We start from the raw sequence: 45773 nt of genomic DNA, 5'->3' as shown, positions 1-45773 counted from the left end.
CAACGCTAAATCCTGTAAAAGAGCAACAACAGCAAAGATTACAAGCCGCTTAATTTAGCTTGATGGTGACAACTACCTTGAAAAACTCCGAAATAGCACATTTAAGAAAACGAAAAATGAAATATCTAAGAATATGGATACTGACTTCAATAAATTCGGTGTTAGAGTACTCAGGATTTCTAGTTTTGCTCAAAATGGAGATAGTGAAAATTTTGGATATTACATTATTTTGAAAGGTAAACCTTCATTCAATAAGAGTGTTTTACAGAAGCATAATATAGAATTAACCTATTCAACTATAGAAGAAACTAATGGTGGTAACACACGGATTCGATGTATTTTAGTTGGTTGATAGTTATATATAGTCAGCTCAAAATAAAATTGTTATGGTTGGGACAAACATCATAAAACAATTTGGATAAGTCGTTTTCCATCCAGCCTTGGCGTAGAAACTTCACCTGAGCCCATTTTTTCTCCCACTCGAGCACAGCTCTCGTCTTGCGCTCGGGCAAAGCAGTGCTTTGCTTTATCCTCGCTCAGGATTCAGATCAGGGCTGTACGGCGGCAACCATAGAATACGATGACCATGTCTGTTCAGTAGCTTTTGAATACGCTTGCTCTTATGAAATCTGGCGTTATCCATGACAATCACGCATTTGGTTTTAAGACTTGGGATTAGCGTGAATTTGCACCAGTTGTAGAATATGCTGCTGTTGATGTTTGTCTCAAAGTAATCAAGCGCAAACAGTATCTTTTCATACAGAGCACCAATAACGTTGGTTCGCTTTTTACCTTGCCAGTTGTAGCTATCGATACAAGGCTTACCAATCGGTGCATAACCATGAGAGCGAATGGTTTCAGACTCAAAGCCGCTTTCGTCCATATATACAATGGGGTAGCCTTGCTGCTTAAAGTGCTCAAGCTTATTCTGATACGCCGCTCTTTTGATCGGACAGGCTTTTGGATGTTCTAAGGTCTTTTTTTTGACTGATGCCTAACCGCTTTAGGGCATGATAAATGCCTGTTTTACTACAGTTTAAACGACGGGCTCGCTCATACTGGTAATCATCAGGGTGTTCTTTGACATCATTAAGTAGCACGTCATCTGGTATTTTATAGGGTTTGGTTTGCCTGGTTGTTTTGCTATGAATACGTCTCTTCCAGTTCTGTATCGTGGTTGGACTGAGATTATAAAACTCAGCCGCCTCGGCAAAGGTCATACCGTCATCTATACTTTTAAGAACTTGCATACGAAAATCTAGTGAGTAAGTCATAATCTTTATGATAACAATTGGATTTAATAATTAGTTTATAACACTTTTAAGTGGAATTGACTATATGCTGAAGAAACCGTACAAGTAAACTTGGTAAACTAACGACTCAACGAGGAGTTTACCATGTCCAAGAAAGTTAGAACTTACAGCACAGAATTTAAAGCAGAAGCTGTCAAGAAGATAGCGGATAATAATGGCAATATTTCAGCTACTGCAAAGCAGCTCGGGATCGCCATGCAAACCTTATCTAACTGGCAGAATAAAGCCAATCAGGGCAAGCTTGTGGGCACTGAACAATACGATCCTGATCTTATGAGTGCTCTTCAAGAAATAAAGCAGCTCAAGCGTCAGCTCAAAGTGGCTGAAGAGGAGCGCGAGATCTTAAATGAGGAGGGATAAAGCGAAGCACTGCTTCGCCCCGACGCAAGATGAGAGCTATGCTCGAATGAGGCGACGGCGTACTTCGCGAAAAACAGCCCGTAAAGTACGCCTTTATTAAAGACAATCAGCAGATATTTAGCGTCACTACTATGTGCCGTGTATTGAGCGTTAAGCCCTCAAGCTACTACGATTGGCTAAGTCGTGACTTAAGCGAGCAGCAGATACATCGTAATCAGTGCGAGTTACTGGTTAAAGCTGCGCACAGTGAAACCAAGGAACGCTACGGCTTTGAGCGTCTACAGGCGCACCTAAACGGGCAAGGACATGATATCAGCCCTTACATGGTTAGAAGCATTAAAGAGGAGCATGGCATCAAATGCCGTCGCCACAAGCGCTTTAAAGTCACCACTGACTCTAATCACAATAAGCTGGTCTATGACAACGTATTAAATCAGCAGTTTGATATGCAAAGACCGAATCAAGCTTGGGTCAGTGACATCACCTACATCTGGACAAACGAGGGCTGGCTGTATTTAGCAGGCATTAAAGACTTATACACTAAAGAGCTTGTCGGTTACGCCATTAATAAACGCATGACTGCTGATTTAGTTTGCCGTGCACTCACTATGGCAATCAAGAACAAACGACCTCCCAAAGGGCTAATAGTCCACTCTGACAGAGGCAGCCAGTATTGCAGCCATGCCTACCACAAGATCATTAAGCAGCATCAATTTACAGGCTCAATGAGCGCTAAAGGCAACTGTTATGACAATGCGCCGATAGAAAGCTTCTGGGGTACATTGAAGAATGAGCTGATATATCATAAAGATTATAAAACCAGATTTACAGCCATCAACGATATCATTAGATATATCGAGCTGTACTACAACCAGACGAGGATTCAAAAGGGCTTGGGCTATAAATCGCCAAGACAGGTGTGGTTTGATTATTATCGTCAGGCTGCGTAATTAAAATCTCCCAAGTTTAACTGTACGGATTTGACGGCAGGGGTCACTTTAGGTAATGCGAGGTTATGTCTAAATACAATGATTGGTGCGCCCACAGGGACTCGAACCCCGATCGATCGCTTAGGAGGCAACTGCTCTATCCTGTTGAGCTATAGGCGCGTGGTGGAGTGCTATTGTAAAAAAAAGGTCTGACAAAAGCAATGCGTAATCATCAGGCAGCGGGCCTTAGACTTATTTACCATTGCTAAGCGCGTCGGATACATCTACCGAGAGCTCGCCGGTTGCTTGTTTGGCGCGTGAACTTGGTTGAAATAAATTGTCCATATCATTCTTATAACCGTCGATATTGGTATAATTATGCTGGCTTAAGATATCTTGTCCGGTACTTGAGAGCAAAAAATTTCTAAAATTAATCGCCGCAGGGTTTTGCGTTAATACCACGCCATCTACCGCTTGCTCGCCTTGTAGGGCATAGCCAAAAGAACTCAGGCTACGGGTATTGGTATTATCGCTTTTGGCGTGAGCCGCCACTTCTGCATCAGCTTCATCTACGCCATCTTCTGCTTTTTTAACTTGGGCGCTACTATCATTTAATTTGTTTTGGTTGTGCTTGTCTTGAGCGGTTTTTAATTGTTCTTGCAAAGGCGCTAGGCGCTCTTTTGACAGCTTGCCATTCGCAATGATTAAATCGGTATCTATGAGAAAAGACGCGCGCTCATCGTCGGTGCGATGACTGTCGGCAAAATCATTAACGAATAACGTTAAAAGGGCAGCCGAAGGCACATAGTTTGTTAATATTTGCATATTTGGATAGCGTGCTTGAAAGCTTGCAATCACCGCATCTAAAGGTGCTTGCAGCCCATCTTCTGCTTGGATGTGCAAGGTGCTTTTTGCAATGGTATTTTCGTCATTATCCGCAGACGATGTATCATTGTTATTTGCCATAATCGGCAAAGGGTCCATATTTTTGCGGTTACTGGTCCATAACCAAGTAAAGATGGCGATAAAAATAATCAGCAGCAGTAAAATAAGCCCCGCTAATAGCAGCTTGTAATCTCTCATAAGTTACCGCTCTTTTTTTGGTTAATGTGGTTAATTGATAGAGTAGATGATAAATGGTAACAGATTTATTCTTGATGGTTTAATACTTCGTCTACTAAATCTGCCAGCATATGAGCAAAGATGTCCGCGTCTTTTGCTACAGGTGCTGCCGTACTTGGCTCATTAGTTTTTTGTTGGGTAGGATTATTTTCGTTATTACTGTTAGCATCATTAGATACTACTTGGAAGCTTGAAACAGGCACGTTTTGTTTATCCGTCGCTTGAGCAGCTGCCATATTAGTAGACAATGCTTGCAAAGCCTGATGCGCGGCCAATGGCGATTCACCGGTGGTAAGTTTGTCTTTAAGCCATTTAAAACCGTGGGCTTCCCACCATGCTTCAAAGCGTGGTAACGTGCTGCCACGCACCGCTGCTGGCAAGTTTAAAGTACGAAGTTTTTGGGTCAATATCGGGTCGCTAATGGCTTGATGAATGCTAAGATAAAGACCACTGCTATCGTCAGTATAAGGCTGCCTGTTTTGCCATGACCTATCATCAATTTTCATGCGGGGCAATTCCCACAACTCACCGCGGTAGTATACAACATATAACCGGCGTTTAGGATGAACGAAAATGGCATCAATGGGGCGCATGGGCATAGTATTCTGTTATCTCTTTAACAAAAAAGTTTAGGTAAAGGGTAGAGCGACATCCGTTGTCGCAAGCGCTCTTGATTTATAGGTGACGTGCTGGTAAACCACCGCGAACAGTGGCACACTGATCAGCAGATTGCGCACGTTATTAGCTTTTCTCACTACCAACCGTGTTATTAATACTCATCGTTTATTATTAGCGACAGTTTTACTGCCAAACACAGGGTGTTATGCATGAATTGGTACTATAATATCTACTGTTTTTAATCGATATTATGCTAGCAGAAATGCAACAGACTAACGAGCAGCAAACATAGATTGATGAGTGTTGCCTACCACGTTTCTTCTTCATAAAAAGTATGAAACCATACGCTATCATCAGCTTTGCCGTAAAATTTACACGCTCGTCGTGTTGTTTTTAATACTCAATTTTTACTATTCCAGCTTTATTCATTCAAATAGATTACCTCATTTATGTTTACCATTATTCAGTCGCACCGCACCGAGCTTTTAGTTGAGCAGTTGTTGGAGGCCTATAAGTCCAAAAATCAACCCATTTTTGAAGAGTTTGTTGTCATTGTGCCATCAATGGTACTTGGTGATTGGCTAGACAAGTCTATTGCAAGCCAAGCGGGTATCAGTACCTTAGTGACGACGACGTTTTGGGGTCAGTATCAGTGGATATTGATGCAGGATGTGTTGAGCCGCCACAATGCCTATTTATTAGAACAAAACCCTGTAGCGTCAACGTTGAATGTGCCTGAGGTGGCAGTACTGTCACCAACGGTAATGCAGTGGCGATTGTTTGGTTATTTGACTTACTATCAAGAGGCGATTGTCGCTGATGAAAAACATCCCGTTCATCCACTGCTGGCGTCTTTGATTGATGAGCCGCAAGAAGAAGTTCAGCAGGATAAGGCACAGCAAGATGCGCGTATTTGGCAGCTGGCAAGTGATTTGGCGAGGGTGTTTAACCGCTATTTAACCCATCGTGAGGACTGGTTGGATCTGTGGTCACATAATAAGCCGCTTAATGTGGATGCGCTGATAGCGGATAAGGATGCACTATCCTTGCGCTTCGATAAGTATGCACGTGGCACCCCTGAATGGTTGGTGGCGCACTATGTAGAGTTAGAGGTCGCGCAGCGTTTCTTATGGTCGCATTTGTTTGCCGATGTGCATCAGCACCGGGTGGCACTTGAGGATACTTTTTGGTCAGCGCTAAAAAGCAACAAGGCGAATGAGCGTGCTCAACTGCCCAAAGTTCTGCGCATTTTTACCATTCAGCAATTGCCACAAACCGAGCTCGACTTTTTACAGCGCTTGTCACAATACATGGATATCACACTGCTGCACTACAACCCATCCAAGCTGTTTTGGGCGGATATTGTTGATAAATCATGGCTACAGCGTCAACAGATCATTAACCCTGAAAGCGTGTTTCTGCGTGATTATGGGCACAGTTTGCTATCACGTTTGGGTAAACAGTCGCGTGATACTTTTGCGATGCTCGCAAATTTATCGGGTAATGAGCAATACCAAGACGCACTCGTCGAGTGGCAAGATATCTTTAATGAGGGCGATGATAGCAATGATGGCTTGAGCGACGAGTTCAGTATTGATTTTGATGATAGTGCGCAACAGCTGCAAAAGAGCGTAAGCTTATTGAGACGTTTACAAAATGATGTGTTGATGCTCGATGAGCAGTCTACCCAGCAAGCGACCGCGGCCAAAGTATCGCAAGCAGTCAGTAAACAAATAGAGACCGGCTCTGATCAAAATGAGCAAGAGACGCCGTGGTATGTCGATGAAGCATTAGAGAATAAACGCTTTGAGAAGGAGCGTTTTTGGGAAATGTCTGCGCAAGATAATAGCCTAAGTATTCATTCATGCCATAGTTTGCAGCGTCAACTTGAAGTACTGCGTATTATGATTGGGCGCTGGTTGAATGAGCCATTAAAACCTAATGAGAAAAAACGCCATATATCCGATATTGTCGTGTTGCTGCCCGATGTTGAGCGTCACCATGCGCTGATCAGCTCTATTTTCGTCAGTGGTAAAGGTCAAGACGGTTTGACCTTGCCTGCAAAGGTAACTGGTGTGGTCGATGCAGATATTCGTCAGCTATGGGAAGCCATCATTGGTTTTTATAAGCTGTTAGGCAGTCATAGTGCCCGCTTTGAAGCCGCCGAGGTGCTTGATTGGCTAATGCTGCCACCGCTGTATGAAAGTTTTGGCTTAACCCATGATCAGATGAGCCGTGGCTGTGATTTACTGGTAGAGGCAGGCTTTATTCGCGGCTTTGATGAATGGCATCTTAAACAAACCCTAGATAGCAACGACTATGACTACCGGTTTACCTTTGCTCAAGCGTTAGATAGATTAACCTTGGGTCTCGTGATGCCAGAGGCCAGTTTAAGCGATTGCTTATATCCTTTGGCACAGGAAGATTGGCCAAGCACTGCCTTGCCGGAAATGAGTTTGCCGCTGCCGCAAGTGAGCCTAAATGATGCGATAATTATTGAAGCGCTTTGTCGTATTTATGCCGGTTTGACCGCGCGCCGTGATGATCATACACAAAAACTAAAAGCGGAAGATTGGCTTGATCAGATTGAGAAACAAGTCATTCATCGCTACTTTAGTGATGTCGATCAAACGCGTACGATGCGCGCCATCTATAACGCTATGAATGGCTTTAAATCAAGCCTGAGGGCCAATCGTCACTATAGACAGTACGCCAGTAGCGATAGTGTCAGTAATGCTAACAAAAAAGAAGTAGAGCAAAGGCTGGCAGGCGTTGAGCAGTTGCCATTAAAGCTGAATTTTATGCTGGACAGTATTGAAGCAGAGCTTGAGAGTCAGCAGGTCAGTGCCGAGCCGACTGGGGTGATTACCTTTGGTCGATTTGGTGCGTTAAGAAACGTGCCTTTTGATTTGGTGGTGATGCTCAATATGGATCTCTCTGAATTCCCTGGGCGTGATCTTGATAATCGCTATGATTTGATGAAAGCCACTAATGCCCGTCGCGGCGACAGAGTCAGTGAAGATGACGATAATGGTGCGTTTTTAGACGCATTGCTGTGCGCGCGCAGTGCTTGCTGGATATTTTATAACGGTCAAAGTCTGACAGACACCCACGAGCACCTGCCAGCCAACCCAGTCAGTGAGCTATTACAATTTTTGCAAGGTGAGGTGCAGTGGCAGGTCAACTCGCTTGAAGCGTTAGACACATTACCTGAGAATGTTGATTCTACCACCGAGAGCCTTAAGCGTTATTTACCTAAATTGATTAAACAGTGGCTGCTGACTGAGCATCCGGCACTGCCGTTTCATGAGAGTTTGTTTGAAACAGACATTGAAGACGCAGATGTTTGTGAGCAAGCGTCTGACACTCCTAAGCTCAATTTGAATGAAAGCACAGCTATCCACACTGAAAATAATATTCAAGACAACAGCCTTATTGATAATGCAGATGAGTTAGATGTTCTTTTGAATACAGCCATGCGCAAAACCAAGCTTGCGCAAAAACGTCAGTTTCCTCCGGCGCCGCTTTGGCAAGCAGTGTTTAATACCTTAAAGGGCAGAGCATTTAGTGAGCATGCCGAACTGGTTAGCTTGCCTATCAAAGCACAGTACGAATCAATTGCTCAGCTGCTTGGTCAATCTCTAGGTCAGTTAGGACAAGTAGACAATCAAACCTTAGATGTAATAGCTGAGATGTTGTCACTAGACGCAACAGCTGTATTCAATGATTCTGGTGAGGTTAATGACCTTACTAAAAAGGCACTTTCCGAAACTGTATTTAATATTGGAGAGATAGACGTTGAAGGGGTATTGACCTATCAAGTGCGCCATCCTGCCAAGGCATTTTTGCGTACTCAAAAGGTGCATGTGGTGCAGGGTGAGGAAGCGATGGCACATCAAGAGCCACTATTCCTAGACAATCTAACGACTTATCAGATAAAAGAGTATCTGATTAACGAGCTGGCGAGCGATGCAGCAAATAATAGTACCGACAGCACCGCCACGCAAGACAGTCCAATCTTGATGTATCAAAAAATCATGCCAGCAGGTGTGGCGCGCCAAACGACCTTGCCCAATCAAAAACAAAAACTGCAGCAGCAATGTCAGGAATTTAAAGAACAGCTAGTTGCTAATGGCTTGGATGATGCCCAGATATTAGAGGCAAGCGAGATAGGTGGTTTGCAGCTACTGACCCCAACCACCGAGCATCCCGTTCAGCTAGAGTTAGCGACTGTGTTGAACCATGCTGATAATGCGCCACTACCGAAGCTATTGCCTAAAATAGTTAAAATAAAAGGTTCAGTACCAATATCAGTTCCTACATCAGTATCGATAGATGCCAATCACCATCCCTCTAATCTACAGGCTGGCGTGTCCTATGCGGAAAACTCACCCAAGCAGTGGTTAAACATACTGCCCAATTCTGCTAGCCCCAAGCATTTAATCAAGTTTTGGTTGTCGCATCTGTATTGGCAAGTTGCCAGATGTACCACTGCTGAGCAAGTGGCTCTAAATGATGGCGTGAGTATTTGGCGTTTTAATAAGCCCAACTCACAAGTTGGTAAATATAAAGATGTAATCACATTTAAGTTAAGCCCTATTGTGTATGAAGATGCCGTGACCGAGCTGATAAAGTGGGCGATATTTGGCAAGCTAGTAGGTCAAGTGCCGATTACCTTATTGCCAGAATATGCGCTCAGTTATCTTGATAAGTGTGCAAAAGCGGCAGAGAGTGAAGATGAGAGCGGCAGCTATTGGCCAAAACGCGCAGACTTCTCAGATTGGCTAAGACCTAGCTATCACGTAGATACAGTATACGATACCTGCTCGCAGCATGCCATTTGGCAATACGTACTGCGTGATCAAGACGCGTTTAAAACCTTATCAGCAGCATTAACGACGTTAGCACAGCCGCTTTATGAGCCAATGTTTACAGCGCTACAAGGTTTAGATAGTTAGCAGGCTAGCTGGTTACTTAAAACTGTTTAAAACGGTTCGTTTTTTGCCCTTTGGTTTAATTGATAATAAAAAGTGTACGCCCCTATGACAGAATTTACCGCCACCACTCACATGATGGACATTTCTACCCAGCCACACGCATCTGATACATATCAGGGTATGACTGACAGTGAGATTGCGAATCACGACATGATTAAGCCTAAGAATAATGCGGATGTGATACCAGCGGTTGATGTTGCATTGACGGGTCGGCATCTTATCGAAGCGTCAGCTGGTACTGGTAAAACGTGGACACTAACTGGCATTGTACTGCGTCTGTTGATTGAGGCACGGCGTGCACCAGAGCAAATCATTGCGACGACCTTTACTCGCGCTGCGGCTGCTGAGATGCGTCAGCGCATTCATGATCGTTTGGTGGATTTCTATCAGCTGCTGCAATGGGTGAATAGCCTGAGTGCTGACCGCGCTAATAAAGAGAGTTTGTATCCACATATATTACAGGTGACACCTGATAGTGATAAGCAAGCAGTCAATAGCTCAAATACGGATTCAAACGCTGAAATAGATGCAGATGAACTAAATCAAGACTTTGTTTATAACAACGTTCATGACAAAAAAGCTGCTGCTGAAAAGCGTGCACAAGCAAAAAAAGATCGTGAGGACTGGTTAGTCGCTCAGGCTAAATATGTGCGCTTAGATGACATCATGCAAGACCCTATCAATCTGCATCTGGTCGGCTACTTGCTTGATCATGTATACAGTTATCCTATGACAGAAGCCATTCGACGCACGGCGCTTGTATTAACCACCTTGGACAAGCTGTTTGTCGGAACCCTTGATAGCTTGGCGCAAAAATGGTTGAAGGAATACAGTAGCGAGACCGGTCATCAGCAAGGGATGGCTATTATTGAAGACAGCAGCATTGAGCAAGTGACGGACAGTATTGTTCATGATGAGCTGCGTCAGTTTCAAAGTAGGCTGTATCACGAGCAACCTAAATTGTATGCATTGATGGATCAGCAAGGTAAGCTGACGGCGGTGGGCGATCATAAAAGCTATGTAACTCGGTCGCTGAATTTTATTTCTGCGCCAATTGACGAGGTTGTGAGCAGTGATTTTTCTTTGGAGGGTTACGAGCGGCTTATCCGCAGTATCATTGAGCGCAGCGATGAGCTTGATGCTTTCTTTAAGCCTGATGGCGAATACTATGAAGTTCCCAAAGGACAGTTGCAGAATAACAGAGAGTCTTGGCCGAAAATCGTTCAAGTGTTAGAAGAGTCTGGTCCCGCCGCTTATAAGTTCATATCAGACAAAAAAACTTATACTGGAAAGTTAATTGAAGCGTTTCAGAAAACTGATGATATAGGCAAACAGTTCTACAAGCCAAAAGATGGTGAAAGAGTTAATTTGATATTTAATGAGTTGCAGGTGGTTCGTGACTTTAAACGGTATATTGAAGAAAGCAAAAAGCTCGATGAATACGTTATTACTATTTTAGCCAATCTCAATCGCCATATCGTGTTGGCGGTACGTGACAGGCTACCGGTTATATTAGAAGAGCGCGGTGAAACTACCTTTAGCTTGCAGATGGTACGTTTAAACCAAGCATTAACGGGTCGGCAAGGAGAGAAGCTGTCACGTTATATTCGTCATCACTATCCAGTGGCATTGATTGATGAGTCGCAGGATATCAATGGCGAGCAAGCCACTATGATTGAAAGCATCTATTTGCCAACAAATAAACGTAAACCGTTGGCCAATGACAAACAGGCTACTAATAAAACCAACCATGATTTTTTGTTGTTGGTAGGCGATCCTAAGCAGGCCATTTATGGGTTTCGCGGCGGTGATGTCGCCAACTACAATTATATGAAAGCCCAGTTTGAAAAAAGCAGCCTATGGACGCTCGATGTTAATCGTCGTTCAAACGCCAGTGTGATTAATGCCCTAAACTGTTGGTTCGGTATGCCTGCGCCAGTGACTCAAGAGAATAGGCTGGCACAGTTAGGTAGTGGTATTTATTACCAGCACATTAAAGCTGAAAAGCAAGAAAATCAGCTGTCTTGGTTTAATGATTCAAACATACTAAGTAGCGACTTGGTAAATGACGTGCTCTCTGCTCAGCCAGTGAGTGTGTTGCACTTGCCTTATGATAAGGACAAGGAGCTTGAGTATGATGAGTTCGAGATCGCAGCGCGTCATATTGCGACCTTACTCAGCAGTGGTCAGACATTAAAAGGCAAGCCGATTCAGCCGAGCGATATTGGCGTGCTGGCACGTGCCAAAAAAGATTTAAAACGGGTGGAAGATGAGCTGGTAAAGCTCAATGTGCCAACCTTGACCACCAGTGATGTGAGTATATTTGAAACCATTATGGCAGAGGATGTGGCAGCGCTGCTAAGTGCCATGCTATACCCGTATCGTCATGACATGATTAATCGGGTGCTGACCAGTCATTTGTATGGCCTGAGTATCAAAGATATTAAAGCCATGATGATTGACCATGAGGCAGGAGCTGTAGATTTAAATAGCGCTAATATAAAAGCCATCGACAATAAGAAAAGCTATCAAGACTTTATTAGCTATTTAAAAGAAGGTGCCCAGCGTTGGCAGCACTTTGGCGTATTATCGGCCATGCATTACTTGTTAGATCAAAGCCCTGTGCAGCCGCAAGGCGTTTGGCAAGCATTAGCCGCGCATCCAGAAGGCGATCGTCATATTATGGATTTGCGTCATGTAATGGATATATTAGCGCAGTATGGTATCGGCATGGGTGAGTACGAGCTGCTGGCCTGGTTTAGACAAAACATAGATAGCGCGCCTAGCAGCGATTGGGCCAAGCAGTATCCGTTACCGACAGAATCTGGCGTGCAGCTAATGACCATTCATAAATCAAAAGGGTTGGAGTTTCCTATTGTCTATGTGCTGGGTATGGGCGATGCCAGTAGGAAGTCAGGTAATAAAGAAGACTATGGGTTGTATCTCTACAACGCGCAACAAAACCCTACCCAACAAGATGCTACTCAACAAGATGCTACTCAACAAAGTCAGTCAGCGTTGGCGCAGCAATCGACAGGCAATCAGCGCCGATTCTCTCCTGTACAAGGCTCTGCGACCACAAAGGGTTACTATACCGATATTGAAACGCAGGAGGGCTTCGAGGAGCTGCGCCGGCTTGGTTATGTGGCCTTTACGCGCGCCAGTGAACAGCTTTATGTGGTACTGCGAGATCCCCACAACAAAACAGGGTTTGAATTAAAGCCGGTGTTCTATTGGTTTGAGTCACCAGAGCCAAAATTTGAATTGCCAGATAGATTCAAAGGCACCATAGGTATGATTAGAGGGCATAAGGTCAATGAGTTCTATAATGATAACTGTGCTGCTGCTAAAGCAGGCAAATTAACAGAAAGTGGATCGCCCGATTTTATTACGCCCAAAACCGAACCTATTGAGTATGATGATTTTTCAGAAGTTATGAAAATCAATTACTTTTACGGTTGGGCTAAGACCAGTTTTACCGCCTTAGCCCGTCAGCTAGATGAGTCAACGCAGACAATGGCTGTGATGGATGAGCGTATTGATGATGCGATAGATATTGATGTTGATATTGATATCAATATCACCGAAACGTCAGTTTCACCGTCACTGGGTGGTCATGCATCAGATAGTCATGACGCTGCCGCGCAAGTCGATCAGGCAAGTCCCAAGTTAGAGGATGATATTCGTTTTACCTTTGTGAAAGGTGCCAATGCGGGTACATTTTTGCATGAGATATTTGAAAAAATTGATTTTAATAATAAATCCCAGTGGTCTCAGGTTATCGATAGAGCTATTAGTAGCTATCAGCTGCCGTTGGTGTATAGCAGTGCTGAAACCCAAAGCCGTCGATTACAAGCGAAGAAGCAAGAGCAAGGCGATAGTTCTTCATTAAATACTGATTCATTGGATTCGGACTCGATAGATGCTAGCAAGCATGCAGCTCTCATTGGCTGGATTGAAGAGGTGCTACATACGCCGCTATTAGCGTCTGATCAGCCGTTACGCTCTATCGATGCAAGTCAGAGGTTCGCTGAATTAGAGTTCAATATGGGACTGTCAGAGCGTTTTAAAGCACAAGATATTAATAGACTCTTTCAGCAGTACCTGCCTAATGAAACCGACAAACATGTTAATCTTGTCCCGCAAAACAAAGCGCATTTATATCGTTATTTACGTGGTGAAATCGATTTGGTGTATGAGCATGCTGGCAAGTATTATGTCGTCGATTATAAAAGTAACTTTTTAGGAAATAGCCTAAGCGATTATAACGAAGCTACGCTCAAGCAAGCGATGTCCAAAGCAGGGTATTGGTTGCAAGCAGCCATTTATCAAGTGGCATTGCATCGGTTTTTGTCGATGCGAATTGCTGATTATGTAGGCAATGAAGCTAAGTATTTGGGCGCGGTGGAGTATGTCTTTTTACGAGGCGTATATGATCCAACCTCTCAGTTGGTGACTAAAGCAAAAGAGGCGAATGTACTGAGTGGCGGCGACTCAATAGCCAGTGAGACAATGCATGACAAACCAACAAACAGGGCCCGCTATGGACTGGTGACGTGGGATATTCCTATTGATTTTATTAAGGCCTTAGATGCATTGTTTGGCATGCCCAGTTAGCAGGGTACACAAAATGAATGCAATTACGAATTTGATGCAACAAATTACTGTAGCGATTAATCCTATAAGTATAGAGAAAAACAGACCATGAGTAATAATTTATGAATAATAATAAGAGCAGCGCTGCTATTAGCTTACAAGAAAGCTGGGCCAGCAACATCAGTGATTATATTTTGCTGCGCCGTCAGCAAACGCATTTAGCGTATAACGTGACCGATGCCAAGCTTAATACTGGTAGTGAAAAAATAGACAGAACACCAGACAGCGGTTTATTTGCAGCCTTATTTACTATGTTAGCCGCGCATTTAGAAGAGGGGCATACTGTACTCACCATTCAGGAAACTGAGCACGAAGTACCGCTCAGCGGTCATATCAATGACGAAGTGGTGACACTATATGCTTGGCAACAGCAGCTGTTAGAGATGCTAGCAATGCCGCTTATTGCCTTGAATGATACTCAAATAGAGGTTCAATCAGAGGTGGGTATTGAGGTATCAATATTCGTACTGCTAGAGAACTTGTTTGCTAAGCAAGACCAGCTATGGGCGCAGCTGGCACTCAATAATCATGAAAAAGAGATCTTGGTTAAAAGGCTTGATACAGTAGCGGCACTCTACCAATTATTGAAAAATAGTAACTTAACGTTTTTTTCTAAGTTAATCGATGAGCACACTTTGTTCGCTGACGTTAATGCTAATACAAACCAGAATGAAAATATAAATAGCCTAAGCAAAAATAATCAACCTATCGTTTATCAGCTTGTAAATAACAAAAAGGCTGATAAACAAAACGCAGCAATCACTTTTTGGTTACACAGAGCTTGGCAAGCAGAATTTAACTTAGCCGCGCGCATCAACACTATTTTAGACCATCAGGTAACACCGCTAGAGATAGCAATACCCGAAAACCTACACGAAAATCAGATAAAGGCAATTAATGTCGCCAATAACAACGCCTTTAGCATTATTACTGGTGGACCAGGTACGGGGAAGACCTACACCGTTGCTCAGCTAGTGATTGCACTGCAACAGGCAACAGAGAGTGGGGCAGATGCGTCTAAAAGCATTAGATTTAGCACTGACAGTGCCAGCTTGGCATTAGCAGCACCAACTGGTAAAGCGGCACAGCGTATGCAAGAGTCTTTGCAAGCCGCGTTAGACACCGCGAATGTCGAACTACAATTACAAGAAGCCAAAACCATTCATCGCTTGCTAGGTATCGGACGTACTGGCAGACCGCGTTATGATGCTAATAATCCACTGGGCGAGGATATTATTATCGTCGATGAGGCGTCGATGCTAGGGGTGGAGCTGGCGAACTATCTTGTGAGTGCGGTAAAGCCTGGCGCAAGGCTGATACTACTAGGAGATGCAAACCAATTGGCAGCTGTAGATGCAGGGGCGGTACTGGCTGACTTGTGCCGCATTCCGCGGTTAGAGCCTATCCATGCAGAGCTAACAGAGAGTCGTCGATTTACATCAGATTCGGGTATTGGTAAGCTTGCTTATCAAATTAATAAGGCAAAGACAGATACTCATACTATTTGGCAGCTGTTAAAGCATGATAAGGTACTGAGTTTTCAATATGTGAATAACATTAACCCCTTACAAACAGAAGCTTCTCTACATAATGAAATAGAAAATAGCCTAAGCAAAAATAAAAATATCTCAAACCTCACATCAAACTACCATACTTACATAAACAAAATAAAAACGCTGCTGATAAATCCGATAGAAAAATCCGTGCCAGAATCAGTTAAAGATACCATTGCTTCATTAATGGAAACCTTTAATCAGTTCAGGGTGTTAACTGCTGGCCATAATGGCGAGTGGGGCGACCATTATATTAATAAATACTTTACTCAATGGCACCTTACTGAGCTTAAGCTACCACTGGGTCAAAACACATGGTTTCATGGTCGTCCCGTTATGGTCCTTCAAAACAATTATGAGCTAGGATTATTTAATGGCGATATTGGGTTTTGTTTGCAAACTGGTAATGAGCGTAGTCGACTCGAAGTGTTTTTTGAAAACAAGAAGCAGGGGATAGCCGTCAATCTTCTCAATGAAGAGGTGATCGCCACAGCCTATGCGATGACTATTCACAAATCGCAAGGGTCTGAGTTTGATCATGTGGCCATTACTTTTGATAATAGTCATGCAAGATTGCTGAGTAAAGAACTTATTTATACCGCTGTGACTCGTGCCAAAAAACAGGTAACCATATATAGTACGAAATCCGCTTTGGAAAAGGCCGTCCAAACACCCACTGAGCGCCATACGGGTTTGGCATTGCAATTTTAATTGCCACTGACTACAATCAAAGCAATAAGCAATAAAAAAGCATCCAGTCGGATGCTTTTTTATTATGCGATACATTCAAAACATTCAACCAAAGAATGACTAGATTTTGTCTTCTTTAATAGCGTAGATACCAGGCAGATGACGCAAGTAACCATGGAAATCCATGCCACAGCCATAGACATAACGATCTGCAACGTTGATACCAACAAAATCGACATCAAAGTCTGCAACTTTGCGATCATGCTCTTTATTGAGTAATACGCAACATTCAATCGATAAGGGTTTTTCTTTACCTAATTCTTCAACAATGGCTTTTAAAGTAATACCTTCGTCAAAAATATCATCGATTAATAAAACGTGTTCGCCTTCGATACTTACGTCAGGCTTAAATTTCCAATCAAGCTCATTGGTACCCGCATTATCACGATAGCGTGATGCATGGATATAATGCATGCGATGGTAAAAGGTTAGATGAGTCAATAGCTGACCGGCTGGGATAAGTCCGCCGTTCATAACGACCATCACGATTGGGTTTAAACCGGCATAATGTAGATTGAGCTGGGCGGCCAAGCGCTCATAAGCAGCGGCTACTTCGATACTGCTGATCAGGCACTCTGAGTTGCGCAGGGTTTTTTCAATTTCTTGGTTGTTAATTTGGGTCATGAGTTGCGCCTTTGATAAAAGTGCCGCCTATTTTAGCAAATTTTAGCAAATTTGCCCAACACTACCGTTTTAATAAAAACATAATAGTTGCTAATACAACCGCTATTCAGGTTTTTTTACGATAAATGGGCGATAATAATTGGCCAAACGGTTTAAGGAAGTATCTGGCAAATCGGGCAATAGCTTGTTTAATGCCATAGACATGCCTTTGTCGATGGCCGCTTTGGCAACGGGCACAGATTTGCGTTTGATCATGCCAAGCTTTAAGGTTTCAGCATAGCGGCTGACAAAGTGTGTCAACGTTTCCTCGTTCATGGTTTCAAGCGCGGTTTTAAAGGTTTTCATATCTGTATGCTCAGGCGTAATCGCTGCAAAGCCTTTGTCGATGGTCATAGCGTCTTTGTCAGACAGCTGAAAACCAATGCGCTTGATACCATCATTATCGATAAATGTCGCTCGATCTCTTAAAAAATGAAAGCTGGGTAGCACTTCTTCGTTGTTTTCTTTACCCAGTAGGATGTTTAATAGCGTGTCCGTCGCTTTTTCAACGGTGCCGACCACTTTGCGCATGGCTGCTTGACGCTCAGGGTTTGGAATAATATCCACTAAGCCGACGAGTAGGTTGTCAATCAGGTCACGCGCGGTTTGGTGAGTCAACGCGTCGCGATAAGGGTAGTAATCTACTGACTCATTTGATTCAACCACTTGCTCTGCTTCAGTAATAAGCGCTTTTAATTTGTCTGAAGGAACGAATCCAAAATAATGTGCCATTATGCTTCCTTTATTTGTTATTTTTCATGCCTTATGAACGTTACATTTATCGTGAAATCGGTTACCATTTAACCAGAATTTTTGGCAAAGGCTCACCACAATATATGCTAATTAGCGATGTGCCTGAATAGTAAAGTTCCAGATTTTACTGATGAATACTAGTCTCGCAAGATTCCGACGATTTATCCGATGACAGGTGAGAGGAGTCACTCACTGCACACTAATTTAGCATATTTTTCATATTTTGATTTAAAAAGCTTGAACTTATAAGACTACCTACTACCTGTCTAGGGAGAGATGAGATGAATAGTGCTATTGTACTTTTATTCGGTGTAGCTGCCATGCTTTGCGGCTACCTATTTTACTCAAAATTTATTGCCACTAAAATTTTGGCATTGGATAACAGCCGTCCCACGCCAGCACACACAATGAAAGATGGGATTGATTACGTCCCCACAAATAAATATGTACTATGGGGACATCATTTCACCTCAGTCGCTGGAGCGGCGCCGATCATTGGTCCTGCCATTGCCGTGATTTGGGGTTGGGTACCAGCCATCATTTGGGTGGTGCTCGGTACTATTTTTATGGCGGGTGTGCATGATATGTCGGCCATTTGGGCAAGTATGCGCAATCGAGGTCAGTCGATTGGCTCTATTGCTGGTACGGTCATGGGAACCCGTGTCCGTAGCTTGATGATGGTGGTTATTTTCTTATTACTATTGATGGTCAATGCGGTGTTTGGTGTGGCTATCGCCAATATGATGATCAAAACGCCATCTGCTGTATTGCCTGTTTGGGGCGCATTGGTTGTGGCCTTTATCATCGGTCAGTGTATCTATCGCTACAAGATGAATCTGATTTGGGTCTCTATCATTGGCGTCACTGCTTTATACGGTCTGATCTATCTTGGCCCTATGTTCCCAATTGTGTTGCCTGAAACGGTCTTTGGCTTGCCTGATAATGCGGTTTGGATTCTCATTTTGTTTACTTATGCGGCAATTGCATCATTGTTGCCTGTCTGGATGCTGCTGCAACCGCGCGATTATATCAATGGCTTGCAGTTGTTCGTTGGCTTGATTCTATTGTACGCCGCGATTTTCATTGGTACGCCAAATATTGTCGCGCCAGCAGTAAACACAGCGCTGCCAGCTGGCACACCATCACTCATGCCATTGTTGTTTGTGACCATTGCTTGCGGTGCAATCTCAGGATTTCACGGATTGGTGGCGACAGGGACGACCTCTAAGCAGATTGACAAAGAAGAAGACGCACGTTTTGTTGGTTACTTTGGGGCGCTGGGCGAAGGTATGCTAGCACTTGGCGCGATTTTGGCAGCCACGGCAGGTTTTGCGACCCTTGGAGACTGGCAAGCGGTTTATCAAAAATTTGGCGACGGCTCTATTGGCGCGTTTATTGATGGCGGTGCAACCATTCTAAACGCTGGTGTCGGTATCGATATCGTGCTATCACAGACGATGCTTACGGTAATGGCAGCATTGTTTGCTGGTACCACGATGGACACGGGTGTTCGTTTGCAACGTTATATTTTCCAAGAGTTTGGTGAGTTTTATAACTTGCCTGTATTGAACAAAGGCTTCGTTGCAACCCTGCTTGCCGTCGGTAGCTGTTTGCTATTGGCCTTTGGCGCTGGCGGTATCGATGGTGCTGGTGGTATGATTATTTGGCCATTATTTGGTACGACCAATCAGCTGATGGCAGCCCTAACCTTGATGATTGTTACGGTTATTTTATTGCGTAAGGGCAAGCCAGTTTGGTACACCTTGGGGCCACTGACTTTCTTATTAGTTATGACTGTCTTTGCTCTATTAATTCAGCTAAAAACCTTCTTCACTGATGGCAATTGGCTACTGATCATTATGGACATCATTATCTTGATCGCAACGATTTTGGTGACGTTTGAGAGTCTGTCAGTACTGCGTAAAGAGTGGTCAATACACAAAGGTAAAAGCGGTGACATTTAAACGCTAAACCATATTAAATATTTATCAACTCAAAAACGCTAGCAGCAATTGCTGGCGTTTTTTGTATCGACTAGGCATGATAGAGCATAACAAAACATCAGGAGTTAGATGATGAATAATAAAGAAGCACCAAACGAGATAGAAGCAGCTGAAAACGTCCAACCATGGTGGCAACGGTTTGTGGCAGGACTCAATGAGTTTTATCATGCGCCTTATCGCCAAACGATGGCACGTGCTGCCCGTGATGAAGAAGATTTTTTTATGCTGCTGATGTTTGCTGAAAGCTTAGGCATTGATAATCCTGCCAGCTTTTATACCTTAGAGTTACAGCCGTTATTTTTAGAAAACTTTCACGAATGGCACACGCGCATGGGTATGGATAGATGCCCATTTGACCATGTTGGCTGCTGCTAATCGTTTATTTATGATTGAAAAATAAAAATAATATAAGAAATGAGATAAAAATATGGCATTACATCCTCTACATACATTAGTAGAACAACTAAAAGCACAACCGATTATATTTATCGGCGGTAAGGGCGGTGTGGGAAAAACCACTACTGCCGCCGCACTTGCCAGCTATTACGCAAGCCAGCAGCAAAAGACACTGATTATCTCAACCGATCCGGCCCATAGCTTGGGTGATGTGCTTAATATGCGGTTAAGTAACGAGAAAACAGCGGTAACGCCTTATCTTGATGCTATCGAGCTAAATCCTGACGTCATCGTCGATGCGCATTTTGCCCAAGTTGAGCATACCATCAGTGCTTATGCCAATCCCGATATGATGCCCAAAATTCGTGAGCATCTGAGGCTATCAAAATCAGCACCCGGTGCACAAGAAGCAGCGATGCTCGAGTCCATGTGTCAGCATCTCGTCTGCGCCGCAGATGCCAACTCTGATAAGAAGTATGAACATATCATATTTGATACCGCGCCCACTGGGCATACGTTGCGCTTACTCGTATTGCCAGAGATGATGGGCGCATGGACAGATGGGCTACTAGCACAGCAGCGCCGACAGGCAAAATTACGCTCAGTCGCAAACCATTTAGACAGCCACAATCAAAAGAGCAGTCAAAAAGACATCAATAAAAAAGATGTGCCAAATCCGTTTGCCCAAAAAAAGCCCGACCGCTGGGAGCAAGCGGTAGCCGTACTAGAAAAACGTAAACAGCTGTTTCGACAAGCAGGGATATTGCTTCATGACCGTAGCCAAACAGCGATTGTATTGGTGATGACTGCCGATGTGCTACCACTGGCAGAAACCAAACGCGCTATCGAACAATTGGAAGAGAGTAAACTCACACCAGCCGCGATAGTTATCAATCAGCTGATAGTACCCACGCAGTCAGATGAATTTTGGCTTCTTCGTGCCAAGAGGCAACAGCGCTTGCTGCAGGATATTGAAAACAGTTTCTCCAAGTATCCACTGTATCCAATCTACTTGCAGCAAACAGACGTACGCGGTACTGAAGCATTAAGTATGCTGTTACGCCCACCATCGTAAAGGTCGCTTGAAAGCCATATGTTTGAAAAATAAAAGAAAGCGACGGTTAACACTTAACGCTCAGGCTTATATAACTGTAATTTACTTGCCAGTGACCACGCCATATCTGCACGTAGTAGCTGAGCCTGTTCAGATTTACCGCTACTAAGTGATGACCATTGCGGTTTGCCGCGAGCTTTTTTAAGCTCACTGGGTAATTTATGTGGCGGCCACGGCGTCACGACACTTTCTTCATTATCGTTACTTAGGTTGTCGTTATTTGAGATATCAGCATCGTTTTTTGCGCCGCTATATATCAGTTGGGTGGCATCGGTTGCTGCATGACCACGATGACGCAGTGCGGTGAGCAAATCTATCGCTCGCGTGGCGAGTAAGGTTAGGGTGGCAGGGTCGATATATAAGCGCTTTACGCCAGTGATTTTATCAGCGATGCTACTGGTATTGGATAATAGCCCGCCTGCGATACCACCGATGGCAGCGCCCAAACCTAACGTTGTACCGAGTGCCGCCGCATCAATGCCCAAACCTAATAATGCGCCCGCTGCTGCACCCGATGTCGTGCGAATACCATAGCTTTTGAGCAGTTCAGGGTCAAACGGGTCTTGCTGATAGGCTTGTAACTCAAGCGGCGTTGCTGCCACGGCGTTATCATAAAATTTATATAAGTTAAGCAGGCTATTTTGCATTGCCCGTTCACTCTGCCTGACCGCTTCTTGCATTTGCGCAAGTACGGGCATTGGATCATCATCTTCACTAATTTCACGCACAAAGGAGGCAACATTTAATAAAAAATCGGCAATGATGATATTGGCCTCCTCATAGAGCTGTGCCCAGTCCTCCGTACGGCGTACCATGAGTTGCTTAAGCATCTCAGAATGGGTGAGCATGATGGCAAGATTTTGCCATAAGCGCATCTCATCTTTAAATTCGAAAGCCACGGAATCAAAGCGCGTTGAGATGTGCAAATTACGTCTTGCCAGCATCGTCTGCCATGCGTCGATATTGGCATCTTGACTGTCAGTAAAGTTAAATACCGGCATAACCGGTATCGCCGCCCAAGATAAAATAGCCAGCTCATCTTTATACTTACCGAGTACCGGCTCACGCGCATCGACAACATAAATAGCCATATCACTTGCCAGCAGCTGCCGAATTACTTTGGCTTCTTGGCTATAGTCCTCATTGCTACCATTGCTAGTTAGCGCATCGCCGCCTTGAGCAATGTCGGCTGCTAAAAACTGCTGCAAGCGCTCAATACCATCACGGCGACTGGCAGTATTGTCTTCTAGCCAATCCATTAATCCTGAAGCATCTTCTAAACCCGGTGTGTCATAAAGCACCACCAATACTTCGCCCGTTTGGCTGTCGGTCAATTTTGCTTGCTCGACATGGCGGGTGGTTGCTGCTTCGTTTTTCACTTCCCCAAAATAAACATCGCGTAGTAACGTGCGCAGTAGTGACGTTTTACCTGTATTGGTATGACCAACGACTGCTAATTTGAGCGCTTCGCCACTGGCAATGGTTTTTTTAGAGGCATTATTATTAAAGGCAGTATTAACCGATAGCGCTTGATCATCTGACGCTGGTTTATCCAGCGATAGCTCTGTATCAACATTCACATTTTCATTTTTCAAATCAGCTTCTGAGTCGCGTACGGGCTCATAGGCTTTATCGGCGAACAGGCCGACAGCTTTGGCATTATCTTGATGGTTGCTTTGATTATTATTGTCATTGTTCATAATAGAATCTTATTATTAATATTATTGAGTATTGATATAACAGGACGTAGCCAAGCTAAACCAAGCCAATTTTCCGAGCAGCAAGGGCGGTCTGCCACTGCTGATAACGAACGTCCTGATTTTCTGCGCTTTGGATTTCTAAGTCTTGCTCTTGCTCGTTGGTGTTAGCGGTGTTGGCATCACTGAGTAGTTGTACAATAAGGCCGTCTGCGGCATGTTCGGCAATACGATCAAGTTTACGCAGTGTACCTCGGTCAGGTAAAGCCTTGCTATGTATACCTAGTAGCACTTGAACCGGATGGCTGTCCAAATAAGTCGTTAAGCGCTCCATATCATCACGGTCGTCAACAATACCGAAGTTCTCGACATTGCTAATGTTACTATTACTATGGCTACTTATGTCGGCATTCAGTCCTGATTGCCACCAATGATCCTGCTGTGATGGGTATTCAAGTAGAGCAACCAGTTTTTTACCAGTACTGACTGTCGCTTTTGGCGCGACAGGAGCGGGCGCTGCCTTAAAATCATCTTCATCGACCACATGACGCTGCCAAAAGTTTAGAATCTTTTGATAATACGGCTGCTTGATATCCAAACGCATTTTTTTACGGCGGAACATCAAGGCGCAAAATGTCCAAGCAATCGCCCTTGGTACAATGCCGTACATCAGCAAGCTACCGACCAATAAGCCTGCCCATTGCCGCGCCATCGATAATGGCATGGCATCCGTCACCAAACGACTCTGCACGATAGCAGCACTGTCCGGCACGGTAAATCCAACTTTGCTTGGTAACCAGCCGAGTATTTGAGTCAAAGTGATCAGCGCCTGATCAGAGAGTAATGTCGACTCCCAACTAAAGCTATACTGGCGCACAATCAACAAAAATATGATCGCAAGCAGCATACCAGTCAAGGTAGCGAGCCACAATTGATGGCTAAAGCGCCCCAGATACCAACGCATACCGCTGTGTTGTAATTGACGCTCGTACAAATCAACCGCCGCTTTGGTGACATCGTCCTTACCGCGTATCAGATAACTTGGACTCACAAAACTGGCAAACCAATTTGACGACTGCTTACCTTGATTAATCAAAGTCATGACTAGCCAGCCTAAGAGCATGATGGTATGAAACCCAAGCAGACAAACCAGCACATAAAAGAAGTTCACCACATTGGTCTGCAGCAAGGTAAACAGCCCCAAAAACCCCGAAATGCACCACAGCACACTCATAACCAGCATAATACCTTTGATGCGCCCATCAATTTTACCAAGCACACGTGCCAGCGCACCGTTACTATCGATACGCGAGGCGCGGCGATGCAACTTTTGAATGGGCTTCCCATCCTCACTTTGCAGCTTTTCTGTGATAAGTAGCGGGTCAGTGGCAAAGACATGCTGCTGCGTCTCAAGCGTTCGTACCAGCTCAGTCAATTGGTCTTGGGGCGATAGCATAGGGCGATGACATCCGTATAAAGGCGTTGGTTAAATTTAAAAGGTTAAGATTAAAGGTTAACGGCAGTTAGACATCTCAATTGATAGATGTCGAGTATTTACCCGTCAGTGATTATTGTAGCCTATATAGAATAGCGATAACTTCTATTATTCTTAGCGTTTTAGCATAGTAAATGTAAAGTAAATACGCCAAAATGAATGCAAGAATGCATATATATGATAATAAGGAGTGCTTTGTGAATCAAAAAAACTATTTAATCATTGGCGCTAGCGGTGGTATCGGCAAAGCGATGGTTAAACAGCTGATAGAGATGAGTGCTAATAATAAAAGCAGTGGAAAAATATTTGCCACTTATCATACAAATCAGCCTAATTTTGCGGCCGATAATTTGTATTGGTTACCGATGGATGTCAGCGATGAGAAAAGTATCGAGCAAGCCATTGCTGATATTAAGCAGCAAACTACTCATATTGGTTGGGTGATTAATTGTGTGGGTCTATTGCATACGCCGCATAATCAACCAGAAAAAGCGCTACGACAATTGGAGACGGACTTCTTTTTACAGAATATGCAGATTAACGCCTTAGCCAGCCTGCTGATTGCCAAGCATATCAAGCCACTACTGGCTAAAGCCGAGCGCAATGCGGATAAGCCGGCGATTTTTGCGACCATATCGGCTCGGGTTGGTAGTATTAGCGACAATCAGCTTGGCGGTTGGTACAGCTACCGTATGAGTAAAGCGGCACTAAATATGGGTATAAAAAATTTGAGCATTGAATGGAGTCGGTCGCTAAAGGATGTCTGCGTGGTCGTCATGCAGCCAGGCACCGTCGATACCCAGTTATCATCGCCTTTTCAGGGCAATGTGGCTGACGAAAAGCTGTTCTCGCCAGCTTATAGCGCCGAGCGTTTACTAGAAGTACTTGATAGGATGACTTCCGCCCAATCTGGTTGTTTTGTCGATTGGGCAGGTGAGTCGATAGCTTGGTAAAAAATTGGTAAAAACCCAATTTATAAAAACAAAAACGCGCTGAACTATTTATACGCTTTAACATTAATTAGCGACAAATAAATCCATAAACTCATTGACTGGGGTTTGCTCTAAGCGCTTTTGATCATCACATAGCGCAAAAATATCCGCGCAGCGACTGTCAATAAAGCGCGTTGCCAAGCTTGCTCGAAACTTTGCTTTGAGTACTGGGATGCCTTCGGCACGGCGGCGCTTATGACCAATAGGATATTTGACAGCGACTTTATCGGTACTGCTGCCATCTTTAAAGAATATCTGAATGGCATTGGCAATCGAGCGTTTATTTGGGTCGTGATAATCTTTTGAATAATTGGCATCTTCGACGACCACCATCTTACGGCGCAGCCCATCAATCAAAATATGATGCTGCTCGTGATAATCATCTTCATAGTTCTCTGCCATCAAGTCACCCGTCAATAAAGGCACCGCAACCATATATTGCAAACAATGATCACGATCGGCAGGATTAGCAAGTGCGCCTTCTTTGGAGATAATTCGAATGGCTGAATCATGCGTGGTCAGGACGATTTTTTCAATCTCATCGATTCTATCATCAACCATAGGATGCAAAATAACCGCTGCTTCACAAGCGGTCTGGGCATGAAATTCGGCAGGAAAGCTTATCTTAAATAAGATGTTTTCCATCACATAGCTACCAAACTCGCGCTGAAAGGTAAAACGGCGCTCGCCTGCAGGTTTGAGTGCTAGGTCTTTATTGGTATGGCTAAACAACACATCATAAAAGCCCCATTGCGGCGCGGTTAAAGCTCCCGGGATGCCCATCTCGCCGCGGCGAGTGATATCGACTAAGCGTACCGCACGACTGGTGGCGTCGCCTGCCGCCCATGATTTACGGCTACCAGCATTGGGTGCATGACGATAGGTACGCAGCGCTTGACCATCGACAATCGCTTGCGAGATCGCCGCCATGATACGCTCGCGTGGTAATTTATAGAGTTTGGCGACCACCGCCGTTGAGGCGAGTTTGACGAGGAACACATGGTCAAGCCCGACACGGTTAAATGAATTGTCTAAAGCAAGCACGCCTTGAATCTCATGCGCCATAATCATCGCTTCTAATACGTCGCGCATGGTGTGTGGGTCTTTATTATGGCTGACGTTTTGCTGACTGATATAGTCCGCCACTGCTAAAATTCCGCCTAAGTTATCTGAGGGATGGCCCCATTCGGCCGCAAGCCACGTATCATTATAATCAAGCCAGCGCACCATACAGCCAATATCAAAAGCGGCTTTAATGGGGTCGAGTCTATGAGGCGTACCAGGCACGCGCGCGCCGTTAGGAGTGATTTGATCGGCGCAATCGGGTCCGAGGTGTTTGGTACATTCAGGAAAACGCAGTGCCAGCAGTCCGCAGCCTAGGGTGTCCATCAGACAGTGGCGAGCCGTATTCCAAGCATCGGCACTATTGGGCGAGTCGTTATCGATAGAGTAATTGAGCACATAGTCGGCGATTTTTTGAATTTCATCGTCATACTCTGGACGGATATTGCTCTCTACCGTAGCGTTTTGAGTCGTAGACATAATCGTTACCTCTTCCTTGAGTCCAATATTGGAGCGATTGATAAGCGACATGATTTATCAATCAGTGATGCATCAAAAATAACATACTCAATATCGAACAACAGTGAAGTCGTGTAAGACTGTTTTATCGTTTCATAAGTTACACCATGAGATAAACCAAACCGACAATGAATAAAAGTGCCAATATTAATAGCAAAAAACTGAGAATACTACTCACCATTCCCGAGCTTTCTTTTTTCACCTTTACTTTTTTAATGACAGGTAAAACCATGGTGACATGCTCGATACCGTCTTCAAGGTAGCGTTCACCTTCAACGATAAATCCAAGTGATTCGTAAAAGTTTAGCAAATAAGTCTGCGCGGAGATGATGATGGTTTTTTTACCATACTTTTTACGGCAGTATTTGATGGCTTCAAGCATCATTTGACGGGCAACGCCATAGCCGCGATGCTCTGCTAACACCAAAACCCTGCCAATCGCCGGTATCGGACCTGACGGATTAACCGAGGATCTTTTATGATTAAATTGCGGCGGAATGATGCGGCAATAGCCAATCAAGGCTTCGTCTTGATGGGCGACCAGATGCAGACAATCAAAATCCACCTCGTCCATGTCTTGATACGGGCAGTTTTGCTCGACCACAAATACTTGTGAGCGCGCTTTTAAAATATGGTAAACATCAACGGTAGTCAGCTCATCAAAGGTTTTTATAGAAAATTCACAGGTCATAGTCGGCTAGCTTTTAACGATTTAAAGGGTTTTTTAATGTCTTAAAGACTGAGCATTATAACGATTTCGCCCTATATTAACTATTTAAGGTTTGACTGATTTTATCTAAATTCAAACTATCGGACATGGCATTGAATATCTCATAGTATTTACCGTGATTGGCATAAAGCTCCTCATGCGTGCCAGTCTCCATCACACGGCCGTTTTCAATCACCACCAAATCATCAGCATCGATAATTTGCGAGATATTGTGCGAGACAATAATCACCGTACGGTCTTTTTTAATTAAATCTAGACTGTGCTTAATTTGCTGGGTGGCAATGGCGTCAAGGCTGGCGGTTGGTTCATCCAAAAATACGATCGGTGGGTTTTTTAAAAACATCCTTGCCAGCGCGATACGCTGCTGCTGACCGCCGGAGAGTAGTTTGGCTTCACTGTCATAGCCTTCAGGCATACCAACGACTTGCTCATGAATAGAGGCTTGTTTAGCCGCGTCGATAATCTCCTCGTCAGTGGCATCCATCGCCCCATAACGAATGTTGTCGGCGATCGTCCCTGAGAAAATATGGTTCTTTTGTAGCACTAAGCCGATTTGCTCACGCAAGTCATGGGTGCTGTAGTCCTCTAAATTACGCCCATCGAGACAAATGGTGCCGCTGCTTGGGTCATAGAATTTGACCAATAAATTAATAATCGTGCTTTTACCTGCGCCACTTAATCCGACCAAAGCGGTGATACGATTGGGATGAATATTAAAACTCACATCATGCAGCGCCTGCTTGCCATTGGGGTAGGAGAAATTGACATCTTTTAGCTCGATATGACCTTTTAAATCGGTACATTTGACTTTACCTTCGTTTTCAATTGCTTGGTCATCGTCCAAGATATCAAAGAAGCCTTCGGCATAGGTGAGGGCATTATTAATTTGGTCGTAAATGCGGTGCAATTCGCGAATGGGAGCAGCGACGTTTTGAAACAGCAGGATATGGAACATAATGGCGCCAATGGTCATCTGTCCGTTGAGCACAAAATATGAGGTTAGGACAATAATCGCCACCACGCCGATTTGCTCGATAAAGGTTTTGCCAGCGTTATACATAAACGCAATACTGCGAATACGTAGCTGATTGGCGGTCATATCCTTTTGGATGTCCCAATGCTTACCGGACTCAATCGGCTCGCGCACAAAGGATTTAATCACCGTGATAGAGTCAATAATCGAAATCACCAAGCCGCTTTTGGTCTCGCGATATTGGCGCATTTGTTTGCGAAACCCTTGCAGACGGTTGGCTTGGCGCTGACTGACAAAAAAGTAAATCGGCACAATAATCAAACCGACCATACCGACCCAAAAATTGGCGTTAAACATAATGATTAATGACACGATAGCACTGGCAAACAGCGGCAGCATGTCAATAAAGAAGTTTTGTACCAATTGCGTGAGACTGCTGACCCCCAAATCAATGCGGGTTTGCAGCTTACCGCTGGCGTTCTCGTCGCTGGTATAAAACGCCATTTTGTAAGACAAAATACGGTCAACCACCTTTTGTGACAAATCACGCGATAGGTTAATACGGATACGCTCACCAAAATAGCGCTGACCAAAGGTAATGATGACGTTAAGGACTTCTTTCACCAATAAAATCACGCTAATGAGCGTCAGTAATTTTATACCTTCTACCCATGGGTCAGGTAAACCAACAATATTGGTCAAAGTATCGATGGTATATTGCAAGACAAAGGCATTCACCTGCGCGGTAAACGACCCAAGCACTGTCAATATTAAGGTTAAAATAAAAAGCCCGCGATAGGGTCTTGCAAACTCTCCGAGCCTTTTTAAAATCGACCACAGCAAAGCCCCCCGTTCCTTTTTTTTGGTGGGCGGCTTGATGTCTAAAGGAACACGGCGTGGCGGAGTACTCATAGGGTTAAGGCGCTATTTAATTTGATATTGGCATGTATTAACTGCTTATTATTCATAATAATAAGCGACCACCAGTATAAAGACTTTAAGCAGTATCTTAAACCTTGTTACCTTTAATTTTCTTTTAAGTTCGTTTCCTAAAAATTGTCGTTATTAAAAAGCATCCGCTGGTACAAAAACTTCACCAACCATAATACGGCGAGCAGAGCGGCTCATGGAGACTTTTTTGGCTTGCCAGCGTCCGTTCACGCGTTCGGTTTTACCGCCGACGAGTAGCGTTCCTGATGGATGCCCAAAGCGCACTTCACCTAATTCGCTACCACCTGCCGCTTCATTGACTAGTGTACCTTGCGTCGTTGCTGCTGCGGCAATCGCCACCGCTGCCGTACCCATCATCGCATGATGTAATTGTCCCATACTCATCGCGCGTACGACTAAGTCAATGTCTGCTGCATCAACGGCTTTGCCACTTGAGGCGCTATAACTTTGTGCAGGGGCAACCCAAGCAATCTTTGGAATATGTTGACTACTTTGTGCTTCACTGACGTCTTTAAATAACCCCATCGCAACGCCACCTTTGGCACGGATTTCCTCTAACTTAGCTAAGGTTTCGCTATTACTATTGATGTCGCCTTGCAGCTCAGTACCGGTAAAGCCCAAATCAGCGCTTTTCATAAAGATGGTTGGGATACCGGCACTGATAAAGGTGGCCTTGACGCTATCGGTATTTAGACCACAGCCAGACACATCAAAATCATCGATTAGGTTGCCCGTGGGGAACATATCGCTTGATGAATCTACCGGGTCGATAAATTCAATCTTTACTTCGGCAGCAGGAAAGGTCACACCGTCTAATTCAAAATCGCCGGTTTCTTGCACTTGTACCTTGCCTTGTGCATCTAAGTAAACAGGCACATGAGCGATAATGGTTTTACTGATATTTTCTTGCCAAATGCGTACTTCGCAAATGCCACTCTCACTACTGTCATCAATACTATTAGTAACTTTATCAGCATCAACTAAGCCCATATTGATAGCACAAGCACCAACTGCTGCGGTTAAATTACCGCAATTTCCCGCCCAATCTATCATAGGTTTGGCGATATTGACTTGCCCAAACAAGTAATTGACATCGTGATCTGCTTGCTTGGCTTTAGATAAAATCACCGTCTTTGAAGTGCTAGAGCTACCATTACCCAAGCCGTCAATTTGCTTGCCATAAGGATCAGGACTACCAATGACCCGCAAAAGGAAATTATCGCGCGCCTTGCCAGCAACTTGGCAGCGCTCTGGTAAATCAGATAGTTTAAAGAAAGTACCTTTTGAGGTGCCGCCGCGCATATAAGTGGCAGGGACGGAGATTTGTGGGGCAAATTTTGGTGTGTTTTCTAAAGTTGATTGGGTCATTTCTTATTCCTTATATCTGTTTATGAGGATGAGAGTCGTTAATACACTATTTTTGTAGTAAAATGCCACAAGGATTAATATTTTGAATATGGAGAAAGTTATGTCCACTGCAAGCATACGTCTTAACAAGGCGCTGGTTGATAAAGCCTATGCGATATCTAAAGCACAACATCGTACCCCGCCAAAGCAAATAGAGCATTGGGCTACCATTGGACAAATTATGGAAGACAACCCTGATCTGTCTTACGAATTTGTTCGTCAGCTTTTGATTGCGCAAGCAGAAGTTGATGCTGGTATGGTTGAACCCTACGAATTTGGATAGTTTACTTTGGATAAACAATGACTCAGTCTTTAAGTGTTATTCAATCGCATAGTTTTAAAAAAGCCGTTAAAAAATTGCACAATAATCAGAAAGCTGATTTAGATGATGCTTTACGTGCCATCATTGACCATCCTGATATAGGTGTGCAAAAGGTAGGTGACTTATCATCAGTACGAATTTATAAGTTTAAAATGCTAAAGCAGTTAACGTTATTGGCTTATCAAATCGATGATGGTCAACTTGTCCTTACCTTGTTAATGTTTGGCCCACATGAGAACTCTTATCGGGACGTTAAATTAATACTTTAATGCTCGTTATAAAGCACTAGGCTCATTATTTTTCATATCTAAAGATTAAAAAGCCGATGCCGTATAATTTATACAACATCGGCTCTTTGATTACTCAAAATCCATGCGGATTACGCAATATCTAGCGTGCCATCGATAAACTCTTTGGCAAAGCGTTGTAGCATACCGCCAGCGTTATACATTTTGACTTCATCAGCGGTATCTAAACGGCAGATAACAGGTGCTTTATCGACGGTGCCGTCTTTACGATGAATCACTAACGTCATCTCACCACGAGCAGATACTTCGCCTTCGATATCGAATATTTCAGTACCATCGATATTTAAGGTATTGCGATTGACCCCTTCTTTAAACTGCAAGGGGAGCGCGCCCATACCGACCAAGTTTTGACGATGGATACGTTCAAAATCTTCTGCAACCACGACTTCAACGCCAGCCAGACGTACACCTTTGGCAGCCCAGTCACGGCTTGAGCCTTGACCATAGCCGTCGCCGGCGATGATGATCAGCGGTTGCTCGCGGTTCATATAGGTTTCAATCGCTTCCCACATGCGCATGACCTGACCTTCTGGCTCTACTCTAGCAAGTGACCCTTGAATTACGTCACCGTTCTCGTCGCGTACCATCTCATTGAGCAATTTAGGGTTGGCAAATGTTGCACGCTGCGCCGTTAAGTGATCGCCGCGATGAGTCGCATAAGAGTTATAGTCTTCCGCAGGCAGGCCCATGGTATCAAGGTACTCGCCAGCAGCCGAATCGCCCAAAATCGCGTTAGACGGTGACAAATGGTCAGTGGTGATATTATCGCCAAGCACCGCCAGTGGACGCATACCTTTTAGCTTATTCATCGCCGCCATTTTGCCTTCCCAATACGGCGGACGACGGATATAAGTGGTCATCTCGCGCCAGTCATACAGTGGGCTTAGCGCCTTGCCGGTGTCTTTTTTGGCTTCATCAAACATTGGGATATACACGGCGTTAAATTGCTCAGGCTTCACCGCTTTGGCGACGATAGCATCAACTTCATCGTCATCAAACCAGATGTCTTTTAAATACACGTCATTGCCAGCTTGATCTTTACCTAACGAATCTTTTTCGATATCAAAGCGAATGTTACCGGCGATAGCGTAGGCAATCACTAATGGCGGTGACGCTAAAAATGCTTGCTTAGCATACGGGTGGATACGACCATCAAAATTACGGTTGCCCGATAGTACAGCGGTGGTAAATAAGTCACGGTCGATGATTTCTTGCTGGATATCAGGATCAAGCGCGCCACTCATACCGTTACAAGTAGTACAAGCAAAGCCAACCACGTCAAAACCGATTTCTTGTAGCTCAGGCATCAGGCCAGCTTCTTCTAAGTACATCTTGACCGTTTTTGAGCCAGGTGCTAATGACGATTTCACCCAAGGCTTACGCAATAAGCCTTTTTTATTTGCATTACGGGCGACAAGGCCAGCAGCAACCATATTGCGCGGGTTTGAGGTATTAGTACAGCTGGTAATCGCGGCAATAATCACTGCGCCATCTGGCATTAAGCCATCTTTTGGTTCAGGTAGCTTATCACCCTCACCGTGAGCAATGCCTTTAGCAACCAAGTCAGTGGTTGATACGCGCGCATGCGGACGTGAAGGACCTGCCATATTACGAACGACTTTTGATAAATCAAACTCAAGAACGCGTGGATAAATGGCATGTTCCATGCCATCAGCCCACAAACCAGTTTGCTTGGCATACTGCTCGACCAGTCTGATTTGTTCTTCACTACGGCCCGTTAGACGCAAATAGTCGATAGTTTGCTCATCGATATAAAACATCGCAGCGGTCGCGCCATATTCTGGGGTCATATTAGAGATAGAAGCACGGTCACCGACGCTTAATTGGCGTGCCCCTTCACCGAAGAATTCGATATAAGTAGATACCACCCCTGCATCACGCAAGAACTCGGTCATTGCCAATACCAAATCGGTACCAGTAATGCCTTTTTGCAATTTACCCGTTAATTTGACACCAACGTAATCAGGCAGGCGCATGTATGAAGGATTACCTAGCATGACGCTCTCAGCTTCAAGCCCGCCAACACCGATTGAAATCACACCCAAAGCATCAACCATCGGTGTATGGCTGTCTGTACCAACTAAAGTATCGGCAAATGCTACCTTCTCGCCCGCCTTGTTTTGAACCACCTGAACCACAGGCGACATTTTCTCTAGGTTGATTTGATGCATGATGCCGTTACCAGGCGGTACCACGTTGACGTTATCAAAGGCGTACTGGCACCAGTTGATAAAGTGAAAACGGTCATCGTTACGGCGCTCTTCGATGGCGCGGTTTTTCTCAAAAGCGTTTTCTTCAAAGCCTGCATGTTCAACCGCTAGTGAATGGTCGACAATAAGCTGAGTCGGTACGATAGGGTTTACTTTTGATGGGTCACCGCCTTGCTCAGCGATAGCATCACGTAGACCTGCCAAGTCAACAAACGCAGTCTGACCTAAAATATCGTGGCAGACGACGCGAGCAGGATACCACGGAAAATCGAGGTCTTGCTTGCCTTCAATATGCTGCTTAAGGGCTGCGGTTAAGTCTTCTGGTGGGCAGCGGCGTACCAAGTTTTCACACAATACTTTTGAGCAGAACGGTAGTTTGTCATAGGCGCCAGCTTCGATATTTTCAATCGCTTCACGGGCGTCAAAGTAATACAAATCAGTATCGGGTAATGGTTTTTTAAATTGTTCATTCATCGGTTGTACGAGGGCGTTGTCCATAAGTCACCTTTGGCTGTTGGCTGGTTGCAATGAGGCTAAAAAGGGGTAAATTTTTTTAGTAAAAGCGTCAAAATAAAATCAGACTTTGCTAAAAAAACTTTTAAGCGTTAATTTTTTAAACATTGAAGGTAGGGAGTTGTAGGGCGTGTCTTCAGCTGTTTTACTAAAAATGAAGATGAAGATGAAGATGAAGCACACCCTACAAACATATTGTTTTAAGAAAAATTATTATTTCAAGACGAGTTAACGCGCACTCATCTCTGGTACTGGGCGCAGCTCTTCACCGGTATATTCCGCACTTGGGCGAATGATACGGTTATTCGCACGCTGTTCAAACACGTGTGCAGCCCAGCCGGTTAGACGCGAGCAAACAAAGATTGGCGTGAACAGTTTGGTTGGAATGCCCATAAAGTGATAGGCAGAGGCATGGAAGAAATCGGCGTTACAGAAGAGTTTTTTCTCGCGCCACATCACTTCTTCACAGCGAACTGAAACAGGATAAAGCACTTCATCACCAACATCGGCGGCTAGCTTCTCAGCCCAACCTTTAATAACGACGTTACGTGGGTCTGATTCGCTATAGATAGCATGACCAAAGCCCATGATTTTGTCTTTACGCGCCAGCATTGCCATCATCTCTTCTTCAGCTTCGTCGGCTGATGTAAAGCCTTCAATCATATCCATCGCCGCTTCATTGGCGCCGCCATGCAAGTGACCACGTAATGAGCCAATCGCGCCAGTGATACAAGAGTGGATATCAGATAGGGTAGACGCACACACGCGCGCGGTAAAGGTTGAGGCGTTAAACTCATGCTCAGCATAAAGAATGAGCGATACGTTCATAACTTTGGTATGCAGCTCGTTTGGTTTTTCACCTTTAAGCAGATGTAAGAAGTGACCGCCAATCGTATCATCATCGGTTTCGGTTTCGATACGCACATTGTCGTGGGTAAAGCGGTACCAGTAATTGATGATTGATGGGAATACCGCTAGCATGCGGTCGGTTTTATCGTTCTGTTGTGAGAAGTCGGTTTCCATCTCAAGGTTACCAAGCATTGAGCAGCCGGTACGCAATACATCCATCGGATGGGCGTCCGCAGGAATACGCTCAAGCACATCTTTTAATGCTTGAGGTAAGCCGCGTAAACCTTTCAATTTAGTCTGATAAGCATCAAGCTCACTTTGGGTTGGCAAGTTGCCATAAAGTAGCAAATAAGCCACTTCTTCAAAGACGCATTTATCGGCCAACTCTGACACATCATAACCACGATAGGTTAGACCTGAGCCTGATTTACCGACCGTCGATAGTGCCGTCTTGCCCGCGACCTGACCACGTAGACCTGCGCCTGACAATACTTTTGTTGATTGGTTCTGTGCTGCCATATTAAATTCCTTTTGTTGGTAGCTCTTTTTGAGTTAAAAAATAAAGATGACTAAAAGTGAATAAGCAAAACCAAAGGTAGATGATTTTGCTTATGGTTGACTTAATGCTTATTTACTATTGGCAAACAGCTTATCTAGCGTTTGCTCAAACTCATGATAGTTTAAGAAGTCATAAAGCTCCATACGCGTTTGCATGGTATCGACGACTTTCTCTTGCGTACCATCATCAAGCAGATGCTGATAAACGTTTAGTGCCGCTTTATTCATCGCACGAAACGCTGATAAGGGATACAGTACCATATCAACCCCAACGTCATATAACTGCTCAGTGGTATAAAGGTCGGTTTGACCAAACTCAGTCATATTGGCAAGCACTGGAATATCAAGTACGTCGGTAAACTTACGGTACATCTCAATATCAGTCAATGCTTCGGCAAAAATCATGTCAGCACCAGCCTCTTGGAAAGCAACGGCGCGCTCAACCGCTGCATCAAGCCCTTCAACAGATAGGGCGTCTGTACGAGCCATGACCACAAAGTCTTTGTCTGTTTTGGCATCAAGTGCCGCTTTTAAACGATCAACCATCTCAGAGATACTAACGATTTCTTTATTTGGGCGATGTCCACAGCGTTTTTGCGCCACTTGGTCTTCGATATGCACCGCTGCAACGCCAGCTTTTTCCATTTTTTTAATGGTTTGAGCGATATTGAAGGCGCCGCCGAAGCCAGTATCGATATCAACCAATAGCGGCGTCTCAACTGCATCAGTAATACGGCGTGCGTCTTCTAAGACATTATCAAGGCTGGTCATCCCTAGATCAGGCAGACCAAATGAGGCATTGGCCACGCCCGCACCTGAGAGATATAGCGCTTGATGACCGACTTGGGTTGCCATCATCGCTGTATAAGCATTGATTGCGCCGACAATTTGTAATGGTTGGTTGTTATCATTTTTTTGTTTTATTGCACTGCGAAAGCGAGCGCCAGCTGAAGAGGTCATATCGTCGTCCTTACGTGGAGGGTAATCTTATCGTGTGATGAAGGATAAAATTGTTGTGCTTGATTATACCCAATTATCCATGTCTGCAAAGCGGTGTTTCTCAAGCTTATATTAAACTTACTTTAAACAGTGATTACTTATATTAAATATATTCAATTGTAGAATAGTAATATCCATTTTTTAAACCTTTATCATAATAGTTATTCATATTACTAAAGTCGTCATCTTTACCATATTAATTAATTTACATTTAGTTACAAATAGCTGGGTTTTTTGTCAGTCAACTCTTAAAAAAAATAATCACTTAACAATAAAAAGCCCTCATAGCAGGGCTAAAAGGGCTTTTTTTACTTCTATCATAGAATCTTAATGGTAAATATTGCTTAACCAATAAATCCTGCAAGGTTAGCAAGGAACAAGAGCGCAAAACCTGCCAAGAATATCAGACCTGCAATGGATAAAGCGTTCATACCCATTGATAGTTTTTTATGGTTTTTAACCAATGAATAATTAAGCCAACCAAAAATAGGCGCCGAGACAAACGCCGATATCATCGCAAACTTAAGCATCACCCCTAATTGTCCGGTAAAGAAAGTGATAATCACCAATCCGCCACCAATCGCATAAGTGGTCCAAAAAGCGATTTGTTTTTTATTAATCTCACTTTGACCTTTAATCAAACGCCAGCATTCGGCATTGGCGCGGCCGTAACCATCAGCGCAGGTAATCGTGGTGCCAAACATGCACATAAAGGCGACGAAGGCGACCAGTAGGCGTGACCATTCGCCAATGGTGGCGGTATACATGTTAATCAGCTGATTGATATAAGCGCCGCCGACCAGTTCAATCTCTTGACCCGAGCCATATTGTACGAACACACCTAACGCTAAGAAAAACAGGGCTAAAATAGCCGACACTGCGTAACCAACGTTAAAGTCTAACAAACCTTGGCGGTGAGTGGTGTTGTCGGTTTTTCTTTTGGCTGACGTCCACATCGAGGTAATCGCTGCAAACTCAAGTGGCGCTGGCATCCAGCCCATCAGTGCGACAATGAAACCCAAGGTCGCAAGATTCCAAGGAGATGCGGCGACAAAATCTGTCACCATAACCGTTGGCTTGCCAGCGGCAATGACCACCGCGGCGACCGTTGCTGTGGTCAGGGCAATCATAATCCACTTGGTCACGCCATCGAGCAGCTTATAGTGACCAGCAATCAAGAAGAACCATGATACTGCTACGATAATCATCGACAAGCTCATGGTTGAGAGCTGAACAGAGGCGGGCAGCATAAAACCTAAGATAACCGCTGCTATTAGGGACACCGCACCCGTACTAATCACCGCTGATAGGATGGAGAGAATAAAGTAAATCCAAAGATAGGCCTTTGAGCGTTTGGCATAGCCTGCGATCAAACTCTCGCCCGTATCATAAACATAATCGGTGCCGAAGCGAAAAAACGGATATTTAAAGACGTTGGCTAAAATAATCATAATCGCCAGCTGCCAGCCATATAGCGCGCCCGCCTGCGTCGATGAAATCAGATGCGAACCACCGATAGCAGCAGTCGCCATTAATATACCGGGGCCAAAAATCCGCCAGCTAAATCCTTCTTGCTGGGGAACAGCGTGCCCAGTTGCGCCATCGTCGGTGGCGCTTGGAGTGTTGAGTGGTTGTGTGGTCATGAATACCTCGAAATGGTTAAAACGGCAAAACATCACTTACCTGTGTCAGTTTGCCAGTGATCATGAGAGAAACGGTTTATACAATATATAGCAGTTAAACTATAAACATAAAACGATTCATCTTGTATCGACTTTAGCATACTGCTGCTGAGCAAGATAAGGATTATTTTAATTATTATTACTAATAGTTTGCATACCTATTCTTGATGGTTAGCATAATAATTTATGAATATCAAGGGTTAGCGCCAAGTTTTTTTTGCCGGTTCTTTATACCATAATACGCTGCCGATAGCTGCCATTTCGCACGATTTAGAGTGCTTCACGGTACTTTCGTGCACTTTACCCTTGCGAGGTAAAACTTTGCTTACGATAAGTGATACCACGGCGCTCATAGACTTGATAAATCGCGCTAAGCAAGTCGGGGATTTTTGGATGGATAAAGTCTTTAAGGGTATGCAGGTAGATAGGAGAGGTGGCATTTTCATGCAATAGGCGACGATAAACGATCTGCTCGGTACGCACCGTTTTTAGGCTGGCAGGGACTAAAGTAATGCCTTCGCCCGCGGCAACCAAACCGAGCGCCACTTGTAAATCACTGACGGTGGTGGTCATAAATGGTGAAATACCATATTGGGCAAATAAATGCAGCAAAGGCTCAGTGACTGGCTCAAAAGAAGGCTGATCGTTAGAAGACTTAATAGGTATCGCGGTCGTCGAAATAGGCAGATGGGTTTGATGGTATAAAATCAAGCGGTTATTTGCCAAGTCAATCAGACGCTGCTCATCGCTATCGGCGAGCGGATGTGCTTTAGGCAGTGCTACCAGATAACGCTCATGCCGCAATAGTATTTGCTGAATCCACGGATCTTGATGCGCAAAACGCCCAAAGCCAATATCAATATCACCGCTTTTTAAGGCGTGAATTTGCTGATAGGAACTGATGTCCTTGAGATTGACCTCAATATCAGGATGAGACTGCTTTAGCTTGGCGATAACCTCAGGTAATAGCCCGTACAGCACCGATGGTACAAAGCCAATATTTAAAGCCGCACTTGGCGCCGATAAGCGCTGGGTCATACTGGTGACGGTATCAATCTCTGTCAGAATGGTGCTGATTTTATCGTAAAAAAATGCACCCGCTTCGGTCAGGTGGAGCGGTCTATGATAGCGGTCGATTAATTCTACGCCCATATCGGTTTCAAGTTGCTTGAGCAACCGGCTAAGCGTCGGCTGTGACAACCCCGTCTTGCTAGTAGCGGCGCTAAAGCTTTTAAGATCAGCGATAGCGATAAAGGCATTGAGCTGTTTTAGATCCATATGATGATACTCACCTGTTTATGACGCTCATTTAATCAGATATGTTAGCTATTTTATGTAAATAGCAGCGACCCAGCTAAAATTATACTTGAAGGATAGGGAGTGACACACTATATTGTGTGGCAACGATAGTGTTACAATTTAGCAAACAATTGATGTAAATTAGTTATATAGATAAAACGTAAAAAATCATTTATACCTTAATTTTAGCAATCATCTAATTTTTGTGGCATTCACTGTTCTGGTATCTCTTCATGAGCGACAAAAAAAGCAAGAAAAGCACTGATCTAGAGGCAAATTTGGCTAAAATCGCTAATGCTAAGCCGCGTAGACGCTCGCGTAAAAACGATATCTATGAGCGCTTTATCACGCGTGTCGAAAATGTGGACAGCAATGACAATGAAGATGGCGAACAAGCCAGTAGTATTAGCGGCAACGGCAACGGCAGGCTCGCACTGCTAAAAAACGCTGATAAACTGTCCTCATACGAGCCTTTGAGCGCAGCAGAGCTAGAATTGTTCGCCAGCCAGCAAGAGGATTTTCAACCAGAGAGCAGCCTACAGCGAACGAGCAGTAAAAGTACCGGCGTTCATTTGAATTTCTTTGATGAAGATGAGCGTCTAGAGGTAAGTGGTACAGCAAGCAATGAAGCTGACCTACCTCATGATGCTATGGTAAAAGAAAAAGCCTCCTTTTCCAGTACAGACTCTTTAGATGATGCCAAGCACATTTCTAAAAACCATTCTAAAAACGATGAAAACATTCAAGATCATGATTCTAAAAGTACTAATGAGAACATAGATAACGACGGTTTGGTAGTACAAAGTCCAACCGCATTTACCCTCTCAAAAAATAAAAAGCTGGCAAGTAGCAAAAAACCGCTCATTATTGGCATGATAGTGGGCTCATTATTCATTGCTGCGGTGGTACTGGCCCTTATTTTTACGGGGGCCTTATCAACGTCAACCAAAGCGCCTGCACCTGTATCTAAGGTGGTGGCATCTGATAACGCTGGCACGTCGAACGGTAGCAATAACAGCGAGAGTAATACCATAAATACAGCAAACAATAGTGCCTATAGCAGCAATCAATCGACGGTAGATACCCAGCCCAATATAGCAAACACTGACGTCAAAGGGGCTAATAATAAACAAGCCGCTGCTATCAATGATTCAGAAGATGAATCGACGCCTGAGCCTGTGATCACATACGAGGACTTTAGACAAGAGTCGCAAAGTACCTTGTATCGTGAGACTAATGACTAAGCTGAGATAAAAGGGGGTTTGGTCAACAAGTTTGTGTTTTGATACCGTTTATCTGTTAATTCTTACGCTCATCCTAAAAATCATTGCACAATCTTCACCGTATTTGCCGCAAAAAACGCTAACCATAGACGGCGGCCTTCATCATTAAAGCGCCGTACCGTATCAAAACACTGTTGCCGTGCCGTCTCATCTACTAAAGGCGCAGGTAATAATGGGTCAAATATCACACTGCGGATAGCGGCATCGCCAAGCATAAATACCTCGCGCAAAGCCGTATCCGCGCTCAAATTATCCTTATTCGCTAACCATTCATTCAATTGAGCAGACATCTCTTTATAGTGTGTTACCAATTGCATATCTGACCACAGCGCCAAAGCCTTTTCTTGTCTTAACGCATCAAAATCACCAGCCTTAAAGATGATGGCTTCTTCGTCTAATCCCAAATTTAATAGACGTTTGCGCACGCCATTTATACCGCCGTGTAGATTATTTGGGCGTATATATAGTCCTTTATCCAGCTGGCGAAATCCTAATAAGGATAAAGCGCGGTCACGAGCGCGGAGTATTTTGCGATCGCTGCGCGGCAAACCACCTGTTGCTACTGCTATCCACGAACCGTCTGATTTCATAGTTTTTGTATTGGACGTATGCCATGAAGCCACATCATCGCCTAGTTTTTGTGCTTTAGGGCCTAATCGATAAGTCGCAGGTGCGATTGCCTCAGCAAGCTCTGCTTGGACTAAGCGTGCCATAGTGACACGAATGCTGTTTTCTGTGATACCAAATACCGTGCCTGCCAAAATAGCTTCACTAATATTAAGAGTATGGTTATCCGCTACCGTTAACAAGCGCATAATGAGCAGACGGGGACTAGGGTTATTCATATTACATTCCTTGACGAAATAAACAGTATAATGTAATACTAAGCGTTTTAAAATAGTATATATAAGCCAAAATCAAGGAAGATAGCAGTTATGGCAGCGACAAATCAATTTAATACGCATGAAGTCAATAATCAACCTTTTACGCTTGCGAACTATAACGCTTGGCTCACAGATATAGCTCTGATGGAAGCGGTCGCGCGCGAAGGAGCAGGGTGGGCGAAAGATCATTTAAGCGAGTTTGGCGCTCGTACTGGCGGTGATATGATGGGTAGTGGATTTTTAGCCAATGAAAACCCACCTAAATTAAGGGCGTTTGATAGTTATGGTCGCCGCTTAGATGAAGTTGAGTTTCATCCAGCCTATCATGAGCTTATGACGGCTGGCGTGAAGTATGGGATGAATAACTTTGCCTGGCGCAATGAAAACCGCGAAAGCGCCCATGTAGCGCGCGCTGCTGTAATGTATCTAGGCTCGCAGCCCGAGGCAGGTTTTGGTTGCCCGATGTCGATGAGCTATGCTGCCATTCCTGCCTTACGCCATACGCCGCAAATTGCAGAGAAATGGCTACCCAAGCTATTATCGCAACAATACGATCCACGTAGCTTGCCGATGGAACAAAAACTCGGCTGTACCATGGGTATGGGCATGACTGAAAAGCAAGGTGGCTCCGATTTACGTCGCAATACCACGCGAGCAACACGCCAAGAAGACTGTACTTATGAAATTATCGGTCATAAGTGGTTTTTCTCAGCACCAATGTGTGATGCGCATTTGGTGTTAGCGCAGTCTGAAAACGGTCTAAGTTGCTTCTTAGTGCCGCGTTTTCGTCCTGATGGTACAAAAAACGCCGTTCGTATTCAGCGTCTTAAAGATAAGCTTGGCGACTGGGCAAATGCTTCATCAGAAGTCGAATTTCATGGCGCTTTTGGTGAATTGGTTGGCGTCGAAGGTCGCGGCATTGCCACCATCATTGAAATGGTGGCGCTGACTCGTTTGGACTGCATGATTGGTTCTGCTGCCCAAATGCGTCAAGCGGTTGTACAAGCCATTCATCACACCAGTCAGCGTGAAGCCTTTGGTAAGTTACTCATTGACCAGCCGATTATGCGCAATGTGATTGCTGACTTGGCGCTAGAGTCGGAGGCGGCATTGGCGCTGACGATGCGCATCGCGCGCGCGGTAGGCATGATAGAAAGCGACCCGCATGAAGCCGCCCTTGCACGCATTGCTACCGCGATTGGCAAATACTGGATATGCAAACGCACGCCCGTGCTTATTAATGAAGCGCAAGAGTGCCTAGGTGGTAATGGTTACGTTGAAGAAAATATCATGCCGCGTCTCTACCGCCAAGCGCCCTTAAACTCCATTTGGGAGGGAAGTGGCAATGTGCAATGTCTAGATGTGCTGCGCGCTTTAAACAAAGAACCTGAAACCCATGATGCGCTATTCGCCGAGCTACAAAAATCGGCTGGCAAAAACCTGCATTTTGATGCCGAGCTTAGCCTATTAGCAGGACGCTTTGATGGCATTGAGACCTTAGAGTTTCGCAGTCGCTACGTGGTTGAGCGCTTGTCATTGATGCTGCAGGCGTCAATTTTATTATCAAGCGCTCATCCAGAGATTGCAGAGGCATTTTGTCGTTCACGGCTTACAGGCGAGCATGGACTTGCCTTTGGAACATTAAGTCTTGATGCGCCAATAGATCTGCTGATAAAGCGCGCTGCTGGCGCAACCGAAGCATTGCAAAACTTGCAGCAAAGTTTAGAGCAGTCATTAGCGGCAACAATGACTGATAACGAGAGTGTGATTGGCTAACGTTAATAAAGACTGGAAAAGATAAGATGGTTTCGAGTATAGAGATTTTATAGTTAAAGCCATGATGCGGCACAACAAATAGCATTGTGTGGCATCAGCGGCTTTTTAAATTCTTATCCTTTAACGAAAACCTCTTAATAAGAACCTATAGCTAGCAACCCTTCTATAATGCTTATTTAACTTATGGCTACCTAAATTTAGGTTCACGATTTAAAAGAGTTAATTTTCTATTAAAAACAATGACCTATAGTTAATATAAAAATAAGTGGTTCATGAACCTTGGTATGTGACATAGCCTGAGTACAACAACTTTAATTTAAACTATTAGGAGTCTCAACTGAGACACTGAATTACGCTAAAAAATCAAGATGATCGTTCATTCATTCTCCTAGCTTTTTTATTTAAGGGGGTTTTTCATTACAAAATGAGAAAACCAGCCATACTGAAAAAGTAGCGATATTAGCACAATTCTTGCTGATTGCTTCTTGGTTAGAGTGAATAAATCATCATTTATATCAATGAATTATACTTCTGATTCTTCAGTAGATACTTGAAATGAGTATTTGAGTTTTTCATACATGGCAAAGCACTTTCACTACTTGGCTTTTGTAAAGCACTCTCTCTTTATAATTGACCTCTTAAGCTGATTTGCCTGCTAGTCAAATTTAGTGCCGAACAATATTGAGCTACGTTTGAGGCACGAGGGCTTCGCTTTTGATATAAAAATATCTTGTACTTTTTGAAACTGACTATCTAAAGCAATACCATTTGAACGAATAATATTACCTATTAAAAAGCCTCTGTCATAAATATAGACAATGCCTTTACCTTTATCCCAATAGGTCACTCCTTCAGGCAGTATAGGCGTAGAAAACATGCCATCACTTGACTCTATTAATAAACAACCCTCTATTACAACCAATCGTCCACCGACCCCCATGTCTAACTGGGGTTCCTCAGGATCAAAAGGGTATGTAAATATATCTGCATATGTCGGTGTTAATATATTAGAGATATCCTCTATTTCAGTCTTCAGGACTTTATTCTCACTAGTGGCTTTATTCATCATGTTTTTTGAAGGTGTCATACAACCTGATATTAAGATTGCTAAAAATATGATTAAGTATTTTTTAAGCTTATGGCTGTCCTTATACACTGTATTCATCTGAAATATCATCCTTAAATTTATTAGCATATGTTTACTAAATCAGCCTAAACCCTTGTATATAATCAGGACATCATCCGAATTATAAAGAGGTACAGCGCCGTGAAAAACCGTAACTATTACATTTATAAAAAGCCTACGATTAAGCTCAGCATGGGTATGCTTGCTTTAGGCAGTTTACTGGCAATCGCTGGTTGTAATAATAGCTTGGTTGACAATCAACTGATAAAAGCGGCAGCCGAAAAACCTGTAGTTAGCAAGACTGAGAACCCTTCAACCCCAAAGACTGATAAGAACTATATCGCTGCTGACGACTCTGCTTCAACGCCTGAAGGTATCAAGCAAGTCGTTAATGCCAACAATCAATTCGCTATTGATCTGTATCAGCAGATAAATAAGCAACCTGCACAATCAGATAAAAACATCTTCTTCTCGCCCTATAGCTTGTCCACTGCCATGGCTATGCTCTATGCCGCAGCAGAGGGTGAAACAAAGCAGCAAATCCAAAAGACCTTTCATTATCCAACGCCAGCTATCCTTAATCCCAATAGGGCCGCGCTCTACAATCAATTTAATAAACCCAATTCAAATTATGACTTAAGCACGGTTAATGACTTATGGATACATCAAGGCTTGAGCCCCAATCAAACTTATTTGGATACGGTGCAGCGCTATTACGGTGGTAAAGTCACCACTCTTGATTTTAAAAACAGTCCTGAACCTTCCCGTCAGACTATCAATAAGACCATTGCCAAACATACCAAGCAGATGATTCCTGAGCTGCTCGCAAAAGATAGTGACCCCTGCCGTCAATCCCGTATATATAAACTTGGGAGATTTTGATTACGCAG

The 45773-nt window shown here is 44.0% G+C and carries 31 protein-coding genes, 1 tRNA gene and 1 pseudogene; 13 read left to right on the top strand and 20 right to left on the bottom strand.

Translation table 11 applies throughout. From position 1 onward, the window contains the following. Positions 1-526: 526 nt before the first annotated feature. Both JFC07_RS08920 and JFC07_RS08915 read right to left on the bottom strand, forming a co-directional pair. The gene (locus tag JFC07_RS08920; protein ID WP_198328884.1) at positions 527-949 is read right to left on the bottom strand and encodes a transposase; all 423 of its coding nucleotides are present in this window, start codon (positions 947-949) and stop codon (positions 527-529) included. Next, complete coding sequence (locus JFC07_RS08915) at positions 924-1274, bottom strand: IS630 transposase-related protein (RefSeq protein ID WP_198328881.1); 351 nt, start codon at positions 1272-1274, stop codon at positions 924-926. Before JFC07_RS08915 ends, JFC07_RS08920 begins: the two co-directional genes overlap by 26 nt. A 123-nt stretch (positions 1275-1397) precedes the next feature. Here JFC07_RS08915 and JFC07_RS08910 point away from each other — a divergent pair. Further along, positions 1398-2623 (top strand): annotated as a pseudogene (locus JFC07_RS08910) (IS3 family transposase). Positions 2624-2706: 83 nt separating this feature from the next. Here JFC07_RS08910 and JFC07_RS08905 read toward each other — a convergent pair. The 3 genes from JFC07_RS08905 to JFC07_RS08895 form a co-directional block, all read right to left on the bottom strand. After that, positions 2707-2782, bottom strand: a tRNA-Arg gene (locus tag JFC07_RS08905). Between the two features lie 72 nt (positions 2783-2854). Beyond that, positions 2855-3685 (bottom strand): hypothetical protein, encoded by an 831-nt coding sequence (locus JFC07_RS08900; RefSeq protein ID WP_191691993.1) that lies wholly within the window; start codon positions 3683-3685, stop codon positions 2855-2857. A 65-nt stretch (positions 3686-3750) separates the two neighbouring features. Beyond that, positions 3751-4323 carry a hypothetical protein gene (locus tag JFC07_RS08895; protein WP_102076849.1) on the bottom strand — a complete coding sequence of 191 codons (573 nt, stop codon included), beginning with the start codon at positions 4321-4323 and terminating at the stop codon, positions 3751-3753. Positions 4324-4791: 468 nt separating this feature from the next. Between JFC07_RS08895 and JFC07_RS08890 the strand changes: the two genes are divergently transcribed. The 3 genes from JFC07_RS08890 to recD all read left to right on the top strand — a co-directional run bounded on the left by JFC07_RS08890 (position 4792) and on the right by recD (position 16259). After that, positions 4792-9300, top strand: a complete 4509-nt coding sequence (locus JFC07_RS08890) for an exodeoxyribonuclease V subunit gamma (protein ID WP_198328880.1) — start codon at positions 4792-4794, stop codon at positions 9298-9300. 84 nt (positions 9301-9384) lie between these two features. Next, the gene (locus JFC07_RS08885; protein ID WP_198328879.1) at positions 9385-13956 is read left to right on the top strand and encodes a UvrD-helicase domain-containing protein; all 4572 of its coding nucleotides are present in this window, start codon (positions 9385-9387) and stop codon (positions 13954-13956) included. 101 nt (positions 13957-14057) lie between these two features. Further along, positions 14058-16259, top strand: coding sequence for an exodeoxyribonuclease V subunit alpha (recD, locus tag JFC07_RS08880; RefSeq protein WP_198328878.1), 2202 nt, complete (start codon positions 14058-14060; stop codon positions 16257-16259). Positions 16260-16358: 99 nt separating this feature from the next. On the opposite strand, the gene JFC07_RS08875 is transcribed toward recD, so the two are convergent. Beyond that, on the bottom strand, positions 16359-16922 hold the full coding sequence (locus JFC07_RS08875; RefSeq protein ID WP_068404752.1) for a hypoxanthine-guanine phosphoribosyltransferase: 564 nt from the start codon (positions 16920-16922) through the stop codon (positions 16359-16361). Positions 16923-17024: 102 nt separating this feature from the next. After that, the gene (locus JFC07_RS08870; RefSeq protein ID WP_105245835.1) at positions 17025-17693 is read right to left on the bottom strand and encodes a hypothetical protein; all 669 of its coding nucleotides are present in this window, start codon (positions 17691-17693) and stop codon (positions 17025-17027) included. Between the two features lie 302 nt (positions 17694-17995). Here JFC07_RS08870 and JFC07_RS08865 point away from each other — a divergent pair, with 302 nt between their 5' ends. The 3 genes from JFC07_RS08865 (at position 17996) to JFC07_RS08855 (ending at position 21188) form a co-directional block, all read left to right on the top strand. Further along, positions 17996-19678: a carbon starvation CstA family protein gene (locus JFC07_RS08865; protein ID WP_198328877.1), complete on the top strand. Its 1683-nt coding sequence runs from the start codon at positions 17996-17998 to the stop codon at positions 19676-19678. 108 nt (positions 19679-19786) lie between these two features. Next, entirely contained in the window at positions 19787-20092 is a 306-nt protein-coding gene (locus tag JFC07_RS08860; RefSeq protein ID WP_390625434.1) for a cory-CC-star protein, read from the top strand. 52 nt (positions 20093-20144) lie between these two features. Further along, positions 20145-21188 (top strand): ArsA family ATPase, encoded by a 1044-nt coding sequence (locus tag JFC07_RS08855; RefSeq protein WP_198328876.1) that lies wholly within the window; start codon positions 20145-20147, stop codon positions 21186-21188. 53 nt (positions 21189-21241) lie between these two features. Here the strand turns inward: JFC07_RS08855 and JFC07_RS08850 are convergent, their stop codons facing one another. Together JFC07_RS08850 and JFC07_RS08845 are read right to left on the bottom strand one after the other, a co-directional pair. Next, on the bottom strand, positions 21242-22927 hold the full coding sequence (locus tag JFC07_RS08850) for a GTPase/DUF3482 domain-containing protein (RefSeq protein WP_198328875.1): 1686 nt from the start codon (positions 22925-22927) through the stop codon (positions 21242-21244). A 55-nt stretch (positions 22928-22982) separates the two neighbouring features. Beyond that, on the bottom strand, positions 22983-24380 hold the full coding sequence (locus JFC07_RS08845; protein WP_198328874.1) for a DUF2868 domain-containing protein: 1398 nt from the start codon (positions 24378-24380) through the stop codon (positions 22983-22985). A gap of 236 nt (positions 24381-24616) precedes the next feature. Between JFC07_RS08845 and JFC07_RS08840 the strand changes: the two genes are divergently transcribed. Then, positions 24617-25372, top strand: coding sequence for an SDR family oxidoreductase (locus tag JFC07_RS08840; RefSeq protein ID WP_198328873.1), 756 nt, complete (start codon positions 24617-24619; stop codon positions 25370-25372). Positions 25373-25435: 63 nt separating this feature from the next. On the opposite strand, the gene JFC07_RS08835 is transcribed toward JFC07_RS08840, so the two are convergent. From JFC07_RS08835 to prpF, 4 genes are all read right to left on the bottom strand, one after another. Further along, positions 25436-26953: a bifunctional 2-methylcitrate dehydratase/aconitate hydratase gene (locus JFC07_RS08835; protein ID WP_198328872.1), complete on the bottom strand. Its 1518-nt coding sequence runs from the start codon at positions 26951-26953 to the stop codon at positions 25436-25438. 139 nt (positions 26954-27092) lie between these two features. Further along, entirely contained in the window at positions 27093-27683 is a 591-nt protein-coding gene (locus tag JFC07_RS08830; RefSeq protein WP_198328871.1) for a GNAT family N-acetyltransferase, read from the bottom strand. Positions 27684-27759: 76 nt separating this feature from the next. Further along, positions 27760-29607 (bottom strand): ABC transporter ATP-binding protein, encoded by a 1848-nt coding sequence (locus JFC07_RS08825; protein ID WP_068404733.1) that lies wholly within the window; start codon positions 29605-29607, stop codon positions 27760-27762. Between the two features lie 153 nt (positions 29608-29760). Beyond that, complete coding sequence (gene prpF / locus JFC07_RS08820) at positions 29761-31014, bottom strand: 2-methylaconitate cis-trans isomerase PrpF (protein ID WP_198328870.1); 1254 nt, start codon at positions 31012-31014, stop codon at positions 29761-29763. Between the two features lie 100 nt (positions 31015-31114). On the opposite strand from prpF, the gene JFC07_RS08815 reads away from it, so the two are divergent. Then, the gene (locus JFC07_RS08815; RefSeq protein WP_068404729.1) at positions 31115-31336 is read left to right on the top strand and encodes a TA system antitoxin ParD family protein; all 222 of its coding nucleotides are present in this window, start codon (positions 31115-31117) and stop codon (positions 31334-31336) included. A 17-nt stretch (positions 31337-31353) separates the two neighbouring features. Beyond that, positions 31354-31644: a type II toxin-antitoxin system RelE/ParE family toxin gene (locus tag JFC07_RS08810; protein WP_198328869.1), complete on the top strand. Its 291-nt coding sequence runs from the start codon at positions 31354-31356 to the stop codon at positions 31642-31644. A gap of 110 nt (positions 31645-31754) precedes the next feature. Here JFC07_RS08810 and acnD read toward each other — a convergent pair whose 3' ends face one another. The 5 genes from acnD to JFC07_RS08785 all read right to left on the bottom strand — a co-directional run bounded on the left by acnD (position 31755) and on the right by JFC07_RS08785 (position 39793). Further along, entirely contained in the window at positions 31755-34388 is a 2634-nt protein-coding gene (acnD, locus tag JFC07_RS08805; protein WP_198328882.1) for a Fe/S-dependent 2-methylisocitrate dehydratase AcnD, read from the bottom strand. A gap of 267 nt (positions 34389-34655) precedes the next feature. Continuing rightward, positions 34656-35795, bottom strand: coding sequence for a bifunctional 2-methylcitrate synthase/citrate synthase (gene prpC / locus JFC07_RS08800; RefSeq protein ID WP_198328868.1), 1140 nt, complete (start codon positions 35793-35795; stop codon positions 34656-34658). Positions 35796-35903: 108 nt separating this feature from the next. After that, positions 35904-36794, bottom strand: coding sequence for a methylisocitrate lyase (prpB, locus tag JFC07_RS08795; RefSeq protein WP_144297896.1), 891 nt, complete (start codon positions 36792-36794; stop codon positions 35904-35906). 383 nt (positions 36795-37177) lie between these two features. Then, positions 37178-38476: an NRAMP family divalent metal transporter gene (locus tag JFC07_RS08790; protein ID WP_198328867.1), complete on the bottom strand. Its 1299-nt coding sequence runs from the start codon at positions 38474-38476 to the stop codon at positions 37178-37180. 339 nt (positions 38477-38815) lie between these two features. Further along, positions 38816-39793 carry a LysR substrate-binding domain-containing protein gene (locus JFC07_RS08785; RefSeq protein ID WP_068404719.1) on the bottom strand — a complete coding sequence of 326 codons (978 nt, stop codon included), beginning with the start codon at positions 39791-39793 and terminating at the stop codon, positions 38816-38818. 254 nt (positions 39794-40047) lie between these two features. Here JFC07_RS08785 and JFC07_RS08780 point away from each other — a divergent pair, with 254 nt between their 5' ends. Continuing rightward, complete coding sequence (locus JFC07_RS08780; protein WP_102076571.1) at positions 40048-41058, top strand: hypothetical protein; 1011 nt, start codon at positions 40048-40050, stop codon at positions 41056-41058. Between the two features lie 80 nt (positions 41059-41138). On the opposite strand, the gene JFC07_RS08775 is transcribed toward JFC07_RS08780, so the two are convergent. Beyond that, entirely contained in the window at positions 41139-41942 is an 804-nt protein-coding gene (locus JFC07_RS08775; protein WP_102076572.1) for a PaaX family transcriptional regulator C-terminal domain-containing protein, read from the bottom strand. A 90-nt stretch (positions 41943-42032) separates the two neighbouring features. Here JFC07_RS08775 and JFC07_RS08770 point away from each other — a divergent pair, with 90 nt between their 5' ends. Next, a complete protein-coding gene (locus JFC07_RS08770; RefSeq protein WP_102076573.1) occupies positions 42033-43757 on the top strand; it encodes an isovaleryl-CoA dehydrogenase in 1725 nt (574 codons plus the stop codon). 655 nt (positions 43758-44412) lie between these two features. Here the strand turns inward: JFC07_RS08770 and JFC07_RS08765 are convergent. Then, positions 44413-44922, bottom strand: coding sequence for a hypothetical protein (locus tag JFC07_RS08765; protein ID WP_068403484.1), 510 nt, complete (start codon positions 44920-44922; stop codon positions 44413-44415). A gap of 102 nt (positions 44923-45024) precedes the next feature. Between JFC07_RS08765 and JFC07_RS08760 the strand changes: the two genes are divergently transcribed. Beyond that, the gene (locus JFC07_RS08760) at positions 45025-45765 is read left to right on the top strand and encodes a serpin family protein (RefSeq protein ID WP_227678287.1); all 741 of its coding nucleotides are present in this window, start codon (positions 45025-45027) and stop codon (positions 45763-45765) included. Positions 45766-45773: the final 8 nt, after the last annotated feature.

Origin of the sequence: Psychrobacter faecalis (assembly GCF_016107575.1) — a bacterium.
Taxonomy (GTDB): Bacteria; Pseudomonadota; Gammaproteobacteria; order Pseudomonadales; family Moraxellaceae; genus Psychrobacter; species Psychrobacter faecalis.
Note: the sequence above shows the minus strand (reverse complement) of the source record. Positions and strands in the feature narration are given on the sequence as shown.

Bases quoted from the DNA above. Each gene is read 5' to 3' on its own strand.
- JFC07_RS08915 (WP_198328881.1), bottom strand. From the start codon at position 1,274: ATGACTTACTCACTAGATTTTCGTATGCAAGTTCTTAAAAGTATAGAT.
- JFC07_RS08900 (WP_191691993.1), bottom strand. From the start codon at position 3,685: ATGAGAGATTACAAGCTGCTATTAGCGGGGCTTATTTTACTGCTGCTG.
- JFC07_RS08895 (WP_102076849.1), bottom strand. From the start codon at position 4,323: ATGCCCATGCGCCCCATTGATGCCATTTTCGTTCATCCTAAACGCCGG.
- JFC07_RS08890 (WP_198328880.1), top strand. From the start codon at position 4,792: ATGTTTACCATTATTCAGTCGCACCGCACCGAGCTTTTAGTTGAGCAG.
- JFC07_RS08885 (WP_198328879.1), top strand. From the start codon at position 9,385: ATGACAGAATTTACCGCCACCACTCACATGATGGACATTTCTACCCAG.
- recD (WP_198328878.1), top strand. From the start codon at position 14,058: ATGAATAATAATAAGAGCAGCGCTGCTATTAGCTTACAAGAAAGCTGG.
- JFC07_RS08875 (WP_068404752.1), bottom strand. From the start codon at position 16,922: ATGACCCAAATTAACAACCAAGAAATTGAAAAAACCCTGCGCAACTCA.
- JFC07_RS08870 (WP_105245835.1), bottom strand. From the start codon at position 17,693: ATGGCACATTATTTTGGATTCGTTCCTTCAGACAAATTAAAAGCGCTT.
- JFC07_RS08865 (WP_198328877.1), top strand. From the start codon at position 17,996: ATGAATAGTGCTATTGTACTTTTATTCGGTGTAGCTGCCATGCTTTGC.
- JFC07_RS08860 (WP_390625434.1), top strand. From the start codon at position 19,787: ATGATGAATAATAAAGAAGCACCAAACGAGATAGAAGCAGCTGAAAAC.
- JFC07_RS08855 (WP_198328876.1), top strand. From the start codon at position 20,145: ATGGCATTACATCCTCTACATACATTAGTAGAACAACTAAAAGCACAA.
- JFC07_RS08850 (WP_198328875.1), bottom strand. From the start codon at position 22,927: ATGAACAATGACAATAATAATCAAAGCAACCATCAAGATAATGCCAAA.
- JFC07_RS08845 (WP_198328874.1), bottom strand. From the start codon at position 24,380: ATGCTATCGCCCCAAGACCAATTGACTGAGCTGGTACGAACGCTTGAG.
- JFC07_RS08835 (WP_198328872.1), bottom strand. From the start codon at position 26,953: ATGTCTACGACTCAAAACGCTACGGTAGAGAGCAATATCCGTCCAGAG.
- JFC07_RS08830 (WP_198328871.1), bottom strand. From the start codon at position 27,683: ATGACCTGTGAATTTTCTATAAAAACCTTTGATGAGCTGACTACCGTT.
- JFC07_RS08825 (WP_068404733.1), bottom strand. From the start codon at position 29,607: ATGAGTACTCCGCCACGCCGTGTTCCTTTAGACATCAAGCCGCCCACC.
- prpF (WP_198328870.1), bottom strand. From the start codon at position 31,014: ATGACCCAATCAACTTTAGAAAACACACCAAAATTTGCCCCACAAATC.
- JFC07_RS08815 (WP_068404729.1), top strand. From the start codon at position 31,115: ATGTCCACTGCAAGCATACGTCTTAACAAGGCGCTGGTTGATAAAGCC.
- JFC07_RS08810 (WP_198328869.1), top strand. From the start codon at position 31,354: ATGACTCAGTCTTTAAGTGTTATTCAATCGCATAGTTTTAAAAAAGCC.
- acnD (WP_198328882.1), bottom strand. From the start codon at position 34,388: ATGAATGAACAATTTAAAAAACCATTACCCGATACTGATTTGTATTAC.
- prpC (WP_198328868.1), bottom strand. From the start codon at position 35,795: ATGGCAGCACAGAACCAATCAACAAAAGTATTGTCAGGCGCAGGTCTA.
- prpB (WP_144297896.1), bottom strand. From the start codon at position 36,794: ATGACCTCTTCAGCTGGCGCTCGCTTTCGCAGTGCAATAAAACAAAAA.
- JFC07_RS08790 (WP_198328867.1), bottom strand. From the start codon at position 38,476: ATGACCACACAACCACTCAACACTCCAAGCGCCACCGACGATGGCGCA.
- JFC07_RS08785 (WP_068404719.1), bottom strand. From the start codon at position 39,793: ATGGATCTAAAACAGCTCAATGCCTTTATCGCTATCGCTGATCTTAAA.
- JFC07_RS08780 (WP_102076571.1), top strand. From the start codon at position 40,048: ATGAGCGACAAAAAAAGCAAGAAAAGCACTGATCTAGAGGCAAATTTG.
- JFC07_RS08775 (WP_102076572.1), bottom strand. From the start codon at position 41,942: ATGAATAACCCTAGTCCCCGTCTGCTCATTATGCGCTTGTTAACGGTA.
- JFC07_RS08770 (WP_102076573.1), top strand. From the start codon at position 42,033: ATGGCAGCGACAAATCAATTTAATACGCATGAAGTCAATAATCAACCT.
- JFC07_RS08765 (WP_068403484.1), bottom strand. From the start codon at position 44,922: ATGAATACAGTGTATAAGGACAGCCATAAGCTTAAAAAATACTTAATC.